This window comes from Streptomyces sp. NPDC032161, assembly GCF_040636995.1.
Lineage (GTDB): Bacteria > Actinomycetota > Actinomycetes > Streptomycetales > Streptomycetaceae > Streptomyces.
The window spans coordinates 1-57,671 of sequence record NZ_JBEZVN010000021.1 but is presented as its reverse complement, the minus strand read 5'-3'; the positions used below and the strand labels follow the sequence as shown (position 1 = coordinate 57,671).

Below are 57,671 nucleotides of genomic sequence, written 5' to 3'. Positions count from 1 at the left end.
GGGCGGGGCGTCCGGGGAGGCGGCGGGCATCTGCGAGCTGGACCCGATGTGCATGTTGACGACCGTGCCGGTCTCCTGGCACGCGGCGAAGAACGGGTCCCAGTAGCCGGTGTGGATCGACGGCAGGCCGAGATGGGTGGGGATCTCGGAGAACGTCACCGCGCGCACCCCGCGCGCCGCGTTCCGGTGGATCTCCGCGACCGCCAGGCCGATGTCCCAGAGCGGGATGATGCAGAGCGGGACGAGCCGTCCGCCGCTGTCGCCGCACCACTCCTCGACCATCCAGTCGTTGTAGGCGCGGACGCAGGCGAGCGCTACTTCTTTGTCGTGCGCCTCGGCGAAGGTCTGGCCGCAGAAGCGCGGGAAGGTGGGGAAGCACAGGCTCGCCTCGACGTGGTTGAGGTCCATGTCCTTGAGGCGCTCGGCGGGGTCCCAGCAGCCGGGCCGCATCTCGGCACGGGTGATGCCCTCCAGCGTCATGTCGTCGCGGTCGAAGCCGACGGCGGCGATGTTCCGCTTGTACGGGAACTTCAGGTCCTCGTAGATCCACCAGTCCGTGGGCGGCCCGTCCGGGTCCATCGTGATGACGTACTTGCCGCCGACGTACGCCAGTTCCCCGATGCCCGCGGTGAGCGGCTGCGGGCCGCGCTCGCGGTACTTGGCGGGCAGCCAGGTGGAGAAGAGGTGCGGCGGCTCGATCACGTGGTCGTCGACGCTGACGATCCGAGGCAGTTCCGTCATGGTGTCCCCTTCTCCGTCACGGTGTCCCCTGTCCGTCCCCGGCGGGCTCTTCGCGTCCCCGACGGGTCTCCCTCCGTCCCCCGCGGGCCGGTTCCGCCCCCGGCGGACGCTTTCCCGATATTCATTTCTGATGGCCCGTCAGATCCGGCTCCGGACTCAGGCTAGCCCCGCACCCCTGGACCGACAAGGCGCGGCGCTCTACGCTCTCCGCACGATCTGACTATCCGTCAGCTTTTGAGGGGTTCGCCGTGGACGAGACCGCACACGCGCTGGGCACGTCGGGCACTTTCTGGGAGCTCGTCGAGCGACGGGCCGCCCTGACGCCGGACCGCCCGTTCCTGATCCAGGACGACCGCACCCTGACCTTCGGAGAGCTGCGGGACCGTGGCGAACGGGTCGCGGCCGGGCTCTGGGGGATGGGGGTGCGCCGCGGGAGCGTGGTCGTCTGGCAGCTGCCGACCCGGATCGAGACGGTGCTGCTGTCGTTCGCGCTGACCCGGATCGGGGCCGTGCAGTCGCCCGTCATCCCGTTCCACCGGGACCGCGAGACGGGGTTCGCGCTGCGCGAGTCGAAGGCCGGCTTCTTCGCCGTACCGGGCACCTGGCGCGGCTTCGACCACACGGCGATGGCGCACCGGCTGGCCGCGGCAAGGACCTCGACGCCGAAAGCGGTCACGGCGGAACCGGCCGGGGCGGCGGCACCGGCCGCGGCGGCCGGGCCCGTACCGCTGGTCTTCGAGGTGTACGCGTCGCTGCCGGACGGCGATCCGGCCGTGCTGCCCCCGCCGCCCGCCGACGGGACCGCGGTCCGCTGGATCTACTGGACCTCGGGCACCACCTCCGACCCGAAGGGGGTCCTGCACACCGACCGCAGCCTGATCGCGGGCGGCTCCTGCCTGGCCCACGCACTGCGCCTGTCGGCCGACGACATCGGCTCGATCGCGTTCCCGTTCGCTCATGTCGGCGGGCCCGACTACGCGGTGATGCTGCTGCTCTACGGGTTCCCGGCGGTGCTCTTCGAGCACTTCGCGATGCCGGACGCGCTGGCGGAGTACCGGCGCCACGGGGTGACGGTCGCGGGCGGTTCCACGGCGTTCTACTCGATGTTCCTGGCCGAGCAGCGCAGGACCCCGGGCCGCGGCCCGGTCCCCACCCTGCGGCTGCTGGCGGGCGGCGGGGCACCGAAGCCGCCGGAGCTGTACCACGCGGTGGTGCGGGAGATGGACGTCCAGCTGACCCACGGGTACGGCATGACCGAGGTCCCCATGATCACGATGGGCGCCCCCGACGACACGGCGGAACACCTCGCCGGGACGGAGGGGCGCCCGCCCGCGGGCATGGAGATCCGGATCACGGACGAGGCCGGCCTGCCGTTGCCGCACGGCACGGACGGCGAGGTCCGGTTGCGCGGAGAGGCCGTCTGCAAGGGCTATCTGGACCCTGCGGCGACGGCCGCCGCCTTCGACGCCGACGGGTTCCTGATCACCGGGGACGTCGGCCATGTCGAGCCGAGCGGGCACCTGGTGCTCACCGGGCGGCTGAAGGACATCATCATCCGCAAGGGCGAGAACGTCTCCGCCAAGGAGATAGAGGACCTGCTGCACGGACACCCGGAGGTCGGGGACGTGGCGGTGATCGGGCTCCCGGACCCGGAGCGCGGCGAGCGGGTCTGCGCGGTCGTGGAGCAGTCCGCGGGCGCCGCCCCGCTGACCCTGCCGGACATCACCGGCTACCTGCGGGATCGGGGACTCTCCGTGCACAAGCTGCCGGAACAGCTGGAGGTGGTCGCGGAGCTGCCGCGCAACGAGACCCTGCGGAAGGTGCTGAAGCACCGGCTGCGGGAGCGGTTCTCCTGACGGCGTGCGGTTCTCCCGGCGGCGGGGGCCGGTGCCCCGGTTCCCCCGGCCCTCAGACCGGGAGCGGCCGGGCCCCCTCGTCGACGGCTGCGCGCCGGTCGGGGTAGACGTCGAAGAGACGGCGTACGCCGAGGGCACAGATGACCCGGTTGACGTGCGAGCCCTCCTCCGCGCCCCGCGCCGGGAGGATCAGCCGCAGCCGGCCCCCGCACGAGCGCATCAGGCGGCGGGCCGCGATCAGTACGCCGACGCCGCTGGAATCGCAGAACTGGACCTCGGAGAGGTCGAGCACCACGTCGTGGCGGCCCTCGGCGACCGCCTCGTGGACGGACTGGCGCACCGCGGGCGACGACACCAGATCCAGCTCGCCGCGCATGCGCAGCACGGTCCAGTCGCCGTGCACGGTCTCGGCCACTTTCAGTGTCACGCGACGGGGCCTCTCGTTCCGTGTCTTCCGACGTTGCTCCGTGGCGTCGACTTCTTGACTGCTTCCGGCCATTTCCGACCGGTTCGTCCGACGTTCCGGAAGTTTCCGTTCCTTCTCGCGGGTGCCCCCGCCGCAGACCCATGAAACACCGACGCGCACGAGAGGACATAGTCGTGTTCGAACCGAAATGATTGGTTCGAGTACGCTTTCGCCGCTGCGGTGAGACGGCGTCTCCCTTACCACGTCCGGCCTCTCCGGGGGCGCACTTGCCACAAAGGGTCGTCCGTGGTCGGCACCGCCGACTACATTCGATGTGACGAGGGGAACAGGGCTGGGGGTCGCATGGCGAGAAACGCACCACCCCGCTGGGACCGCAAGATGCAGCAGCGGCTGGCGCGCGGTGAGGCGGCCGCCCTCGGCGAGCTCTACGACCGGTTCGCCTCGCTCGTGCACAGCCAGGCCCACCGGATGCTCGACGACGAGACGGCCGCGGACCAGGTGACCCGCGAGGTCTTCGGATACGTGTGGGAGAACCCGGACGCCTACGACCCGAAGCAGGGCTCGATGCGCTCCTGGGTGGCCCGGCTCGCGCACCGGCACTCCGTACGGCGGCTGCGCGAGGCGTACCGCCCCGCCGAGGACCCGGACGGGCGGACCGGCGCCGAGCTGGAGGAGCGGGTGCGCCGGGCCACGGCCTCGGCCCGCGCCGACTACATCGTGACGTCCATGCCCGCCCCCTTGCGCGCCGCGCTGGAGCTCGCCTACGTCCAGCGCAGGGACTACCGGCAGGCCGCCGCCGACCTCGGGGTCACCGAGGACGAGGCCCGTCGTCGGCTGCGGCTCGGACTGCAGCTGCTGTCCACCGCCCACACCCACCCGCTGGAGGGTGCGTCCCCGCCCGGATACGGACGGGCGCTGTGACCACCGACGGCAACGCGCACGGACGCGACGACGAGAGCGAGGGACGCGACGAGGAGGTGCGGGGCGCACCGCGCATACCGGGACCGCGGGCCGCCGCCGACGACTTCGACCTCGGCTCCCTGCCGCTGCCGCCGCTCGCCCCGGCGTCCCCGCCCGAGGAACGGCACCGGACGCCGGACGAGCGACCGTGGGCACCCGAGGAACGGGCGTGGACATCCGACGAACCGCGGCCGACGACACCGGAACGGGAATCCGCCGTGGCACCATCCGGCCCGCCGAAACCGCAGAACCCACGATCGAACCCGCAGAGCCCGCCGGGCTCACCGAATCCACAGGGCCCGCCGTTGTCGCAGAAGCCGACGGAGCCGCCGGCCCCGCTGCTGCCCCATCGCGTCCTCAAGGCGCTGCTCGGCGCCTGGGCGCTGGCCGCGTGCTCGACGGAGGAGACCGAGGCCGTCGAGGCGCATCTGACCGAGTGCGCCACCTGCGCGGACGAGGCGTTGCGGCTGCGCGACGCGGTCGGCCTGCTGCAGACCGACCGCAGTCTGGATCTCGATCCGGCGCTGCGTTCCCGGGTGATCGACTCCTGCCTGACCCGTCGCCCGGCCGCCATCCCGGTACCGGACTGGGCCGCTCCGTACGAGGCGGAGACCGCCCGGCTCGACGCGCTGCTGCACGACATCGGCGACTCCGAGTGGCACGCCCCGGTGCGGCTGAAGTGGTTCGAGGACGAGGAGCAGGCCCGTCGCAGGACGACGGTCGCGGGTGTCGTCGGCCACCTCATGACCGTCGACGGCCTGGTCGGCACGGCCCTCGGCCTGGACGTGCCGCTCGGCGACGGCACCATCGGCCGGGCCGAGGACTGGCCGCTGTCGCCCACCGCCCGCACGGAGCGGTACTGGTCCGCGACCCGGCTGCCGCCCACCCGCTCGGTCCACGACCCGTGGCGGGCGCAGAGCCACACCCTCATCCGCACGGTGTCGTTCGCGGGCCGCCGGGTCTCCGAGCTCTCCGTCCCGTACGGCGACTTCGCGCTGCCGATGCACGACGCGTTGCTGGAGCGCGCCTTCGAATGCTGGGTGCACGGCGGTGACATCGCGGACGCGGTGGACTACCCGTACGAGGCGCCGTCCGCCCCGCATCTGAACCGGATCGTCGACCTGGCGGCCCGGGTGCTGCCCGCGGCGCTGGCCGAACGCCGCAGGACGGGACTGGCCGGGCCCGTACGTCATCTGGTGACGGCGGGTTCGCCGGGCCGTTCGCTGCATCTGGAGATCGAGGGCTCGGGCGGCGGCAACTGGTACATCCCGCTGGACTCCCCCGCCGCCTCCGGTTCGCCCGAGCACGCGGTGGCGCAGATCGCGCTGGACAGCGTCGAGTTCTGCCAGCTGATCGCCGGGCGGGTGCCTCCGGTGGACGCGGCGGCCGGTCAGCAGGGCGACCACGAGGCGATCCGCGACGTCCTGTTCACCGCGGCCTCGCTGAGCCGCCTCTGAGAACTCCCGACGAAATGATCCCCGCGGTGGTCGGGGCGTCCGGGGACCGTTGATCCGGGGTGTCGGCCGAACCGGTCGGCCGGGCCGTCCCAGCCGGCGCGCAGCACCCCGCCCGTGCCCTGGACGAGCGAAAACGGGGGCGGGGCGGGGACGCACGGCGTGCGGCCCGCAGCGTGCGGCGCGCGCTACGCGAAGATCACCGTGCGGTGGCCGTTGAGCAGGATGCGCCGCTCCGCGTGCCACTTCACCGCCCGTGCGAGCGCCTGGCACTCCACGTCGCGGCCGAGGGCGACCAGCTGGTCCGGGGTGACGTCATGGCCCACCCGCTCGACCTCCTGCTCGATGATCGGCCCCTCGTCGAGATCGGCCGTCACATAGTGCGCCGTCGCACCGATCAGCTTCACTCCGCGCGCGTGCGCCTGGTGGTACGGCTTCGCGCCCTTGAAGCTCGGCAGGAAGGAGTGGTGGATGTTGATGATCCGGCCGCTCAGCCGCTTGCACAGGTCGTCCGAGAGGACCTGCATGTAGCGGGCGAGGACGACCAGCTCGACGTTCTCCGCCTCGACCAGCTCCAGCAGCTCGGCCTCCGCCTCCGCCTTCGTCTCCTTCGTCACCGGGATGTGCCGGAACGGGATGTCGTACGAGGCGACGAGCTCCGCGAAGTCCGTGTGGTTGGAGACGACGGCCGCGATCTCGACCGGCAGCGCCCCGATCCGGGAACGGAACAGCAGGTCGTTGAGGCAGTGACCGAACTTGCTGACCATCAGCACGATCCGCATCCGCTCCGCGGAACGGTGGATCTGCCAGTCCATCCGGAAGGAGTCGCCGACCGCGGCGAAACTGGCCCGCAGCTTCTCCACGGTCACCGGGCTGTCCGCCGAGAAGTGGACCCGCATGAAGAACAGACCCGTGTCGTGGTCGCCGAACTGCTGGCTGTCCTCGATGTTGCAGCCCGTCATGAAGAGATAGCTCGACACGGCGTGCACGATGCCCTGCTTGTCGGGGCAGGAAAGCGTGAGGACGTACTGCTCGGGGGTGGTCTCGGCCGGTTCGGCGGGACGTGGCACGGTCATTCCCGTAGGGTGCCACATCGGGCCCGGATCAGGCCGACCCGATCATGATGCGGACCCGATCATGGTGTACACGCACCTTCACGAGGACCGTCCGCCGCTCGGACCTGCCGTCACGCCGAGCGGCCGGCACCCCGGCCCGTCATGATGCGGACCCGGTCATGATGCGGAGCACGTCCAGGGAGCGCGGCGGGGTGTCCGGGTCCTCGCCGTCGTTGGTGGCGAGCAGCACATGGGCCTCCCTGGCGGCGACCACGGCCTCCGGCCAGCCCGGGTGCTCCAGGTACGCCGACACGGGGGCGTCCGCGCCGATCTGGTGCATGATGCGCAGCACCCGCAGCACGGCGGCGTCGACGAGGGCGGCCTCGTCCGCGTCGCGGAAGATCGTGCCGACGTACTTCTCGGCGGACCAGTTGTCCAGCCACGTGTCCTCGACCAAGCGGTACACGGCGTCGGTGACGTCGCCGTACCCTTCCCGTCCGGCCAGCCAGCACTCCTGGTGGAAGACGGGGTCGGAGAGCATGTGCAGCGCCGAGCGCACGTTGCTGCGCCAGCGCCACCACGGCATGTCGTTCAGCGGCATGCCGCCCATGGTGGAGGAGCGGCGGCCGCGGCGGGAAGTGTTCTGCGAACCTTGCTGCACGGTAGTCGATCGTACGTTCCCTTTTCAGCCAACCGCGCGGACCCCCGCAATTCACCTGGACGTCACCGTGCGTTGCGCGAAGCACACAGTGCCGTTACCCCGGGGGCGGAATTCTCCTTGTCCATGACCGGACGGCGACGCCCCACCTCCCCCCGCCCCCGCAGACTCCTCATGAGCGCGGTGGCGGCCGGGGCGTTGCTGGCCACCGGCTGCGGCGCGCTCCCTGGGGCCACGGGGGGTTCCAGGGAGCCCGTCACCGTGGTCACCTGGGCTCCCGCGGGAACCACGGGGCCCGACACCCTGGACATGTCCGGCATGACCGCCATGGCGGTCACGTACGGGCGCTGGGTCAACGAGAACGGCGGGCTCAACGGCCACGAGCTGCGGGTCGTCACCTGTGACGAGGCGGACACCCCGGTCGGCGCGGCCAACTGCGCCCGGCTGGCCGTCGAGAAGAAGGCGGTGGCGGTCGTCGGCTCCTACAGCCGGCACGGTTCGTCGTTCATGCCACCGCTGGAGACCGCCGGCATCCCCTTCCTCGGTGGCTACGGCGCCTCCGAGGAGGAGTTCAGCAGCTACAACTCCTTCCCGGTCAACGGCGGGCAGTCGGCGCTCCTCGCGGGCAACGCCCGGCAGCTGGCCCGCCGCTGCGACCGGGTGTCCGTGGTGCGGCCCGACACCCTGGGCGGCGACGGCCAGGCGTGGCTCCTGAAGACCGGCCTCACCGATGCTGGCCGTCCCGCCCCCGCCGACATCCGGGCGGCCGAGGCGGCCACGTCGTACGACGACGCCGCCGGCCGCGCGCTCCGGGCGGCGGGCCGGAGCGGCGGCTGTGTGACGGCTGTGCTCGGGAGCCGTACGGAGACCTTCTTCGACTCCTTCCGACGGCTCGAACCCTCGTACGGGGAGGTCCGCATCTCGTCCGTCCTCGGCAGTGTCGGGCAGCAGATGATCGACAGCACCGGTGGCCGGAAGAGTCCGTTCGAGGGCGCGTACGTCACCGGCTGGTACCCGGCGCCGAGCGACTCCCGCTGGAACGAGATGCGGGCGGTGGTCCGCAAGCACGCCTTCGGCGACAACCGGATCGACGCGGACGACCCGGGCGTCCAGACCACGTGGATCGCCTACACCGCACTGAACGAGATCGTGAAGACGATCGACTCCCCGCAGGTCACCGCCGGAAAGGTCGTCAGAGCGCTCGGCCATGGCCCGCGGATCGGGACCGGCGGGCTGACACCGCCCCTGCGCTGGCGGTTCTCGGACACGCTCGGCTCGTCCGCGTACCCCCGCATCGTCAACAGCAAGGTGACGTTCCAGGTGGTCCGCGACGGGCGGCTCGTCGAGGACAAGAAGGGCTTCGTGGACGTCGCCGAGACGCTGTCGGACGCCAGCGCCAGAGGGTGAACGGGTGAGGAGCGACCCCGCTCCTCACCCGCCGCGGGCGTACGCCCCCGCCGACGTACGGACTCCTGCCGTCGTCCGGGCTCCTGTCGGCGTACGGGCCGGGGCCGGTCCTTCCCGTCCCGGCCGCCCCGCCCCGGCACGCGCCCCGCCGTCGGAGGCCGGCCGCCTTCCTCAGAGCCTGTCGGGTGACCTCTGACCGGGCGGCCACGCCCTGGCACGCACGCTTCCGGCGTTGCCGGAATGCCCTCGTAGCTCCTTCCCCAAGCTCTCAAGGAGCAGGGGAGACCCCGTCCGAAGACATCCCGGCGCCTTGGAATCGCACGCACCATGCCGCGTCCGCTTTCCGATCGAAGGTCACCCGACAGGCTCTCAGAGGTCGACCGCCTCCCGCCGGGTCAGTCCGTACTTGGACGCGATCACGTTCCACAGCTCCGACGCCTGTTGCTTCGCCTTGCTCGCCTCGCCACTGCGCACGGTGGCCTGCTGCGTCTGGTCCGTCGTGCGGGCCTTGCCGTGCTTGCAGACCTTCTTGCCCTTCTTGGCCTGCTCGGCCCAGGCGGCGTAGTGGTCGTCGGCGGAGGCGGACGCCTGCCACGCCTTGGTGAGGGCGGCGCTCAGCCGCTCGTGGTCCGGCAGCTTGTCGACGCTCAGCTGTTCGAGCTGGGTCACCAGATCGCGGCGCTGCCTGGCCGCGTCCTTCAGGTCCGTCACGGCCTGGTCCAGGTCCTGGCAGTTCTTGGTCTTCTCGACGGCGCCGATGACCGCGGAACGGCTGTTGTTGCTGTGCGCCAGCAGCTTGTCCAGCGCCTCGGCCTGCGTCTTCACCGGATCCTCGGCCGGCTGCCGGGGGGCCTCGTTCGACGGTGAACCGGTGGCCGCCACGGGCTGCTTGTCGTCGTCGCCCTTGCCGTCGCCGCCGCTCATCAGCGCACCGGCGCCGAGCCCCACGACGGCACAGCCGACGACGACCGTCGCGATGAGCGTGACGTGCGCGCGCTTCTTGCGCGGTGCGGCCCGCCCCTGCGGCTCGTCCACCTGCTGATACCCCGGTCGCGGCGCCGGGGGCGCCTGATGGGCGCCGCCGCCCGGGTGCTGCTGCGCGGGGGCGCGCCGGGGCATCTGCTGGGTGGACCCGGCCGTCCCGCCCTCGCGGAACAGGTTGTCGAACTCGGCCGGCGGCTGACGGTCACCCGGGGCGCCGGGCCTGATCCCGTACGGGGCGCCGCCGGGAACCGGCGGGATGTACTGGGTCGCCTCCGAGTCGCCGCCGCGCGCGGGCTGCTGCTGTTGCTGGTACGGCTGCTGCTGCGGCTGCGTGCCGTGGGGAAGGAACTGGGTGGCCTCCGCGGGGTTCTCCGGCGGCAGCCCGCCCGGCGCCGGTCCGCCGGGCACCGGCGCGATGTACTGCGTGGCGTCCGCGTCCCCGCCCGCGTGGGGCACCGCCTCGGGCGGCAGGGGCTGGGCGTACGGCTGCGGCAGCTGCTGATGCTGAGGCTGCTGTGGAATCTGAGGCGGCTGGTGGTGCTGATGATGCTGCGGGGGCTGCTGCTGCGCCGGGGGCAGCGGTTGCCCGTACGACTGGCCCTGCGGCGCCTGCCCGTACTGCTCCTGCCCGTACTGATCCTGTCCCGGAGCGGCCTGCTGCGGCAGTGACGAGGCGTCCGGGTGCGCCGCCTGCGGCCCCCAGGGCTGCCCCCACGGCTGACCGCCCGCCGGGGCGCCCTGATCGCCGGGCCCTCCTGGTATCCAGGGCTCGCCGCCACCCGCGGGCAGCACGACACCTTCGTGCGCGGGCCGTACAGCAGGGAGCTGCCGCTCGTCACCCTGTCCGCTCTGCGTCACCGGGACTCCTACATGTGAACCTACGGAATCGTCGGCTCACGCTATCGGGTGGTCCCCGCCGTCCGCCAAGCGTGTCCGGTCACTCACCACCCCTTCACAGAGGCCGGGCACCCGGCGCCCTCACGACACGGTCGGAGGACCGTCGGACAACCTGGGACAACAGGGAACGGACACAGGACGACAGGCAGCCGGCGCAGGACGACGCAGGCAACCGACGCGGGACGTCGGGGAAGCGACGCGGGGCAGGCACGGAACCGGCGGGGCCGGTCAGGCCGCCTGGAGCTCCAGGCGCGCCCCGAACTCCCGTACCGCCGCCTCGTCCCCGTACGGGACCAGACGCTGCTGCAGGTCGTCCAGATACTCCGCGCCCCGGCTCGAACGCACCGATGCCAGCAGCTCCATGGCCCGGGTGCCGGTGTGGCAGGCCTGCTCCACCTCGCGCAACTGGACCTGGGCGGTGGCCAGAAGCACCAGCCCGATGCCGCGTCGGCGCGCCCGGGACTCCGGATGACCGTCCAGAGCCTCCTTCGCCCGGCGCGCGGCGGCCTCCGCCTGGCCGAGGTCGCGGTGGCAGTGCGCCAACTCGTCGGCCAGATAGGCGCGATCGAAGTGCGCGATCCAGTCCGGGTCGTCCCCGGTGTCCGGCTCGACGAGATCCATGGCCGCCGACGCCCGGCCCGCCGCGGCCTGGCAGGTGCGGGCGTCGCCGAGCAGGGCGTGGCCGCGCGCCTCCGCGGCGTGGAACATCGCCTGCGCGCGCGGGGTGACGTGCCCGCGCGCCCCCTCCTGCGCGGCCCGCGCCAGCTGCGCGATCTCCCGCGGATTGCCGAGCTGGGCGGCGAGATGACTCATCGACGCGGCCAGTACGTAACCGCCGTACGCCCGGTCGCCCGCCGCCTGGGCCAGCCGCAGCGCCTGGATGTAGTAGCGCTGGGCGAGCCCCGGCTGGCCCGTGTCGACCGCCATGTACCCGCCGAGTTCGGTGAGTCGGGCGACCGCGGTGAACAGCTGCCGTCCGACCGATTCGCGGTACGCGCCCGAAAGCAGCCCGGACACCACGCTGTTCAGGTAGTGCACGAGGACCGGCCGCACGTGCCCGCTGCCGAACCGGTGGTCGAGGTCGACCAGCGCGGACGTCATCGCCCTGACCGCGGCCACGTCCGACATCCCGACCCGGGCCCCGGCGGTCCGCGCCACCTGCGGGTCGGCGCCGGTGATCAGCCAGTCGCGGCTGGGTTCGACCAGGGCCGAGGAGGCGACCGTCGAACCCGAGAGGAAGTCGCGACGGCCGACGTCGCTCCGCCACAGCTCACAGACCTGCTCGATCGCGCCGATGACGGTCGGGGCGAACTGGAGACCGACGCCGGACGCCAGGTTCTTGCCGTTGGCCATGCCGATCTCGTCGATCGTGACCGTACGGCCCAGTTTGCGGCCGAGCGCCTCGGCGATGATGCCCGGTGCCCTGCCGCGCGGTTGCTGCCCACGCAGCCAACGGGCCACGGAGGTCTTGTCGTACCGCAGGTCGAGGCCGCGCTCCACGCCGACCATGTTGACGCGGCGGGCAAGGCCGGCGTTGGAACATCCGGCTTCCTGAATGAGCGCCTGGAGCCGTTCGTTCGGCTGGCGGGCGACGAGAGGCCTGGCTGCCATGTTTCCCCCAGAGGCCGCAGAGATCGATGAGCGGATCAATGCCCGGCGATTGCACGGAAAATGCGCACATTCATCGTGTTCGTCACGTCCGTCGTATTCCTTACTGTTCCTTGCTTTTCCTTGCCGTTCCTTGTCATTACCTGTCACTCCTGTCACCGCACGACGGAGGCCGGCCGTTCCGGCGATGCCGCGGGCGCCCCTCCGGCGTTGCCGCGGACGGTCGTCGCGGCCGCGCCCGTACATGGCTACCCGACCGCCCGGGCGCCGTCTCGCGCGCGCCCCCGCCCATGCATCCATGCGCCCCGTTCACCGGATCGGTACGCCGTTGCCGCGCCCGGTACGCCCGTAACCCCGGCCGGTGGCGGGAGTTGTGCCGATCATGGAAGAGCCCATCGGAGTGGAAGATCTCGTCGGAGTCCGGCAGCGGACCGGGACGGCGGAGCCCGACGACGGCCGCGTTCCCGTCGGTGTCCCCGCGTCCGGCCGTGGTCATGTGCCCGGCGGGGAACGGGAGAGCGCCGGTGCCGCGCAGGCCACGCACATCCCCCTGCAAAGGGGCGGGCAACTGCTCGACGCCGCCGTGCGATACGCGGAGGAACGGCACTGGGACGTCTGTCCCGGCACCTGGCTGGAGGCGGGGGACGGCACGGAGCGGTGCTCCTGCGGCGACACCGGCTGCGCCTCGCCCGGCGCCCATCCCGCCGGGGCCGACTGGGCGGAACGCGCCACCGGCAGCGGCTCCGCCGCCCGCCGGATGTGGTCCGAGCACCCGACGGCGTCGATCCTGCTGCCCACCGGCCGCTCCTTCGACGCGCTCGACGTGCCGGAGTCCGCGGGCTTCCTCGCCCTGGCCCGGATGGAGCGGATGGAACTGCCGCTCGGCCCCGTCACCCGCACCCCCGACCGGCGGATGTTCTTCTTCGTCCTTCCGGGCGCGGCGTCCAAGACGGACGGTCTGGTAAGGGAGTTGGGCTGGCGGGCCGCCACGATCGACCTCGTCGGCCACGGCGAGGGCCGTTGCGTGACCGCTCCGCCGACCCGGGTCGGCGGACGCGGCGCGGTCCAGTGGGCCCGCCGCCCCACGTCCGCCCAACGCTGGCTGCCGGACGTGGAGGAGGTCATCGGCCCGCTCGCCTACGCCTGCGCGCGAGAAGCGGCCGACGCCCGGTCGCGCCTCGCACAGGCGACGAAGGATCCGAGCGCGCTTCCCGTGGGGGACGACGGAGCCGAGCACACGTTTCGTAGCCAAGAGCGGGCCCGCGCACACCTTTCGTAAGCTGTCCGTACAAACGGGGCGACGAAAGGCAAGGAATGATGCAGGACCGGGCACAGACCGACAGAGAAGTCCGGCCGGGGGATACGGGAACGGCGAGCGGAGTGCCGGTGGCACCGCCCGCCGTTCGTGTGCAGGGGCTGTGGAAGCGGTTCGGGCAGCAGACCGCGGTCGCCGGGATCGATCTCGAACTGCCCGCGGGCAAGTTCATCGGTCTGGTGGGGCCGAACGGCGCGGGCAAGACCACCACACTGTCGATGATCACCGGGCTGCTCCGCCCCGACGAGGGGCGCATAGAGATCGGCGGCCACGACGTGTGGCGCGACCCGGTCGAGGTGAAGTCCAGGATCGGCGTGCTCCCGGAGGGGCTGCGCCTCTTCGAACGCCTCTCGGGGCGCGAACTCCTCGCGTACACCGGGCGACTGCGCGGGCTTCCGGGCGAAGAGGTCGACAAGCGGGCCACCCAGCTCCTCGACGTCCTCGGCCTGGCGGGCTCCCAGCACAAGCTGGTCGTCGACTACTCGACCGGCATGCGGAAGAAGATCGGGCTCGCCGCCGCGCTGCTGCACAACCCCGAAGTGCTGTTCCTGGACGAGCCGTTCGAGGGCGTCGACCCGGTGTCGGCGCAGACCATCCGCGAAGTGCTGGTCCGGTACACGCACTCGGGCGCGACCGTTGTCTTCTCCAGCCATGTGATGGAACTGGTGGAGTCCCTCTGCGACTGGGTGGCCGTCATGGCCGCGGGCCGGATCAGGGCCCAGGGCCCGCTGGCCGAGGTGCGCGGCGACGCGCCCTCCTTGCAGAACGCCTTCCTCGAACTGGTCGGCGCGGGTTCGCGGACCGCCGGTGAGTCCCTGGACTGGCTGGGCGGCGACCGATGAGCGTGCTCGACACCCCCGCGGGAGCCGCGGCCGTCCGGCCCGCCGCGACCGGGCGCACGGCGCTCGTCCCCGTCTTCGTGCGGCTCAAGCTGGCGCTGCTGCGCAACGGGCTGCGCCAGTCGGCGGGCCGGCGCGCCGCGTACATCACCTCCATCGTCTTCGCCGCGCTGTTCGCCGCGAGCCAGTTGCTCGGGCTGATCCTGATGCGCGGGAACGCGCACGTCGGCTCCGTCGTCGTGCTGACGGCCGCGGTACTGGCGGTGGCCTGGGCGGTGATGCCGCTGTTCTTCGCCGCCGGTGACGAGACGCTCGACCCGAGCCGTCTGGTGATGCTGCCGCTGCGTCCCCGTCCGCTGATCACGGCGCTGCTGGTGGCGTCGCTGATCGGGATCGGCCCGCTGTTCACGCTGTGCCTGGTGCTGGGCTCGGTCATCGCGGTGGCGCACGGGGCGGCCGGGGCGGCGTTCGCCGTGGTCGCCGCGCCGCTCGCGCTGCTGGTGTGCGTGGCCCTGGCCCGGGCCGTGGCCACGGCCAACTCCCGCCTGCTGACCTCGCGCAAGGGCCGCGACCTGGCGGTGCTCAGCGGACTGGTGATCGCGGTGGGCTTCCAGTTGGTCAACTTCGGGGCGCAGCGGCTGGGCGAGGCGGGCGGCCTGTCCGCGCTCGCACCGGTGGCCGACGTGGTGCGCTGGCTGCCGCCCGCCTCGGCGATCGGCTCCGTGGACTCGGCGTCGCGGGGCCTCTACGGGCAGGCCGCCGCGCAGCTCCTGCTGTCCCTGGCGGCGTTCGTCCTCCTGCTGTGGCTGTGGCAGCGCAGCCTGGTGAAGCTGATGACGGCCCCCGACGGTTCGACCCTGGCCGCCGCCGCGCCGACCCGTGAGAAGGCCGGCCGAGGCGGCTTCGGGCTCGCAGCTCTGCTGCCCGCCGGACGCACCGGAACGGTGATGGAACGCAGCCTGAGGTACATCGCCCGCGACCCGAAGACCAAGGCTTCCTGGGTCACCGCGCTGGCGGTGGGGCTGATCGTGCCGGTGGTCAACGCGTTGCAGGGCAACGGTTCGGTCTACTTCGCCTGCCTGGCCGCCGGGATGCTCGGCGTCCAGATGTACAACCAGTTCGGCCAGGACACCTCCGCGTTCTGGATGGTGGCGCTGACGATCTCCTCCCGCCGCGACGCGTACGTCGAACTGCGGGCACGGGCGCTGGCGCTGCTGCTGATCACCCTGCCGTTCACGGCCGTGGTGACGGTGGTGACGGCGGCGATGGTCGGCGACTGGACGGCATTCCCCGGGGCGCTGGGGCTGTCGTTCGCCCTGCTGGGCGGGATGCTGGGGACGGGCGCGGTGTCCTCGGCGCTGTTCCCGTACTCGATTCCGCAGGACGGGGCGTTCAAGAACGTGGCCCCGGGACAGGCCGGGCTCGCCTGGATCTCGATCTTCGGCGGCATGATCTCGGCCATGGTCCTGGGCGCGCCCGTGATCACGGCGACGGTCTGGCTGAGCGTCACCGACCGGCACGGGTGGCTGTGGGCGCTGCTGCCCGCGGGCGTGGTGTACGGGGCGCTGATCCTCTGGGCGGGGCTGCGGCTCGCCGCACCGCGCACGGCGGACCGGCTCCCGGAGATCCTGGCGGCGGTCAGCAAGGGCTAGTGCCGCATCAGGCAACGTTCGCCCCGTCGCGACGCCCGGCACGGCACCTCGCCGCGTTGTCGCATCACCCGAGTACGTCCGGTACGAGGGCGATCCTCCGCCTTGCGATGCACCGCACCGGACGCCGCGAGCTTCCCGGCAAACCTTTCCGGCCACAGCACTAGGTGTTCTGTCCCGGGAGGTTGTGGGCGGGCCGCCCGGTTCCGTCACGGGCCGGCCCGGGTGCGCCCTGGGCCGGCCCCGGCACTCCCGGTCCGGCCCCGGATCCGGGGCCGGACCGTCAATGGTCCTCAGCTCCGCCATGGCCCGCTCAGTCCGTCGGGGCCCGCTCAGCGGGAGGCGGGTTCGTGGAGTCGCCGTCGCCGCGGGGGCCCACGGCGAACCGCTCCAGGAACGGCTGGACCGCCGTGCGCCAGCCCTCCGGCTGGTCGTAGTGGACGAGGTGACCGGCGTCGGCCACCTCCGCGTACTGCCCGCGCGGAAGCACGCGGACCATCTCCTGGGCCTCCGCCCGGCCGAGCACCCCGTCGATGCCCCGGAGCACCAGGGCCGGGCAACGGACCTGGGCCAGCTCCTCCCAGTGCGCGTCGAACACCCAGGTCGCACGGGACCGGAGCATCTGGCGGCGGGAGAAGACGGGCCGCCATCCGTCCGCCCGCTCGGCCATCACCTCGGCGAAGAAGTCGCCGCGCGCCGGGTTGGGCCGCTCCACCCGGGGGTCGTCCTCCCCGAACCACTTCCGTACGTCGGAGAGCGTCGCGAACGGCACCGGCCAGGACGCGAACCACTCCTCCCACTCCCGCTGCGAGGCCGCGCCGAGCGCGGAGGCCCGCATGTCGCAGATGACCAGGGCCCGGACCAGGTCCGGGCGCTTCGCGGCGACCTGCCAGGCGGTGAGCGCCCCCATGGCATGCCCGACGAGGGTGACGGGGGCGAGTCCGAGCTGTTCGATCGCCGCCTCGGCGTCCGCCACGTACGCGTCCCGGGTGTACGGGCCCTCGGCCGGTTTCTCGCTGCGGCCGTGCCCCCGCTGGTCGAGGCCCACCGCGCGGTACCGCGCGGCGAGCCAGCGGCTGGTCGACGCCCAGTGCGCGGCCCGGCCCATCAGGCCGTGGAGCAGGAGTACGCCGGGGGGCCGCTCGCCCTCCGCGCCGCCCCCCTTGGGCGGTTCGGCGAACTCCCAGGCCGCGAGACGTACGCCATCGGCCCCGGTCACATCGATGCGCCGCGCCATAGGTTCTGGCACCCCCTTCTCGTCCTCGATCACCGCTCGGTCCCGCTCGATCACCGTGTGGTCACGCACACGCAGACTATCGAACCTTTATTCGAAAACGGGGTTCCGCCGACCAACACCCCTCGTTCGAGTGACCGGCCCCGAGGGTTGGCGCCGATGTCGGAGGGGAGACCTTCCCCGGGAGGCGGGCCACTCGGGGATGAGGGCCCGTGGGGACCGACCCTGGGAGCTCGGGGCTCCGGGTCGAAGCAGGGGAGGACAGGCCCCGGCGTCCGCAGGCGCCGGGGCCCTCTGCTGTTCGGGGCGAGCGAACCCGCCGGGCCGGACGGGCCAGGAGGCCGGACGGGATGCGCCGAAGAAGCCGGACGTGCCGGGCGGGCCGCATGGAGGGGACAGGACGGACAGGACAGACGTGCTGGGTGGGGCGGACGTGCCAGTTCGACGGGCGCATGCGCCTGCTCCCTCCCCGGCCGCGCGGCCGAGTGCCGACACTCTCAGGCATGCCTGGAGCCACAGCCTGGCACGTGACCCGTCCAAGCGCTGCGGTCCGGACGGAAAAACAAAAAAGCGAACGCCAAAACAAAAAAGCGGACGCCGGGCTCCGCTCCGGCGTCCTGTCGAGGTACGGCACCCGGTGCGGCCGAGGAGGTTCCCCGGCCGCACCGGTCACGACTCAGCGCTTGCCCACGAACACGTGCGAGGCGATCTCGGCGTCCAGCTCCGCGGCCTCGCCGCTGCTGCCGACCAGCACCCCGCCGGGCGACTGGGTCACGCTGACCACGGAACCGGGCTGCACTCCCGCCCTCCGCAGCGTGTACATCAGCTGGGCGTCCGTCTGGATCGGCTCACCGATCCGGCGCACGACCACGGTCTTGCCCTCGGCCCCCGGGTCGAGCTCGGACAGGCTCACCATGCCCTCGTCGAGGAACGGGTCGGCCTCGGCCTTCTCGCCCAGCTCCTCCAGGCCCGGGATCGGGTTCCCGTACGGGGACTCCGTGGGGTGGCGCAGCAGCTCCAGGACCCGCCGCTCCACCGCCTCGCTCATCACGTGCTCCCACCGGCACGCCTCGGCGTGGACCTGCTCCCACTCCAGCCCGATGACGTCGACGAGCAGGCATTCGGCGAGCCGGTGCTTGCGCATGACGCGGGTGGCGAGGCGGCGCCCCTCACCGGTCAGCTCCAGATGGCGGTCGCCCGCCACCTGCACCAGGCCGTCGCGCTCCATCCGCGCCACCGTCTGGCTGACGGTCGGACCGCTCTGGTCCAGCCGTTCCGCGATCCGGGCGCGCATGGGGACCACGCCTTCCTCTTCGAGTTCGAGGATGGTGCGGAGATACATCTCCGTGGTGTCGATCAGTCCGGACATTCGTGCCCCTCGGTGCTGTGACAGGAAAACGTCGTGCGCTGGCCCTCCACCAATTCTGACGCATACCGCTGACAACCGTGCCGAGCCGGTCGAACAGCATGCGGTGAAGCGGCGGAGACGGTATTGACAGGCCACTGGTCCAGACCGCAACGTGATCCGCGGCACGACACCCCATGGACATCCCGTGAACACTTCTCGCCTGCGGAAAGGGTCTCCTCGATGAGCGACAGCAAGCTGGCCGGTCAGTTCTTCGACGCCGCGATCGGCCTGCTGGAACGCGTGCGCGACGAGGAGTCCGGGAACATCGCGGCGGCCGGTGCCGCGATCGCCGACACCGTCGCGGCGGGTGGCCGGCTCTTCGCCTTCGGCGCCGGGCACTCCTCGCTGCCCGCGCAGGACGTCGTCTACCGGGCGGGCGGGCTCGCCCTGATGAACCTGCTGGCGGTGCCGGGGACGGTCGGCGTCGACGTCATACCGGCGACCCTCGGCTCGGCCCTGGAGCGGGTCGACGGTCTGGCGGGCGCGGTTCTCGACTCCAGCCCCGCCCGGGAGGGCGACCTCCTCGTGATCATCTCGCTCTCCGGGCGCAACGCGCTCCCGGTGGAGATGGCGAGGAACGCGCGGGCCCTCGGACTGAAGGTCGTCGGTGTCACGTCGGTGGCGTACGCGGAGGGCACCCGGTCCCGGCACTCCTCGGGCGGCTTCCTGCGGGACCACTGCGACATCGTGCTCGACAGCAAGATCGCCATCGGCGACGCGGAACTGACCACCGAGGGCATCGAGGCGCCGTTCGCGCCCGCGTCGACCGTGGTCACCAGCGCGATCATGCAGGCCATGATGGCCGCCGCCGCGGAACGGCTCGTGGCGCGCGGCATCGAGCCGCCGCTGCTTCGGTCCGGCAACGTGGACGGTGGCCACGAATGGAACGGACGCGTGATGACGGAGTACCGGGACCGCATCTTCTACCGCCACGGCTGATCCCACCGCGGTCGGTCCCGTCATGGCCGGTCCCGCCGCGGCTTGCCGGACGTGGCGGGACCGGCCCGTTCCGGCTCCCGCCACCGGCCTCCGGCGCCCAGGACCCGGCTTCGGGCCCCGCCTTCCGGCTTCCCGGCTCTCCCCCACCGAACTAAATGGGTTGAGCCCCGCTCCACGCCTTCCTAGGCTGCTGCCACACGTGAAAGGAGGTGTTCCGAAAAGTGATTTCTTCTCGGACTCGTGAGGTGGCTGCGGGCTGACGCCCGTTGCCGCGCTCTTCGCAGTGCAGGCCGGTCATCGGCCAATACCAAGCAGTCACCGACCCGCAGGCTCGCCGGTAAGTCCGGCCGGCTCCTCCGTGAGGAGGGACCAGAGCCTGCGGGTTTCTGCGTTTCCGCAACGGAACGCCCGCCGCGCGGCGGTCCGCTACGGGCACAGGCGCTCGACGCGCCAGCTCTCGCCCTCGCGCACGTACCTCAGCCGGTCGTGCAGCCGGTTCTCGTGGCCCTGCCAGAACTCGATCGTGGCGGGGACGACGCGGAAGCCGCCCCAGTGCGGGGGCGCGGGGACGTGTTCGCCCTCGGGGTAGCGGGTGGCCAGTTCCTCGTAGCGCGCGATCAGTTCGGTGCGGGTGCCGATCACGGTGGACTGGGCGCTCGCCCAGGCACCGAGCTGGGAGCCGTGCGGGCGGGTACGGAAGTAGGCCACGGTCTCCTCGCGGCCGACACGGGACGCGGTGCCGGTGACGACGACCTGGCGGGCCATGGGGTGCCAGGGGAAGAGCAGCGAGACGTGCGGGTTGGCGGCCAGCTCGCGGCCCTTGCGGGACTCGTAGTTGGTGAAGAAGACGAAGCCGCGCTCGTCGTACTTCTTCAGCAGCACCGTGCGGGAGGACGGCCGGCCGTCGGGCGTTGCCGTGGAGACCACCATGGCGTTGGGCTCGTACAGCAGCCCGCCGACGGCGACCTGCCGGAACCAGTGGGCGAACTGCTGCATCGGGTCGGCGGCCAGCGAGTCCTCGGTGAAGGGCTCGGAGCGGTACTGCTCGCGCATCGCGGCCGGATCGGTGATGGAATCGGAAGGTGAGTCTGCGGTGGGCACGGGGTCATCCTGCCGCAGCGGTCGGCCCCGCCCGGCAAGGAGGGGCGTCCAGCCCGGGAAGACCCGCGAGGAAGGCGTCCGGCCTTGCGAGGAGGGCAACTGTCCGTCATCGGTGTTTGGGGGAGCTGTGCCGGATGTCACGCTTCCCCGAGTCGTGGGAACCCGCCAATATCTTGGGGCAGGCCACTGTGGCCTCCGCACAGCCGTCGACCGAGGGAGCCGCCATGTCCGACTTCGTACCGGGACTAGAGGGAGTCGTCGCCTTCGAGACGGAGATCGCCGAACCGGACAAGGCCGGCGGTTCGCTGCGCTACCGCGGGGTCGACATCGAGGACCTGGTCGGTCATGTCTCGTTCGGAAACGTCTGGGGGCTGCTGGTCGACGGGGCGTTCAGTCCGGGTCTGCCGCCGGCCGAGCCGTTCCCGATCCCGGTGCACTCCGGTGACATCCGGGTCGACGTGCAGGCCGCGCTGGCGATGCTCGCCCCGGTGTGGGGGCTGCGGCCGCTGCTCGACATCGACGAGCGCACGGCGCGCGACGACCTGGCGCGAGCGGCGGTGATGGCGTTGTCCTACGTCGCCCAGTCGGCGCGCGGGCAGGGTCGGCCGATGGTGCCGCAGAGCCAGATCGACAAGGCCGGTTCCGTGGTCGAACGGTTCATGATCCGCTGGCGCGGCGAGCCGGACCCCAAACACGTGAAGGCCGTGGACGCGTACTGGACATCGGCCGCCGAGCACGGCATGAACGCCTCCACGTTCACCGCGCGGGTCATCGCGTCGACCGGCGCCGATGTGGCCGCCGCGCTGTCGGGCGCGGTCGGCGCGATGTCGGGGCCGCTGCACGGCGGCGCCCCGTCCCGGGTCCTCGGCATGATCGAGGAGATCGAGCGGACCGGGGACGCCACCGCGTACGTCAAGCGGGCCCTGGACCGGGGCGAGCGGCTGATGGGCTTCGGCCACCGGGTCTACCGGGCGGAGGACCCCCGGGCCCGTGTCCTGCGGCGCACCGCCGAGGAGCTGGGCGCGCCGCGCTTCGAGGTGGCGCGGGCGCTGGAGAAGGCCGCGTTGGAGGAGCTGCACGCGCGACGCCCGGACCGGGTGCTGGCGACGAACGTGGAGTTCTGGGCGGCGATCGTGCTGGACTTCGCGGAGGTCCCGGCGCACATGTTCACGTCGATGTTCACGTGCGCGCGCACGGCGGGCTGGTCGGCCCACATCCTGGAGCAGAAGCGGACGGGCCGGCTGGTGCGGCCCACGGCCCGGTACATCGGGCCCGGACCGCGCGACCCCCGGTCGATCGAGGGGTACGGGCAGCTCGCGGACCTGGGGAACTGAGCCCCGGGCCGGGGCGAGGGCGGGGCGGACCCGGCCGCGCGGCGGGCCCGCCCCGCCCTCGTCGAACGCTCCGGAGCCCGTACCCGCCCGGGGCCGGACCCGCCCGGAGCCCGTACCGGACCCGCCCCGGGGCGGGCTTTCCGGACGACCCGTCAGTCCTGGCGGCCCGTCGTCCGCTTGGCGCAGGTCCGGTCCGTCGCGGGCAGCTTTCCGGTGGCGAGGTAGCGGTTGACCTGGTCGTCGACGCAGGCGTTGCCGTAGTCGCCGTAGATCCCGTGGCGGTTGGCGCCCGTGAGGGTGATCAGCCTGGAGCTCGGCAGCTCACGGTGCAGCTTGAAGGAGCTGCGGTACGTGGTGCGCGGGTCGCCGGTGGCGGCCACGATCAGCGCCGGGACGTCGCGGCGCACCTGGGTGGGCTCCTCACCGGGCCGGTCCCAGAAGGCGCACGGCGTGATGTTCTCCGTCATGGGGCCGAACCGCGGGTGGGCGGCGCGGCTGCGCTCGACGTCCCGCCAGTAGCTCTCGGGGTTCCGGGGCGCGGCCCTGTCCCCGCAGAGGATCGCGGTCTGCACGCTGCCGGTCGGCGAATTGTCGCCGGTCAGCACGTGCCGCAGGTTTTCGGTGAATGCCGGTGACGGCCGGGTGGGCTTCCCCTTCGCCGCCTCGGACAGCACGGAGACCGCCGCGCCGAGTTCGGCCCGCGACGCGTCGCTGTCGTCCGAGAGCATCATGAAGAGGAGAAGCGGCACGTGGGAGGCGTCGACCCGGTACGTGTCGCTGCCGGTGCCGATGGTCAGCGGCCGGCGGGAGGCCGCCTCGGTGGCGCGGTCGACGGTGGCGAGGACCTGGTCGCGGGTGCGGCCGAAATGGTAGGTGGCGTCCCGGGAGGCGGCCCAGGTGGCCCAGTCCGCGAGCGCCTGTTCGTTCTCGGACACCGCGTCCCGCAGCAGCCCGGGGCCGTAGTCCCGCGGAGAGATCGCCCCGTCGAGCACCATCCGGTCGTAGCGGCCGGGAAACATCTGGCCGTAGACGGTGCCCAGATAGGTGCCGTACGAGTAGCCCAGGTAGGAGATCTTCCGCTCACCGAGCGCGCCCCGGATGACGTCCATGTCGCGAGCGGTGTTGCGGGTGGTGACGTGCGGCAGCACGGACGCGTTGGTGGCCCGGCACTTGTCGGCGAGGTCCTTCTGGAACGCGACCTGGCGGTCGAAGCCCGCCCGGTCGGGTCCGGCCGAGCGGAAGAACATGCCGGTGGGCCAACCGCAGTCGAGCGGGGTGCTGCGGCCGACGAAGCGCGGGTCGAAGCCGATGATGTCGTAGCGCGCGCCGACGTTCTTCATCGCCTTCCGCATGAGCGGCGGGGTATCGACGGCGGTGCCGCCGGGGCCGCCGAAGTTGAGCAGCATCGCGCCTATGCGGTGGCGGGTGTCGGTGGCCTTCAGCCGGGACATGGCCACGGTGATCGTGCGGCCGTCGGGCTTGCTGTAGTCGAGCGGCACGGTCGCGTCCGCGCACTGGGCCCCGGCCTCGTCCAGCTCGCGGCCCACCGTGTCGTCGGGGCCCGTGACGCAGCTTCCCCAGGCGAGGTTCTGCCGGTAGTAGCGGTCGAGGCCGGCCCCGGTGGCAGTGGCGGTATCGGTGCCGGTGGTCGCGGTGGCGGAGTTCGTCCCGCGGTCGGTCGCCGGGGGCGCGGCGGCCGAGGCCGTGGCCAGCGCGGAGGACGCGGTGACACAGGCGACCAGGGCGAGACCGACGGCGGAGGCTCGGCGCATGACCCCGGCCGGGCTCGTCGAACTGCTCAAGCGGTTGTTCGAGGCGTTCACTCTGTCTCCCTGAGCTGGTCGGTGCTGTTGGTGCCGTGATTGCTGTTGGTGCTGTCCGTGCCGTTGGTGCTGCCGGTGGCGTCGGTGTTGTCCGTGCCGTTGGTGCCGCCCGTGCTGCTCGTGTGGGGGGGCACGGCCCGCGGGGCAGAGGCCGGCGTCCACGGCGGCGAGGAAGTCCGTCTCGGCCTGCTGACTGTCGGGCACCTTGTTGAGGGCGAGGGCGACAGCGCGTCCGCCGGGGCCGATCGCCCCGAGCGCGCGATGTCCGCCGGGAACCGTCCCGCCGTGCCCCCACCACATGCCGCCGCACGTCAGCGGGGAGGCGATCAGGCCGAGGCCGTAACGGGCACCGGGCCACAGCCGTTCGGGGTCGGCGGGGACGGTGCGCTTCATCTCGGCGAGCCCGTGCGCGGACACCAGCCGCCCGCCGAACAGGCCGCGGAAGAACCGGTTCACATCGCCGGGCGTGGAGACCAGCGCCCCGCCCGCACCGCCGAAGCTCATGTTCCACTCGGTGCCGTCGGAGAGCGCGGCGCCCTCGGACAACGATGTGCCGTCGGCCTGCGGGGTGCCGTTGGCCGACGGCGTGCCGTCCGGCCGTACTCTGTCCGCCGGGCCCGGCGCGGGGACGTAGCTGCGCGAGTGCGGGCCCCGGATGCCGGTGCGGTCACCGGGCCAGTACGTGTCGCGCAGACCGAGCGGCTCGATGATCCGGCGACGCACCTCCGCCTCGACGCCGTGCCCGGTGACCTTCTCGACGATCATCCCGGCGATCACGGAGTTGGTGGTCGAGTAGTGCCACCCGGTGGCGGGACGCGGCATCGCCAGCGCGGTCGCGACCAGTTCCCGGGGCTCGAAGTGGCGGAACCGCCACTCGTCGACGGGCCGCTCGACGATCGCCTCGGTGTAGTCGGGGAGCCCGCTGGTGTGCTGGAGGAGCTGTCTCACGGTGATCGTGCGGCCGTCGTGGCCGTTGCCCCGGATCAGTCCGGGGAGGTGGCGCTCGACCGGGTCGTCCAGCCGGATCCGGCCCTCGTCGACGAGCTGCACGACGACGGTGGCGGTGAAGGTCTTGGTGACGCTGCCGATCCGCAGCCGGTCCGCGGCCCGCATCGGCCGGCCGGTGTCCAGGTCCGCGACGCCGCGTTCCGCAGTCCACCGGCCGCAGTCCCGACCGATGACCTCGGCGGCCACACCCGGTATGCCGTGCCGGGTGACGAGGGTGTCCAGGGAGCGCCCGAGCGCCGTGCGCGCCGCGTCGCAGCCGTTCGGTGCGCCGGTCGCCCGGTGCGCCGCGGTGGTGCGCTGAGCCGCTCTCGCCTCGTCGGCCGCACCCGAAGCACGCGCCGCACCCGACGCGTTAGCCGCCGGGACGGCGACCGCCAGCAGGGCCGAGGCCGCCACCAGGACCGCCGCGCGGCGCGCCGTACGACTCGTTCCGGCGCGGGCCCGGTTTCCGACAGGGATCCTGGTCGCTCTGCTCTGTCCGTGTCTCACACCCCTCGACGCTAGGGACGCGAGCGTCGGCACTCACTACGGCTGCCACCCCAACCGCCTTGGTGCCAGCCCCACTTGCCGACCCCGGCGGCTACGGCGGAACGGGGCGGTCCGCCGCCCGTATCCGGGTCAGCGCAGCGCCTCGTCCAGCAGCAGCGCCCACTGCGTCACGACCCTGCGGCGGCGGGCGGTGTCGTCGGTGAGGACGTTGGCCAGGCCCAGGCCGCGCGCCATGTCGAGGAAACCCTGCACGGTCTCGCGCACGCCGGGTCTGGACTCGTCGGCGGCAAGGAGTTCGACGGCGATGCGGTGGGTCTCGCGGCCGACGCGGGCTTCGAGTTCGGTGACGCGGGGGCGGAGCTGCTCCTCGTTGGACGCGGCGACCCAGAGCTGGAGCGCGGCACGGAACAGCGGGCCCGTGTACAGGTCGACGAGGGCCGCGACGACCTCCGTACGGCCCTGTACGGGCAGCGCGCGCAGAGCGGCGGAGCGTTCCTCCGCGACGTACTCGACGGCCGCGGTGAACAGGTCCTCACGGGTCGGGAAGTGGTGCTGGGCGGCCCCGCGCGAGACCCCGGCGCGTTCGGCGACGACCGAGACCGTGGAGCCCGCCCAGCCGTGATCGGCCAGGCAGGCCACCGCGGCCTCCAGGAGCCGTCGGCGGGTGGCCCGGCTGCGGTCCTGCTTGGGCGTCCTGTCGGTGGGGGGCGTCACAGCACCCATGCGGGGTCCCGTCGTTCGAGGAAGGCCGTCATCCCCTCCCGTGCCTCGGCGGAGGCGAAGAGTGCCGCCGAGCGGGCGATGAGGTCTTCGGTGTACCGGTCGAAATTCTCCAGCACAGTAGCCGTGACCAGCTCCTTCGATGCTGCCAGCCCCTGCGCGGAGGCCCTGCGCAGCCCGTCGAGCACGGGTCCGAGCGCCTGGTCCACGTCCCCCTCGGCGGCGAGCGTGACCAGGCCGATGCGGGCCGCTTCGACGGCGTCGAAGCGTTCGCCGGTGAGGTAGTAGCGGGCGGCGGCGCGCGGGTCGGTGCGGGGCAGCAGCGGCAGCGAGATCACGGCGGGGGCCAGCCCGAGCCGGGATTCGGTGAGGGCGAACGAGGCGCCGGGCCCGGCGACGGAGATGTCGCAGGCCGCCAGCAGCCCGAGCCCGCCCGCCCGGACGTGCCCGGTGACGCGGGCGACGACGGGCTTGGGCAGCGCGACGATCCGCCGCATCAGGGCGACGAACGCCGCCGGGTCGGGCGGCGCGGTCAGGTCGGCACCCGCGCAGAACGTGTTGCCGGTGTGGGTGAGCACCACGGCCCGCACGGTGTCGTCGGCGCCGCACGCCTCCAGGGCCGCGGACAGCTCGCCGATCAGCGCGGCGGAGAGCGCGTTGCGGTTGCCCGGCGAGTCGAGCGCGAGGGTGGTGATGCCCCGGTCGTGGACGGGGGCGGCGAGCGACGTCATTACGGTTCGTCTCCTTGTCCTGGGGGGCGGTTGCCCCGGGAGCGGTTGTCCTGGGGTGGTGCCCCGGGCCCCGCAGCCACCCCACGGCGTCCCCGCGAGGCCGTTCCACGGCGTCCCGCAGAGCGTGGCAGCGGAACCCATAACAATCAAGCGTGCTTGCATGGTTCACTCTGGCCCCTGGCAGCGGACTCCTCCTCATGGCCGCGCCCGTTCCTTCCGCTGCCGGCCCTCGGCGTCCGGCGAATGTCTGCTCGACGGCGGCTTGGGCCCCGGGGCGAGCGAAGACGTGAAACGGGGACTGCCCGCACATGAACCAGGTGGTTTTTTGCCTTCCTCCGTGTCCCCGAGAGCACCCGGAACTACCGTGAGGACATGCCGCAGATGAACCGGAAACTCGCCGACCGGATTGCTGGTCTCGGCTTCACTCAGGCCGAGTTGGCGCGTCGGATCAACGTCGAGATCGAGCTGCTGACAGGCAGATCGGGGAACGTCACCGATGCGGACGTACGCCGATGGATACGCGGCGAGACGAAGTGGCCGCAGGATCGGATCCGGCTTTCTCTGGAACGGGTTCTCTCCGCTCGCGCCGAGGATCTCGGGTTCGTCCCGCGCAGGAGGAGCACCGTATCACTGGAGGTGGACCCCGTGGACCGTCGTACCTTTGTCACCGCGGCAAGCTGTTCCGTCCTGGGTGCCGGGACGCCGGGCACCGACACTCGGGGCCGACTCGGCGTCCAGGATGTCCGGCGTTTCCACCAGGACTATGTGGCCATCCTCCGGCACGACGATGCGGGGCAGGGCTCACAGAAGGTGGAGAACCTGGCCGTGGAACTGGCATCCAGGATTCAGTCCGCTCTGGCGTCGTCCTCGGCCTCAACGCGTGTGCGGGACATGCTTCACCGGCTCGCCGCCGAGGTCATCAGCTCGGCCGCCTTCGCGTCGATCGACGCGAGTGCGCCGAGGCGGGCGCGCGCACACCTCGATACGGCCCTGACCTTCGCCGGTCTGTCCCGGAACAGCGAGACGACGTATCACGTCTGGAACCATCTGACCTTGACGTCCAGCCAGCGCGAGAACCACGCGGAGGCCGTCGCCGGAGCGGAGGTCATGAAGCGCTCCTCCATCGCGCGGCGCGACCCGCTGTACGCCTCTCTCGGTCACCTGCGCAACGCGAACGGCCTGGCGCGCCTGCGGCGGCGATCCGAGGCCTTGTGTGCCCTCAATGACGCCGAGCGGGCCTTTGCGCGCGCCACGGACCAGCAGCGTCCCGAGTGGATCGGGTTCTACGACGACAGCGAGGTCGACGCGCTGTCGTCGTTCATATGGTCGGCGCTCGGCGATCACAGGCGGGCCGAATACTGCCTCCACCGCACCCTCGCGGCCATCCCGGACGGCCTGGTCCGTAACCGAGCTCTGTACACCGCGCACCTGTCCCTCGCCCAGGCCAGACAGGCGGAGCTGGAACTCGCCTGCGCGACGGGCCGACGAGCCCACGCGATGCTGCCCTCGCCGTCCGGCTCGCGGCGCACGGTCAACACCCTGGCCGCCACCCGCCGGATGCTTGTGGCCTCGGGATCCAAGGCACCCGAAGTCATCGACTGGGTCGAGGAGTCCGCCCAATGGATCTGAGGCACTACACGCACGCGGACGCACCTGACGTACGCTCACTGCTGCTGGACATCCATGATGAGGCGTACGCCGACGATCCGGACCCGTTCCACTCGCGTGAGCGCTTCTCCTACTTCGTCGACCTCTGGTCCTCCCGGGAGGACTGGCAGTGCGTTGCCGGTTGGGAGGACGACGGCCCGGTCGGCTACGCCTACGGCTCCTTGCTCAAACCGGGCGGTTGGTGGAAGGGGCACCGGCGCCCGTCCGGTCTCAGGGGCTCCGTGTTCGCATTGTCCGAACTCATGGTGCTGCCCGAATGGCGCAGTACCGGGCGCGCCCGGAAGATCCACGACGCTCTGCTCGCCTCGGTCCGCGCCGATCTGACCACGCTCCTGGTGGACACCGAGCACCCCCGCGTCCAGGCGTTGTACGAGCGCTGGCACTACAGCAAGGCGGGCGAGGCCAGGCCCTCCGACGACTCCCCGCTGTATGCCGTCATGGTCCGAAAACCGTAGGCAGAGCAAGCGCGCGTCCCCTGCCGTACGCGCACCGAAGCCGCACTGGTACCACCGCAGCCTCCGAACGGTAAAAATCACCGGGGTCACGCACGCCCCGCATCCGGGGTTTCGCCTGTTCTCCCGGCCGATCCGGCGGTGGACTTCCCTCGTCGCACCAGCGCGACAGTGCGCAGACCCGGCATGACCGCCGGGGCCACCTGCCTGGAGGACCACCCGTCCCGGAGGGACAACCCTGTGACCGCAACCGCCGCCGGAACCGCTGAGACCCGTGTTCACCGCTACAGCGAATCCCTGCCCTGCGAGCCCGAGTCCGCCGCGCGGGCGCGCTTGCTCGTCTCCGCCGCGCTCAACACCTGGAGCATGGAAGAACTGACCGAGGCCGGGGCGCTGATCGTCTCCGAGTTCGTCAACAACACCATCGTCCATACGCGGTGTCGTCTGATGCGCGTCGGCGTCGAACGGCGGCCCCGCGCCCAGGTGATCCGAATCGGTGTGGCCGACAGGGGCTGTCGGTTGCCCGAGCCACGCCACCCCGGCAGCGACGAGAGTTCCGCGCGCGGCCTGCTTCTCGTCGACGCCCTGAGTCGGCGCTGGGGCTGCGACCGACATACCTGGGGCAAGGTCGTCTGGGCCGAGTTGACCATGCCGGACCCGTATCGGCCTTCCCCGTCCGCTCCGCTCCCGTCAACCTAGGAGTCAACCCCGTGACAGACATCGAGTACGAGGTGAAAGCCCTCGGTATCGACCCCGCAGACATCGCCCGGCGGATCTCCGCCGCCGGCGGAGTCGAGGTGGCCCCGCCACGCGCCATGCGGCGATACGTCTACGACACCGTCCCTTCCGTTCCCGGCCGATGGTTGCGCCTGCGCGACACGGGCGACGTGGTCACCTTGTGCGTCAAGGAGATCAGCACTGACGCCGTCGACGGCACCCACGAGACCGAGGTCACGGTCGATGACTTCGCCGAGGCCGCCACCCTGCTCCGCCTCGCCGGGCTGACTCCACGCAGCTACCAGGAGAACCGCCGCACTTCCTACAAGCTCGGTGCGGTCCGCCTGGAGGTGGACGAGTGGCCGCGCATCCCGCCCTATCTGGAGATCGAGGCCGACGACGAAGCACAGGTGTGGGAAGCAGCCGCAGCCCTCGGCCTCGCCCCCGACCGCCTCACGTCGATCAACACCACAAAGGTCTACAGCCTGTACGGCATCGACCTCGAAAGCATCGTCGACCTGCGGTTCGAATAGGTCGACACCCGCACTCTCCGGCCGGGGCGCCCGGCCCCGGCCGAACCGAGAGGGAGCACCATGCACAACCTGTCCAACCTACCGGTCGAAGTGCGGCCGGACCGGACCTTACGCGTGAAAATCATCGATGCGTGCGGCCTCGCGTGTTCCTTCTGCCACAACGAAGGAACGCCCGTGGCGACCGACAACGCGCACCGCCCCGCCGATCAGTTCACCGGCACCCCAGGCCGCTCCGGACGCGTGTCCATCTACCTGCGTACCAACGGCGCCGACTTCCTGCCGGCCCGGATCGCCGCCGACGCCGAGTTCGCCCTCGCGCTCGCCGCCGTACGCGGCGCACTGCCGACCACAGAAGTCCACCTCACCGGCGGGGAGCCCACCCTTCACCCGGACCTGCCCGGCCTCATCGCCATTGCCCGCCGCCTGGGCCTCACCGTGGGCCTCACCTCGAACGGCGAGGCCGGAGCCGCAGTGCTGCCCGCCGCCGCGGCCGCCGGCCTCGACCGCATCAACCTGTCCGTCTTCGGAACCACGCCCGAAGAACTCGCCGCTGTGCAGGGGCCTCGCCTCGCCTCGCCGAAGCTCGCCGAGCGCAAGCTCGCCGCCCTGGACGCCACGATCGAGGCTGCGACCGCGCGCGGCGTGAAGGTATCTGCGAACATCGTGATCCCCGACCGCAGTCACGTCGACCGTGTGCTTCGGATCATCGAGCGGCACGGCCGCGCCGTCGTCGTGCGCATGCTCGTATCTCTGGAGGACGGCGGGGCGTCACTCGACGCGATGCAAGCTGTCGTCGATCACGTCGGCGCCGTACCGGTCCGCCGCATCGTCACGGCCGGGGCGTCCGATCAGCGCGTACGTTACGTCCTCCCGGACGGGCGCACGCTGTACGCCAAGAGCATCCGCCCCGTGCGCCTCCCCGAGACATGCACCGGTTGCCGGTTCAACAACGACCGGGACTGCCAGGAGGGCTATTACGGGGTCCGGCTGTACCGGGCCACGAACGGGCCCTTCATGGTCGGGGTGTGCATTCAACGCATGGACCTGTGCATGAGCCTCGGCGAGTTCGTCATGAGCCAACGGTGCCGCGAGGTAGCCGCGTTCCGCGACGACGAGACCGCACGTCTTACAAGACTGCACGCCACGATGCCACGGGCCGCGCAGGACTGCCCTTGAGTCCTACACATGGTCAGCGGCCCGAGCCACCTGGCGGCTCAGAACCGGTCAACGGCGCCGCTCCCGGTCCCGCAGCTCGCGGCGGAGGATCTTGCCCGAGGTCGCGCGCGGGACGGCGGCGACGAACTCGACCTGCCGGACCTTCTTGTACGGAGCGACGCGCTCGGCGACGTACGTCATGACGGCATCCGCCGTCAGCCGCTCCCCCGCCTCGCCGGGGCGGCGGACCAGGTACGCCCTGGGGACCTCGTTGCCGTCGGCGTCGGGGGCGCCGATGACGGCGGCATCGGCGATCGCCTCGTGGCCGAGGAGCAGGGCTTCGAGTTCGGCGGGGGCGACCTGGTACCCCTTGTACTTGATCAGTTCCTTCACCCGGTCGACGACGAACAGCCAGCCGTCGGCGTCGACGCGTCCGATGTCGCCGGTGTGCACCCATCCGTCGGCGTCGATCATCTCGGCGGTGGCCTCGGGGCGTCCCAGGTAGCCCTTCATCACCTGCGGTCCGCGGATCAGGATCTCGCCGACGGCCCCGGGCGGGGCGTCCCCGTCCTCGCCGTACCGGTCGAGCGGGGCGATCCGCATCTCCGTGCCGGGCACCAGTCTGCCCACCGTGCCGGGCGGCGGGTTCTCGGCGGCGAGCGGGACGACATGGGTGGCGGGCGACAGTTCCGTCATGCCGTACGCCTGACGGACCGGGGGCAGGCCCAGTCGCCGCGAGCAGGCGGCGGCGAGTTCGGCGTCGAGCGGGGCGGCGGCGCTGACGACGTACTCCAGCGAGGACAGGTCGTACCGGTCGACCGCGGGGTGCTTCGCCAGGGCGAGGACGATCGGCGGGGCCACGTACAGACCGGTGATCCGGTGCTTCTCGATCGCGGCGAGGAACTGTTCGAGGTCGAAGCGCGGCAGCACGACGACGGTGGCACCCAGGCGCAGGGGGCCGTTCATCAGAGCCGTGAGGCCGTAGATGTGGAAGAAGGGCAGGACCGCCAGGATGCGGTCGCCGGGACCCATGGGGACGAAGGGGCGCAGCTGCTCCAGGTTGGTGGCCATGGAGCGGTGGGTGAGCATCACCCCCTTGGGGGTGCCGGTGGTGCCGGAGGAGTACGGGAGGGCGGCGACGTCCTCGGCCGGGTCGATGGTGACACGGGGTTCGGGCTCGGTGGTGGCGAGCATGTCGAGGACGGAGGTGTGCCCGCCCGCCCGGTCGCAGACGAAGATCTCCTCGATGCCGCCCGCGAGTTCGGCCGCGCGGCGGGCGGTCGCGAGCAGCGGGGAGACGGTGACGATCCAGCGGGCGGAGGAGTCGCGCAGCTGCTTCGCGAACTCCTCCGCCGTGGCCAGCGGGTGGACCGTGGTGACGGTGGCGCCCGCGCGTGTCGCGCCGTGGAAGACCACGGGGTAGGCGATGGTGTTGGGGCTGTGCAGGGCCAGCACGTCCCCCTTGCGCAACCCGGCCCCGGCGAGTGCGGCGGCGACCTTGCGATGGAAGTCGTCGAGCTGCCGGTAGGTGAGGGTCGAGCCGTCGTCCGTACCGTCGATCAGGGCGGGTGCGTCGCCGTACGCGGCGGCCCGCCCGAGGACCGCGTCGTGCACGGCCGCGTCGAGTGCCCGGACGGGCGGGAGATCGCTGTGGAACACGTGTGCCATGACGGTGGGTCCCTTCGGAGCGGCGAAGGACGGCTGCCGGTGCGGCTGCGCATCGGCAGCCGCGCCGACGGGTCGCGGCGCGTGGCCGCGGCACGGTGGAGGGACAGGATGGCCCGCGTCAGTACGACTTGGGGAGCCCCAGGGACTGGTGGGACACGTAGTTCAGGATCATCTCCCGGCTGACGGGGGCGATCCGGGCGACGCGGGACGCCGTGATCAGGGACGCCAGGCCGTATTCACGGGCGAGTCCGTTGCCGCCGAGGGTGTGCACGGCCTGGTCCACGGCCTTCACGCAGGCCTCGCCCGCCGCGTACTTGGCCATGTTGGCGGCCTCCCCGGCGCCGATGTCGTCACCGTCGTCGTACAGCCGGGCGGCCTTCTGCATCATCAGCCGGGCCAGTTCGAGTTCGATGTGGGCCTGGGCGAGGGGGTGGGCGATGGCCTGGTGGGCGCCGATGGGTTCCTTCCACACCTGCCGGGTCCTCGCGTAGTCGACGGCGCGGGCGAGCGCGTAGCGGCCCATGCCGATGCCGAACGCGGCGGTCATGATGCGTTCGGGGTTGAGTCCGGCGAACAACTGGAGCAGCCCGGCGTCCCCTGCCCCGCTCTCGGCTTCGCCCGAGGGGGACACACCCCCTCCCACCAGCGCGTCGGCGGGCAGCCGTACGTCGTCCAGGACGAGTTCGAACTGCTTCTCCGCGGCCTGGAGTTCCATGTCGATGGGCGAGCGGCCGAAGCCGGGGGTGTCGCGCGGGACGATGTACAGGCAGGGCTTGAGGCGCCCGGTCCTGGCGTCCTCGGTGCGGCCGACGATCAGTGTGGCGTCGGCGATGTCGACGCCCGAGACGAAGACCTTGCGCCCGGTGAGCAGCCAGTCGGCGTCCGCTCCGGATCCGTCCCTGCGGGCGGTGGTGGTGATGCGGTGGGAGTTGGAACCGGCGTCGGGTTCGGTGATGCCGAAGGCCATGATGAGGCTGCCGTCGGCGAGGCCGGGGAGCCACTGCCGCTTCTGCTCGTCGGTGCCGAAGCGGGCGATCACCGTGCCGCAGATCGCCGGGGAGACGACCATCATCAGCAGTGGACTGCCGGCTGCCCCCAACTCCTCCAGGACGACGGAGAGTTCGGCCATTCCACCGCCCCCGCCGCCGTACTCCTCGGGGAGGTTCACGCCGAGGTAGCCCGCCTTGGCGGCCTCGGCCCACAGTTCGCGGGGGTGGGAGCCGTCGCTCACGACGGACATCATGTAGTCGCGCCCGTACCGCTTTCCGAGGGCGGCGACGGCGGCGCGCAGGTCCCGGTGTTCGTCGGTTTCGAGAACGGTACTCATCGCTTCGGTGCCTCCTGAGTGTCGGTGCCCGGTACGTGGGTGCTGGGTGCGTGGGTGCTCGGGGTCCCGTCGGTGTCCGGCGTCCGGCTGCTCGGGGTGGCGTCCGTGTCCCGTACGACTCCGAGCAGGGTGCCGACCTCGACCTGGAGTCCGGGGGTGGCGTGGAACGCGGTGAGGATGCCGGAGGCGGGGGCGAGGATGCGGTGTTCCATCTTCATCGCCTCCAGCCAGATCAGCGGCTGTCCGGCCTCGACCGCCGCCCCGGCCGCCAGTCCCTCCGCGACGCGGACGACGGTGCCGGGCATGGGGGCGAGCAGGGAGCCGGGTTCGGTGCGGTCGGCGGGGTCGGTGAAGCGGGGCAGGGCGGTGAGGGTGTACGAGCCGCCGGCGGTGTCGACGTACACCGTGCCGTGGTGGACGGTCCCCTCGTGCGGACTCTCCCCGTACGCGCTGATGGTGAAGTGGTGCGTGACCTCCCCGGCTTCGAGGGTGACGCGGTCCGGGCGGGCGGCGATGACGCGTTCCCCGGTCCCGGGGAGCGGGCCCGTGCGGCCGGCGCGGTAGACGGCCTCGTGCTCGGAGCCGTCGGGTTCGGCGCGGTAGCGCTTGACCTGGGGCCCGGAGGGGTTGTTGCGCCAGGCTCCGAAGCGGACCGGTCCCGGTCCGGGGCCCTCCCGGCGGGCGGCCTCGTCGGCGAGGGCGGCGGCCAGGGCGGCGAGGCGGAGTTCCGCCGGGTCGGGCGGCGCGGTGAGGGCCGCGAGGTGGCGGTCGTAGAAGCCGGTGTCGAGGCGGGCCGCGCGGAAGTCGGGGTGACGCAGGGACCGTACGAGCAGATCGCGGTTGGTGACCGGCCCGTGCACCCGGGCGCGTTCCAGCGCACGGGCGAGAAGGCGCACCGCCTGGTCGCGGGTGGGGGCGTGGGCGATGACCTTGGCGAGCATCGCGTCGTAGTGCACGCCGATCGTGTCGCCCCCGGTGTACCCGGTGTCCAGGCGGAGTCCGGGCTCGTCGGGTATCTCCAGCGCGAGCAGTGCGCCGGTCTGCGGCTGCCAGTCGCGGGCGGGGTCCTCGGCGTAGAGCCGGGCCTCGACGGCGTGCCCGTGCGGCTCGGGGGGTGCGGCGTCGGGCAGGGGTCCGCCTTCCGCGACGCGCAGTTGCAGGGCGACGAGGTCGACGCCGAACACGGCCTCCGTCACGGGGTGTTCGACCTGGAGGCGGGTGTTCATCTCCAGGAAGTACGGCCTGCCGTCGGGGGCGAGGAGGAACTCGACGGTGCCCGCACCCCGGTAGCCCACCGCCCGCGCGGCGGCCGTGGCGGCCTCGTGCAGCCGGGTCCGCAGCGCGTCGTCGAGGCCGGGCGCGGGAGCCTCCTCGACGACCTTCTGGTGGCGTCGCTGGAGCGAGCAGTCCCGCGTGCCGAGCGCCCAGACCCCGTCGTGCCCGTCGGCCATGATCTGCACCTCGACGTGCCGGCCGCGCTTCACGTACGGCTCCGCGAAGACCTCCCCGTCCCCGAACGCCGCCTCGGCCTCGGCCGCGGCCGCCTTCAACTCGCCCGGCAGTTCACCGAGTTCGCGCACGATCCGCATTCCGCGCCCGCCGCCGCCCGCCGCCGCCTTCAGCAGCAGCGGCAGATCGGCCTCGGTGGCGCGTTCCGGGTCGACGGGGGCGAGCAGCGGCACTCCCGCCTCGGCCATCAGCTCCTTGGCCCGGGTCTTGGAGGCCATCAGCTCGATGGCCTCGGGCGGCGGTCCCACCCATACGAGTCCGGCGTCCCGCACGGCCCGCGCGAAGCCGGCGTTCTCGGAGAGGAAGCCGTAGCCGGGGTGGACGGCGTCGGCGCCCGCCGCGAGGGCGGCGCGTACGACCAGGTCACCGCGCAGATAGGTGTCGGCCGGGACCGCGCCCGGCAGCCGTACGGCGGTGTCCGCCTCCCGTACGTGCAGCGCGTCGGCGTCCGCGTCGGAATACACGGCGACGGTGGCGATGCCGAGCGCCCGGCAGGTGCGGAAGATCCGGCAGGCGATCTCGCCCCGGTTGGCGACGAGCAACGTCGAGATCGGTGCGGAAATCGGTGCGGGGGTGGGCTCGGAGGTCGGCTCGGCGACCGACCCGGCGGAGATCGGCGTGGGCGTCGACGGGGACGTCGATGTGGACTTCTGCGTGGTCATCCCTGGCCTCACATCCGGAAGACGCCGAAGCCGCCGCGGGCGCCTTCGACCGGGGCGGTGTGGATCGCGGACAGGCACATCCCGAGGACGGTCCTGGTGTCGCGCGGGTCGATGACCCCGTCGTCGTACAGCCGCCCGGACAGGAACAGGGGCAGCGACTCCGACTCGATCTGCTGCTCCACCATGGCCCGCAGCCCGGCGTCGGCCTCCTCGTCGTACGGACGCCCCTTCGCGGCGGCGGAGGCGCGGGCGACGATCGAGAGCACCCCGGCGAGCTGCTGCGGCCCCATGACGGCGGACTTGCTGCTGGGCCAGGAGAACAGGAAGCGCGGGTCGTACGCGCGCCCGCACATGCCGTAGTGCCCGGCCCCGTACGAGGCGCCCATCAGCACGGACAGATGCGGCACCTTCGAGTTCGACACCGCGTTGATCATCATGGCGCCGTGCTTGATGATGCCGCCCTGTTCGTACTCCTTGCCGACCATGTAGCCGGTGGTGTTGTGCAGGAACAGCAGGGGGATGTCGCGCTGGTTCGCCAACTGGATGAACTGGGCCGCCTTCTGGGACTCCTCGCTGAACAGCACGCCCCGCGCGTTGGCGAGGATGCCGACCGGGTAGCCGTGGAGCGCGGCCCATCCGGTCACCAGGCTGGTCCCGTACAGCGGTTTGAACGCGTCGAAGTCGGAGCCGTCGACGATCCGGGCGATGACCTCGTGCGGGTCGAAGGGCACCTTCAGGTCGCCGGGCACGATGCCGATCAGCTCGTCCTCGTCGTACTTCGGCGGCTCGGCCGGTACCGGATCGGCGTGCGCCTTGCGCCAGTTGAGGCGGGCGACGACGCGACGGGCCAGGCGCAGCGCGTCCCGCTCGTCGACGGCGAAGTGATCGGCGAGCCCCGAGACACGGGCGTGCATCTCGGCGCCGCCGAGCGACTCGTCGTCGCTCTCCTCGCCGGTCGCCATCTTCACCAGGGGCGGACCGCCGAGGAACACCTTGGAACGGTCCTTGATCATGACGGTGTGGTCGGACATGCCGGGGACGTACGCGCCGCCCGCCGTCGAGTTGCCGAAGACCACGGCCACGCTGGGGATGCCGGCCGCCGACAGCCGGGTGAGGTCGCGGAACAGCGCGCCGCCCGGGATGAAGATCTCCTTCTGCGAGGGCAGATCGGCCCCGCCCGACTCGACGAGACTGACGCAGGGCAGCCGGTTGGCGAAGGCGATCTCGTTGGCCCGCAGCGCCTTCTTCAGCGTCCACGGGTTGGAGGCGCCGCCGCGCACGGTCGGGTCGTTGGCGGTGATCAGGCACTCGACGCCCGCCACCACACCGATGCCGGTGACGAGCGAGGCTCCCACCGGGTAGTCGCTCCCCCAGGCGGCGAGCGGTGACAGCTCCAGGAACGGGGTGTCCGGGTCGATCAGCAGCTCGATCCGCTCGCGTGCGGTCGACTTGCCGCGCTTCCTGTGCCGTTCGACGTACTTCTCACCGCCTCCCGCCCGCGCCTTGGCGTGCTCGGCGGCCAGTTCGTCGAGTTTGGCGAGCATGGCCGCGCGGTTCGCGGCGTATTCGGGGCTCGCGGTGTCGAGCCCGGTGGGCAGGACGGTCATACGGTCACCTCCGGAGCGTGGGCGGCCTCCAACAGCGTTACGGGGACGGGGAGATGCCGGGACCGCAGCCACTCCCCCACCGCCTTGGCCTGTGGGTCGAACCGGTGCCGCGCGGCGACGCCCTCGCCGAGCAGTCCGCGCACGACGAAGTTCAGCGCGCGGAGGTTGGGCAGGACGTGTCGTGTGACCTCCAACCCGGCGCATTCCGGAAGCAGTTCCTTGAACCTTTCGACGGTCAGTTCGTGCGCCAGCCACCGCCAGGCGTCGTCACCGCGCACCCAGACCCCGACGTTGGCATCGCCGCCCTTGTCCCCGCTGCGGGCGCCCGCGATCCGGCCGAGCGGGGCGGTACGGGTGGGACCGGGAGGCAACGGCGCGGGCAGCGGGGGCGGTTCGGCGTCCCGCAGGGTCCGGGTGCGCACGGGCGGTTCCTGGTGCTCGCGGCGGCCGTCGGGGAGGACGGCGATGTGCGGGACCTCGTCGGCCGGTACGTGGCGCGCCTCGAAGACTCCGTACGGGCTGCCCTTCCCGGGGGGTGCGGTGACGTGGAAGCCGGGATAGCCGGCGAGGGCGAGTTCGACCGCGGCCCCGGAGACCGCGCGCCCGACGGCCTCCGGGTCCTGGTCGCGGACGACGAGCCGGAGCAGGGCGCTCGCGGTCTCCTCGGTGGCGGCGTCGGCCCGGTCGGTCCGCGCCAACTCCCAGCGCACGTCCTCCGGTTCGGTACGGGAGCGGGCCAGCGCGTCCGCGAACTGGTCCCGGACGAGCCGCGCCTTGGCCTCGATGTCGAGTCCGGTGAGTACGAAGACCACCTCGTTGCGCCAGCCGCCGAGCCGGTTGAGCCCGAGCTTGAGGGTGGGCGGCGGCGCCTCGCCCCGCACCCCGGACAGCCGCACCCGGTCGGGCCCGTCCTGCGCGAGCCGTACGGTGTCGAGCCGGGCGGTGACGTCCGGCCCCGCATAGCGGGCGCCGCCGGTCTCGTACAGGAGTTGCGCGGTGACGGTGCCGATGTCGACGACGCCTCCCGTGCCGTCGTGCTTGGTGATGACGCAGCTGCCGTCGGCGTGGATCTCGGCTATGGGGAACCCGGGGCGGAGCAGGGGGTGCGCCCGGCCGCGCCCCCGTGCACGGTCGCGGCCTTGTTCGTGGCCGTGCTCGTGGTCGCGGCCTTGTTCGTGGCCGGGGCGTGGCCCGTGGTCGCGGCCCGGCTCGTCGTCGCGGCCCGGCTCGTCGTCGCGGAGGAAGTCGCGGAAGAAGGCGTAGTTCCCGCCGGTGGCCTGGGTGCCGCACTCCAGTACGTGCCCGGCGACGACGGCCCCGGCGAGCGCGTCGAGGTCGTCCGGCCCCCAGCCGAAGTGGGCGGCGGCGGGACCGGTGACGAGTGCGGCGTCGGTGACCCGCCCGGTGACGACGACATCGGCCCCGGCCCGCAGACAGGCGGCGATCCCGGCGCCGCCGAGGTACGCGTTGGCCGTGAGGTACCCGTCGGGGACGGGCAGGCTGTCCCCCTCCACATGGGCGACCCGCACCGGAACCCCGGTCTTCTCCGCCAACACCCTTATTTCGTGGGCGAGCCCGGCCGGATTGAGCCCTCCGGCGTTGGTGACGATCTTCACCCCGCGTTCGTGGGCGAGCCCGAGTCCCTCTTCGAGCTGGCGCAGAAAGGTGGTGGCGTATCCGCGCGCGGGGTCCTTGAGCCGGCCGCGGCCGAGGATGAGCATGGTCAGCTCGGCGAGGTAGTCGCCGGTGAGGACGTCGAGGGGGCCGCCGGTGAGCATCTCGCGCAGGGCGTCGAAACGGTCGCCGTAGAACCCGGAGGCGTTGCCGATCCGGAGTGCGGCCGTCATGCCCTCGGCCCATGGGGGGCGGGGGCGGCGTCGGGCCCTTCGGAGTCGGCGCCGGCCCCTTCGGAACGGGATGCGCGGTCGGCGGCGGGGGCGTCGGGCGACCCGGACCCGGGTGCGCGGCCGGCGCCCGGAGGTCCGGCGAACGCCTGGGCGATGTCGAGCCAACGGTCGGCGTCCGGGCCCGTGGCCCGTACGGCGAGGTCGTCCCGGTGCGCGCGCTGGGTGACCAGCAGACAGAAGTCGAGGAGCCGCCCGGTGATGCGCTGGGCGGCACTCTCGGGGCCGTAGGCGAGCAATTCACCGCCCGGGGCGTCGAGTTCGACCCGGAAATCCTCCTGGGGCACCGCGATCCCCCGTACCAGGTACGCGTAGTCCCGGGCTCGCACCCCGATCCGGGCCACATGCCGCAACCGGGCGGTCGGCGCCCTGGTCACCCCGAGCGCGTCGGCGACGTCCTGACCGTGCGCCCAGGTCTCCATGAGCCGGCCGGTCGCCATGGACGCCACGCTCATGGGCGGCCCGTACCAGGGGATCCGGGTCCCGGCCGGAGCCGTACGCAGCATCCGCTGCATCCGTTCCCGCCCGTCCCGCCACCGCGCGAGCAGCACGTCCGGGGCGGCCTCCGCCACGATCGCCCGCGCGGCCACGTCCACGAAGGTGTCGGGTGCCTCCAGCGCCTTCGCCGTCTCGGCCGCGAAGGCGTCGGGATCGGTCGCGGCCAGCAGCGCGACCCCGTCGGTCCAGGTGAGATGGGCGATCTGGTGGGCGATGCTCCAGCCGGGCGCGGGCGTCGGCGCGGCCCACTGCTCGGGGCTCAACCCCCGTACCATCTCGTCGAGTTCGCCGCTCTCGTCACGCAGATCGTCGATCACTGCTGCGACATCGGACACGGTGGGCTCCCCTCGGGGCGTGGCGGTGTGCCCAGGAGCATGACAGTGCGACCATAAACAAGCAAGCATGCTTGCATGATTTTCTGCCCCACCTGATCCCGTCCCCGGGGCCCGACGGCCCGCCCGGGACTCTGTCACCAGCGGCGTCGTCAGCGGCGCAGCGGGCGGGTGAGGTGATGCTGGACGCTGTCGCCGATCGCCGCGGCGAACTCCTCGTAGTCCATGGAGGCGAGGGGTTCCAGGCGCAGGATGTAGCGGGCCATGAACGCCCCGAGCCCCTGACTGTGCACGAGGGCGGCCCGCTCCTCGATGTCGGGGTCGTCGGGGAGGGCGGCCCTGAGCGCGGGGACGACCTGCCGGTCGAGGTACTTCTGAATGATCTGCGCCGCTTCCTCGTGCGTGGGCGCGGCCCGGTGCACCGCGGCGATACCGGGATTGGCCCCGCTCTCCCAGGGATCGAGCGCGGCCCTGGCGAACCGCATGCCCAGCTCCTCGCGCGGGGCGCTGCCGAGATCCAGGTGGGCGAAGCCCGGCTCCAGCGTGAGGGCGAACAGTTCGCCCTTGCTCCCGTAGTAGCGGATCACCATGGCGGCGGTGACGCCCGCGTCGGCGGCGATGGACCGGATCGTCGCCCTGTCGTAGCCGTCGACGGCGAAGCGCTCCCGCGCCGCCCGCAGAATGGCCGCCCTCGTGGCGGCAGACCGTTCACCGAACCTCATGCCACGACCATATCAACCACCGTTTGCAAACGGTCGTTGACAATCACGGAAGGAGATGCATACGGTCGTTTGCAAACAGGCGTTTGCAAGAACGTCCACCGCTTCGACCGGAGGATCCGCCATGGATGCCACCCTGTCCCTGACCGAGCGCGACCGCCGCTGGCGGCTCGCCCGCGACCTGATGCGCGACGAGGGGCTCGACGCGCTGCTGGTGTACGGGGAGCACGAGATGGTGCAGCCCGCACCGCACGCGCACGACGCGTACTTCACCAACGACCGGCCCGGAGCGATCGTGGTCTTCGCCCGGGACGCCGATCCCGTCGTCCTGGTCGGAACCCCCATGACCATCGGCGACCACATCGAGGCCCGCAGGCGTGGCGACGAGGTGTGGATCGCCCCGCAGAACATGCGTGTCGCCCGCCACCCGCGGGGGGTGCTCGCGGTGCTGCGCGAGCACGGGCTGGAGCGCGCGGCGATCGGTGTGATCGGCATGGACCCCGTACCGCCGTGGCACTTCGTGCCGATCATGCCCAAGGCCCTGATGGACGTCCTGACCGGCGAGCTCCCGCACGCCTCGTTCCGGGGCGTGTACCGGCCGTTCCTGCTCCGGGCGGCCCAGCAGTCGGCCGAGGAACTCGCGGTGCTCGCCCACGCGGCGCGGACCGGGGACGCCATGGCGGCGGCGATGCGCGAGGCCGCCGGTCCCGGTGTGCCGGAGAACGAGGTCTACGCCGCCGGAATGACCGAGGCGTTCCGGCGCGGCACGATCGCCCCTCCGATGATCTTCCAGGCGGGGAAGGGAACCGTCTCCTGGGGCCAGCCCGCCTGGGCCTACCGTCCGCAGCGGCCGCACGTCCTGGAGGACGGTGATGTCGTCCTCGCCGAGGTGTTCGCGTACGCGGGCATGAAGGAGACCCAGCACCAGGTCGCGATCGCCGTCGGGGACGTCCACCCGGACGCCCTGCGCGCGGAGCGGATCGCCCGCGACGCGTACGAGGCGGGGCTGGCGGCGCTGCGGCCGGGCAACGACTTCGGGGACCTGGTCCGCGCGATGTCCGCCCCGCTGGAGGAGGCCGGGGCCTGGAACGTCCACCCGCTCGTCCACCTCATAAATCCCTACGGGCCGGTCTGCGGCTGGGGCGCCGGGCTGCGCGCACAGGAGTACGCCCGGGACTACGGGCTCCTCGCGGAGATCCCCACGGTCGGCACGGAGATGCCCCTCCTGCCCGGGATGAGCTTCTCCTTCGAGCCCAACTGCGCCGTCGGCCGGCACACCGTCAACCTCGGCGGCACCGTCGTCGTCGGCGAGAGCAGCCCGGTGGAACTGAGCCCCGCGACCGCGCGCCTGCTCCCCGCCTGAACCGGTCCGCCGTACGTCCCCGGCCCTCCCGTGGGCCCGCCCCGGCACCCGGTTCAGCCCGTGCCCGTCCGGGGGCCGGGGCACGGGTACGGACGGGGCAGCTGTCAGGCGCGGCCGGACGGCACGTCAGGCGCGGTACGGGGCGACACGTCAGGCGCGGTCGAGGCGCGGCTTCCTGGCGCCCCGGGCCTGGCTTCGGACGGCGCCCATGCTCGCGCCGATGACGAGGACGATGGCCAGGGCGTCCGTCGGGGCCAGGGCCTGGCCGAGGACGAGGAAGCCGGCCGTGGCCGCTATGGCCGGTTCCAGGCTCATGAGGATCGCGAAGGTGGGGGCGGGCAGGCGGCGCAGCGCCATGAGTTCGAGGGTGTACGGCAGCACGGAGCTCAGCAGCGCGACCACCGCGCCCAGTCCCAACGTGGACGGGACCAGAAGTTTCGAGCCGGACTCCAGGACGCCGAGGGGCAGGGTGAGGAGGGCGGCGACCGCCATGGACAGGGCCAGGCCATCCGCTTGCGGGAAGCGGCGGCCGGTGCGGGCGCTGAAGACGATGTACGTGGCCCACATGGCACCGGCGCCCAGCGCGTACGCGGCGCCCACCGGGTCGAGACGGTCGAAGCCCCCGCCGCTCAGCAGCACGACACCGCCCAGCGCGAGCCCCGCCCACACCACGTTGACCAGGCGGCGCGACGCGATCACCGAGAGGGCGAGCGGACCCAGCACCTCCAGGGTCACGGCCGCACCCAGCGGAATGCGGTCGGCCGCCTGGTAGAAGAGCGTGTTCATGCCGGCCATGGCCACGCCGAAGGCCAGGACGGTGCCCCAGTCGCCGCGGGAGTATCCGCGCAGCCTCGGGCGGCAGACGATCAGCATCGCGAGCGCGGCGACGCCCAGTCGCAGAGTGACCACCCCGAGCGCCCCGGCCCGGGGCATCAGCAGGACCGCCACCGAGGCGCCGAACTGGACGGAGAGGCCGCCCGCGACGACCAGGGCGATCGGGGCGAGCGCCGCCGCCCGGCCCGGGGCTCGGCCGGAACCCGGTGCTCCGGCGGAATCGCGTGCGCGGACGGAACCCGGTGCCGTGTCGGCCCTGGCCACCGTCTCCGGCACGGCGACGGTGGCCACCCGTTCCGTCGCCGCCGCCTCTGCCGCCGCGCTCCGGTCGTTCGCGTCCACCTGCGCCGTTCCTCCCGAATCCCGTCATCATCAGTGCATTCCGCTGAACTGCCCGATCGAAAATACTGCACCGGACCGAGCGGTTCCGCCTCCTTACGGTAGGTATCTCCGCGTGCCATGTGAAATGCCGGTTGGACTCCGGTTATGCTCCGCGCGCATGAGCCTTGGACCCAGCGATGACCCCCGCACCGGGGCCCCTCCGGACCTCGGGCGGGACCGCGGCATCGAGATCCGTCATCTACGCGCCTTCCTCGCCGTCGCCGACGAGGGCAACGTCACGCGCGCCGCCGCCCGGCTGCGCCTCACCCAGCCCGCGGTCTCGCGGACGCTCGCCGCCCTGGAACGGCGCCTCGGCGTCCGGCTCGTCGACCGGTCCACCCACCATCTGGTCCTCACCCCCGAGGGCGTCGCCTTCCGGGACCGGGCCGTCGCCGCGGTCGCCGCGTTCGACGAGGCACTCGGCCCCGGCGGGCCGCGCCTGAGGCCGCTGCGGGTCGGGCACGCCTGGTCCGCGTTCGGTCCGCACACCACACCGCTGCTCCGGTGCTGGCAGGAGCGGTATCCGTCGACCCCGCTCGAACTGCTGCGGATCGACGACCGCACCGCCGGGCTCACCCGGGGCGAGGTCGACGCCGCGCTGCTGCGCGGACCGGTGACGGCGCCCGGGCTCGTCACCGAGGTGCTGTTCGAGGAGCGCCGGGTGGCCGCCGTGGCGGCGGACGGCCCGCTCGCCGCCCGCGCCGAGCTCCGCCTCGCCGATCTCGCGGACGGCACCGTCGTCCTCAACACCGTCTCCGGCACCACCGGCCTCGACCTGTGGCCGCCGGACGCCCGCCCCGCCGCGACCCTCACCGTCGCCAACACCGACGACTGGCTGACCGCCATCGCGGCGGGGCGGGGCGCCGGGGTCTCCGCCGCGTCCACCGCCGAGCTGCACCCGCACTCCGGCGTCGCCTACCGTCCGCTCGTCGACGCCCCGGCCCTCCCCGTCCTCCTCGTCCGGCGCGACGCCCCAGGCCACCCCGCGCTGCCGGACCTCCTCGCCCTCGCCCGCGAGATCGTGCGCTCCCGGGGCGTCGGGGGGTGAGGTGCCGGGGGTCAAGATCGGGGCCCGCGCCCGGGACCGAGGCCCGGCGGCACGTCAGGGCCCGGCCGTACGTCAGAGCCCTGCCCGGAGCCGGGGCCGACGCTGAGGTCCAAGGACGGGGTCGGGATCCGGCCGTACGTCAGAGCTCGCCCGTACGTCAGAGCTCGCCCGTACGCCAGAGCCGGGGCCGAGGCCCAGGGACGACATCGGGGTCCGCCCCGATACCGGCCCCGGGGCCCCGGCGTCCCTCACCCCTCCTGCGCGCTCTCCGGCGGCCCGTCCGGCGGGTCCTCCGGCAGATCCTCCGGTCCTTCCCCCCGCGGCCCGTGCCGTAGGCCCTCCGCCAGCACCTCCGCCATGTGGCGTGCCCGTACCCCGCCGCCCAGTTGCGCCAGTTGCGTGCGGCAGGAGAAGCCGTCCGCCAGGATCACCGTGCCGGGCCCGGCCTCCCGTACCGAGGGGAGCAGTTGCTCCTCCGCGCACGCCACCGACACCTCCCAGTGACCGCGCTCGAAGCCGAAGTTCCCCGCGAGACCGCAGCAGCCGCCGCTCAACTCGCCGCTCATTCCTGCCCGTTCGCGCAGGCGGCGGTCCGCCTCGTCGCCCAGGACCGCGTGCTGGTGACAGTGGGTCTGACCGGCGACCGGACGGTCCAGGCGGGGCGGCCGCCAGTGCGGGGCGCACTCCTCCAGGTACTGGGCCAACGTCCTTACGGACGAAGCGAGTTCGGCGGCCCGCGGGTCGTCGGGGAGGAGTTCGGGCAGGTCGGTGCGGAGGGTGGCGGCGCAGCTCGGTTCGAGGACCACGATCGGGTCGCCCAGGACCGGGGCGATCCGGTCCAGCGTCCGGCGCATCACCGCTCGCGCCCGGTCGAGCTGGCCGGTGGAGACATAGGTGAGGCCGCAGCACAGCCCGCGACCGGGCGTCAGCGCGGTGCGGCCCGCCGACTCCAGGACGCGGACGGCCGCCCGGCCCACCTCGGGCGCGAAGTGTTCGGTGAACGTGTCCGGCCACAGGAGGGCCACCCGGTCGTTGGAGAGGATCACGGTCCCCCTGCCCAGGCGTCGCCGCAGCCACCGGCTGAACGTCTCGCGGGCCGGCACCGGGATGTCGCGCTCCGGGGCGATCCCGGCGAGCCGCTTGGCCAGGGCGGCCAGGGGACGCACCCGGGCCAGGGCGTTCAGCGCGCCCGCGAACGGGGCCGCCAGGCGCAGCCACCGCGGCAGCCGGCCCATCGCGTAGTGCGCGGCCGGGCGCGGGCGACCCCGGTAGTGGTGGTGCAGGAACTCCGCCTTGTACGTGGCCATGTCGACGCCCACCGGGCAGTCGGTGCGGCAACCCTTGCAGGCGAGGCAGAGGTCGAGCGCGTCGCGCACTTCCGTCGACCGCCAGCCGTCCGTGATCACCTCGCCCGCGAGCATCTCGTGCAGCAGCCGGGCCCGGCCCCGGGTGGAGTGGGCCTCCTCGCCGGTCACCCGGAACGACGGGCACATCACATCCGTGCCCGCGGGCACGGCCGTACGGCACTTGGCGACGCCCACGCACCGGCGTACCGCCGCCGTGAAGTCGCCGCCGTCGTGCGGGTAGCCGAACGCGACGTCCACCGGGCGTCGCGGCAGCACATCGAAGCGGAGGTTCTCGTCGAGCCGGGCGGGGCGGGCGAGAACGCCCGGGTTCATGCCGCCGTCCGGGTCCCAGATGTCCTTGAACCGGGTGAAGAGGTCGACCAGTCGGTCCCCGTACATGCGCGGGAGGAGTTCGGCGCGGGCCATGCCGTCGCCGTGTTCGCCGCTCAGCGAGCCGCCGTGCGCGACGACCAGGTCGGCGAGGTCGGTGGAGAAGCGGCGGTAGCGGGCCACGCCCTCGGGGGTCAGCAGGTCGAAGTCGATCCGGACGTGGACGCAGCCCTCGCCGAAGTGGCCGTACGGGGTGCCGCGCAGTCCGTGCTCGGCGAGCAGGGCGCGGAACGCGCGCAGGTACGCGGCGAGCCGGGCGGGCGGCACGGCGCAGTCCTCCCAGCCGGGCCATGCCTCGGTGCCGTCGGGCATGCGGGTGGCGGTGCCGGCGGCGTCCTCGCGGACGCGCCACAGGGCCCGTTGCCCGGCCGGGTCGGTGACCACCATGCCGTCCAGCGGGTCGGCGGACCGCAGGATCCGTTCGGCATGGGCGCGGGCCTCGGCCGGGGTGGCGCCGCCGGTCTCGACGAACAGCCAGGCGCCGCCGCGCGGGAGCCCGGCCGACGTCCGTACGAGGTCGGCGGCCCCCCGTACGAGATCGGCGGCCATGCCCTCCACGGTCAGCGGCCCGTACGGGAGGAGGCCGGGGGCGGCCTCGGCGGCCGCGGACTCGTCGGCGTAGCCGAGGACGGCGAGCGCGCGGGCCGCCGGTGCCTCGACGAGTCGTACGGTCGCCTCCGTCACCACGCCGAGCGTGCCCTCGCTGCCGCAGAACGCGCGGGCGAGGTCGGTGTCGCGTTCGGGCAGCAGCGCGTCCAGGGCGTAGCCGGAGATCCGGCGCGGGAGTTCGGGGAATCCGGTGCGCAGGAGTGCCAGGTTGGCGTCGATGAACTCGCGGAGCCCATCGGGGAGTTCGGCGTCCCGGCCGCGGCCCGCCCGGAGGGTGGAGCCGCCGTAGCGGGCCACGGTCAGGGTGTCCACGTTGTCGGCGGTGGTGCCCCAGGCGACCGAGTGCGCCCCGCAGGCATTGTTGCCGATCATGCCGCCGAGCGTGCAGCGACCGTGCGTGGACGGGTCGGGGCCGAAGGTCAGGCCGTACGGGGCGGCCGCCGCGCGCAGCTCGTCCAGGACCACGCCCGGCTGGACGACCGCCGTACGGGAACCGGGGTCCAGCGCGGTGATCCGCCGCATGTGGCGGGTGAGGTCGAGCACGACCCCGGTGCCGGTGGCCTGCCCTGCGATGGACGTCCCGCCGCCGCGCGGCACCACGGGCACCCGGCGCTCGCGGCAGACGGCCAGCGCGGCGGCCACGTCGTCGGCGTCGCGCGGGGTGACGACACCGAGCGGTACGCGGCGGTGGTTGGAGGCGTCCATCGTCGTCAGCGCCCGTGCGGTGGGGGTGAAGTCGACCTCTCCGCGGACCGCGGCGCGCAGGGCCCGGGCGAGCGCGTCGCGTTCCGCCGGTCGCGCGTCGTGATCCGTCCGCTTCGTTTCGCGATCCGCCGGGTCGGCGTCGTTCCCTGTCGGTCGTGCGTCGCGTCCCGTCGGGTCGGCGTCGTTCCCTGTCGGTCGTGCGTCGCGTCCCGTCGGTTCCTGGTGTGCGGCCATCGGCCCAGGATGCCGTCGGCGGGGCGCCCGCGCGCCCGGACCGCGCACGTTTCCCGCGAATGCCTCAACGCGATGGAACAAGCCGAAACAAGCCGGGGCAAGCTATAACAAGCCAGAACGAGCAGGAACGGGCCAGAGCGAGCCGGAACGAGACGAAATATGCCTGAAATGCTCCTGAACGCGCCGGAAACACACCCGAACGCGCCCGAACACAGTGGATTCACGGCCTGTCCCGCCTCCGACGCACAGCCGGACACGTCGCCCCATACATAAACAGAGAAGGCCACAAGACCTTCCCAAAGAGAGCGTCAATTCTCATATAGTGACCACGACTTACCTGGGAATAATCAACTCCAGTTGTCGCCCGACCCGAAGCCGTACCGAACCATCCCGATAAGCCCTGTTCACCCCAAATACTCCCCCCGACCGGTCCGCCCGGCCCGAACGTTCCGTCGGACCGCCCGGCCCGCCCGCCCCCGTCCGCCCCAAGGACTCCACTTGAGCGCCTCATCCCGGCCGACCGCACTGGCCCTGCTGATATCACTGGCCGTCACCGGTTCCCTGTGCCTGTGGGCGGTCGTCGCCGCCCCCGACTCGGTGCGGACTCCCCTGGCCTGGGGCGCGGGCGCCGCCGCCGTGCTGCTGTCCACCGCCGTGGCCGCCACGGTCCACGCCCGTGCCACCGCGAACCGGCTGCGGGCGCGTCTCGCGTCGGAGACCCAGCGGTTCACCGGCGAGATCAGCAGGCTGGTGTCCGCCTCCGCCGCCGAGGGCCAGCGGTTCACGGCCGAGACCGCCCGGATCAAGGCCGCCGCCGACGCCGAGAGCGCGCGGATCGCCGCGCAGGCCGCGGCCGAGGCCGGGCGGCTGGCTGCCGAGGTGGAACGGCTCGCCGCCCGCGCGGCCCGCAGCGAGAGCGAGCGTTCCGCCGCGATCGCCGCCTGCGCCAACGCCGCGGGCCGGATGCAGGCCCTGGCCACCAGCATGCTCGCCGACCTGCGCGAGATGGAGCACCGGCACTCCGCCGAGGACGTGCTCGGCGACCTGCTCCACCTGGACCACCGCACCGCCCAGGCGGGCCGCCTCGCCGACTCCATCGCCGTGCTGACCGGCGCCCGTTCCGGACGGCGCTGGGCCAAGCCGATCGTGATGGAGTCCATCCTGCGCGGCGCCATGGGCCGGATCAGCGGATACCAGCGGGTACGCCTCCACTCGACGAGCGATGTCGCGGTCTCCGGTCACGCCGCCGAGGGCGTCATGCACGCGCTCGCCGAACTCATCGACAACGCCGCCAACTTCTCGCCGCCCACGGCCGAGGTCCATGTGTACGTCGAGGAGGTGCCGGCCGGCATCGTCGTGACCGTCGAGGACAGCGGCCTGGTCATGAGCGATGTGCAGCTGCGCCGCGCCGAGCGGGCGGTGTCCGCCACCGACCAGGACCTGACGGGGCTCTCCGGCACCCGGCTCGGCCTCGCCGTCGTGGGCCGGCTGGCCCGCAAGCACGGTCTGACCGTTTCGTTCCGGCCGTCCGCGCGCGGCGGCACGGGCGCGCTGATGATGCTCCCGCAGGAGATCCTCACCCGGATCGCTGCCCCGGCCGCCGCCCCCGTCGCGTCCCAGGCCCCCGTCCAGGCCCCGGCCCGGACCGTCGCCCCCGCACCGGCCCCGGCCGCCGAACCGGAGCCCACGCACGGCACGGCCGCCCCGGCCGGCCCCGACGACTTCCCCCGCCCGCGGAACGCGGCGGCCCCCGCGCCCACGGCTCCGGCCGTAGCCCCTGGCCCGGCCGCCGCCCCGGCGCCCGCCGCGCCCCCGGCCTCCGCCGCGTCCGAGACCACCGGCGGCCTCCCCCGGTTCGGCGAGAGCGGGCTCCCCCGGCGCCCCCGCGGCCGTACCCTCGCCGCCGCCGAGGCCCGCATCGCCGAGGCCCGCAGCCGCGCCGACGACGCCGGAGGCACCGATCCCACCGGCGAGACCACCCGGCCCCGTGCCGCCGACCCCAAGGAACAGGCAGCCCGCTTCAGCAGCTTCCGCCAGGCTGTCCGGCCCAACACTCCGCACCCGGAAGAAGGCAACACCCGATGACCGCGACCACCGACGAGAAGCTCAACTGGCTGCTGGAGGGGCTCCTGGAGCGCACCCCCGGCGCCCGCCACGCCCTTGTCCTGTCCAGGGACGGCCTCAAGCTGTGCCGTACCCCCGAGCTGACCGTCGACCAGGCCGACCAGCTGGCCGCGATCTCGGCCGGCATCCAGAGCCTCTCGCAGGGCGCGTCCGTCGAGTTCGGCGACGGCACCGGCGGTGTACGGTCCGCGATGACCGAGTTCTACGGCGGTGTGCTGTTCATCGTCGAGGCCGGGGCGGGCGCCCACCTCGCGGTCATCGCCTCCGACCAGGCGGACGTCGGCCTCGTCGGGCACAACATGAGCGAACTCGTCGAACAGCTCGGCGAGCACCTCAGCGCCCCGCCACGCTCCTCCGTCGCGAACACGGGCTCCGCCACCGGGACTCCCGGAGCGACGGGGTCCACCTCCGTCGACGCGACCGCGACCGTATGAGCCGCCCCCGCCCCGGCCGGGACGACGCACCCGACCGGCTGTACACCCTCACCGGGGGCCGCAGCCGGTCCGACTCGGACGTGTTCGACCTGGTGACCCTGGTGGTCTCCGAGTGCGAACCGACCCCAGGCATGCAGTCGGAGCACGCCACGATCCTGCGGATGTGCGCCCTGCCCACCGCCGTCGTCGAGATCGCGGCGGTCCTCGGACTGCCCGTCAGCATCGTCCGCATCCTGCTGTCCGATCTGCTGGCCACCGGCCGGATCAGCGCCCGCCACCCACGTACCGCCCGGGTCGCGGACCGGCTCCCCGACCCCGACATCCTGGAACAGGTGCTCGTTGGACTCCGCAACCTCTGACCGTGCCGCCCTGCGGGCGACCGCCGACAACGGACTGAAGATCGCCATCGTCGGCGGCTTCGGGGTGGGCAAGACCACCATGGTCCGCTCCGTCAGCGAGATCCGTCCGCTGAACACGGAAGAGACCATGACCAGCGCGGGCGAGGCCGTCGACCACCTCGACGGCGTCCACTCGAAGACGGCCACCACCGTGGCCTTCGACTTCGGCCGGATCACCCTGGACGAACGCTCCGTGCTGTACCTCTTCGGCGCCCCCGGTCAGGAACGCTTCTGGTTCCTGTGGGACCGGCTGTTCTCGGGCACGCTCGGCGCCGTCGTCCTCGTCGACACCCGCCGGCTCGCCGACTCCTGGTACGCGATCGACCGCCTGGAGCACCACGGCGCGCCGTTCATCGTCGCCTGCAACGACTTCGGCGGACCGCTCCACACCGAGCAGCAGATACGGGAGGCGCTCGCCCTCTCCGACGACGTGCCCCTGGTGGAGTGCGACGCCCGCGACCGTTCGTCCAGCAAGTACGTACTGATCACGCTGGTCGAGCACCTGCACACGCTGTCGCGGCGCCGCCTCGCCGCCGAGTCCTCCGCCGACCCGTCCGCCATCCCTCCGGCGACCGCGCCGGAGATGACCCCGGAGCCCACGTCGTGACCCAGCCCCCGGCGCCGTCCTCCGGCTGCCCCTTCTCCCAGGGCCGCGTACCGCTGTCCGGCCCCCGGTTCCAGACCGAACCGACCCGGCTGTACCGGGAGATGCGCCGCGACCACGGGTCGGTGGCGCCCGTCGTCCTCGACGGGGACGTCCCGGCCTGGCTGGTGCTCGGCTACCGCGAACTGCACCAGGTCACCGGCGACCCGGTGCTGTTCAGCCGCGACTCCGACCTGTGGAACCAGTGGGACCGCATCCCCGACGACTGGCCGCTGCTGCCGATGATCGGCCGCAAGCAGCCGTCGATCCTCTACACCGTCGGCCCCCGCCACACCCAGCGCGCCGCGATGATCAGCGACGCGCTGGAGGGGGTCGACCCGTTCTCGCTGAAGCGGTACGCGGAGGAGTTCGCCGACGGCCTCGTCGACCGGTTCTGCTCCACCGGCGGCACCGACATCATCGCCGACTACGCGATGCTGCTCCCGGCGCTCGTCCTGGCGAAGATCTACGGCTTCGCCGACACCATCGGCGCCGCGCTCGTCGGCTCGCTCAACGACATGATCGACGGCCGGGAACGGGCCCTGGCCGGGCAGCAGCACCTCGCCACGTCCATGTTCCAGCTGCTGGTGGACAAGCACGCCGCGCCCGGCGACGACGTCGCGACCCGGATGCTGGCCGACCCGGGCGGCTTCACCGACGAGGAGGTCGCCCAGGACCTCATGGTGATGATGGCCGCGGGACACCAGCCGACCGCCGACTGGATCGGCAACTCGCTGCGGCTGATGCTCACCGACGACCGCTTCGCCGCCTCCCTCTCGGGCGGCCGGCACAGCGTCGCCGAGGCCATGAACGAGGTGCTCTGGGAGGACACCCCGACCCAGAACGTCGCGGGCCGCTGGGCCTCGCGCGACACCCGCCTCGGCGGACGCCACATCCAGGCCGGCGACATGCTGCTGCTGGGCATCGCCGCCGCCAACTACGACCCGCAGGTACGCACCGACGGCTCCGCGCTGACCGGCGGCAACAACGCGTTCCTCTCCTTCGGCCACGGCGAGCACCGCTGCCCGTTCCCGGCCCAGGAGACCGCCGAGGTCATCGCCCGCACCGGCATCGAGGTGCTGCTGGACCGGCTCCCCGACATCGACCTCGCCGTCCCGGCCGAACAGCTCACCCGCCGCCCGTCTCCCTGGCTGCGCGGCCTGACCACCCTGCCGGTGACGTTCACACCCACGCCCGCCATCGGTTCCCCGACCGGCACCGCCCTGGCGGCCGCCATCGGCCCCGTCACCGCATCAGCCACCGCGTCAACCACCGGATCAGCCCCAGGATCAGCCACTGAAGCCGCCATCGGAGGCGCGAGATGACCCGGATCGTGCTCGACCCCTTCGTCACCGACCTCGACGGCGAGTCCGCCCGGCTGCGGGCCGCCGGTCCGCTCGCCGAGGTGGAACTGCCGGGCGGGGTGCCCTGCTTCGCCGTCACCCACCACGCCGAGGCCCGGGACCTGCTCACCGACGGCCGCCTCGTGAAGGACATCAATGTCTGGAACGCCTGGCAGCGCGGCGAGATACCCCTGGACTGGCCGCTGATCGGCCTCGCCAACCCGGGCCGCTCCATGCTCACCGTCGACGGCGCGGACCACCGCCGGCTGCGCACCCTGGTCGCCCAGGCCCTGACCGTCAAGCGGGTGGAACGGCTGCGCCCCGGCATCGAGGCACTGACCGCGGCGAGCCTGGACCGGCTGGCCGCCCTGGCCGAGGACGGGCCGGTCGACCTGAAGGCGGAGTTCGCCTACCCGCTGCCGATGAACGTGATCAGCGAGCTCATGGGCGTCGACAGCGCCGACCACCCCCGGCTGAAGGGCCTGTTCGAGAAGTTCTTCTCGACGCAGACCCCGCCCGAGGAGGTCCCGCAGATGATGGCGGACCTCGGCGCGCTCTTCACGAAGATCGTCGACGGCAAGCGGGAGAACCCCGGCGACGACCTCACCAGCGCCCTGATCGCCGCGTCCGAGGACGGCGACCAGCTCACCGGCGAGGAGATCGTCAACACCCTCCAGCTGATCATCGCGGCCGGTCACGAGACCACGATCAGCCTGATCGTCAACGCGGTCGTCGCGCTCCAGACCCACCCCGAGCAGCGCGCACGGGTGCTGAAGGGCGGGGTGCCGTGGGAGAACGTGATCGAGGAGACGCTGCGCTGGTCCACGCCCACGTCCCACGTCCTGTTCCGGTTCGCCACCGAGGACGTCGAGGTGGGCGACCGGATCCTGCCGAAGGGCGAGGCGCTGATCGTCTCCTTCGGTGCGCTCGGCCGCGACGAGGGACAGCACGGGCCGACGGCCGCTGACTTCGACATCACCCGCTCCCCCAACCGCCACATCGCCTTCGGCCACGGCCCGCACGTCTGCCCGGGCGCGGCGCTCTCCCGGCTGGAGGCGGGGGTGGCGCTGCCCGCGCTGTACGAGAGGTTCCCGGACCTGGAGCTGGCCGTCCCCGCGTCCGAACTGCGCAACAAGCCGATCGTCACCCAGAACGACCTGTACGAGCTGCCGGTGCGCCTGGCCTGACGCGCCCGGTGCGTGGACCTCGGTACGCGGCCCATGCGCAGGGGTCCGCGCACCGAGGTCCACGCACCGGAAAGGAAGTCGTCCACGCACCGGAGCGGGCATCGTCCACGCACCGGAGCGGGTGTCTCATCCGACGGACATCGTCCTCGGAGCCTGCCATGAGGTACTACGCTCCGGTTCGTGGCCGATATCCAGATTCCCGCTGACATCAAGCCCGCCGACGGACGCTTCGGCGCCGGTCCTTCCAAGGTGCGGACGGAGGCGCTCGACGCCCTGGCCGCCACGGGTACGTCCCTGCTCGGTACGTCCCACCGCCAGGCCCCGGTCAAGAACCTGGTCGGCTCGGTCCGTCAGGGCGTGCGCGACCTCTTCTCGCTCCCCGAGGGCTACGAGGTGATCCTGGGCAACGGCGGCTCCACCGCCTTCTGGGACATCGCGACGCACGGTCTGATCGAGAACAGGTCCCAGCACCTGACCTTCGGCGAGTTCTCCTCGAAGTTCGCGAAGGCCGCCAAGCTCGCCCCGTGGCTGGCCGACCCGTCCGTGGTCGCCTCCGCCCCGGGCACCCACCCGGAGCCGCGGGCCGAGGAGGGCGTGGACGTGTACGCGTTCACGCACAACGAGACCTCGACCGGTGTCGCCGCGCCGATCGAGCGCGTCGCGGGCGCCGACGAGGGCGCCCTGGTCCTGGTGGACGCCACCTCCGGCGCGGGCGGCCTGCCCGTCGACATCACCGAGTCGGACGTCTACTACTTCGCCCCGCAGAAGTCCTTCGCCTCCGACGGCGGCCTGTGGATCGGCGTGTTCTCCCCGGCGGCCCTGGAGCGCGCCGCGCGCGTCCACGCGTCGGGCCGGCACATCCCGGAGTTCTTCAGCCTGCCCACGGCGATCGACAACTCCCTCAAGAACCAGACGTACAACACCCCGGCCCTGGCCACCCTCTTCCTCCTGAACGAGCAGCTGAACTGGCTGAACGGGCAGGGCGGTCTGGACTTCGCGGTCCGCCGCACGGCCACCTCGTCCCGGAACCTGTACGGCTGGGCCGAGGAGTCCAAGTACGCGACGCCGTTCGTCTCCGACCCGGCCAAGCGCTCGCAGGTCATCGGCACGATCGACTTCTCGGACGAGATCGACGCCGCGGCCGTCGCCAAGGCGCTGCGCGCCAACGGGATCGTCGACACCGAGCCGTACCGCAAGCTGGGCCGCAACCAGCTGCGCGTGGCGATGTTCCCGGCGATCGACCCGGCGGACGTCCAGGCGCTGACGGCCTGCATCGACTACGTGATCGAGAAGCTGTAGCGGTCCCACCCGCGCCGGCGGCCCCGACGCCCGGCGAAGGTCCCCGTGCACGTCGGTGCGCGGGGACCTTCGCCGTTCACCCGACCGGGTGGCGGGCGACCTTCCGGGCCCGGACGGCCGGATCGTCCTACGATGATGACCTCGACATCATCCCTTCAGGAGGCCCGCAATGTCTGCAGCAGCAGTCGAGCACCCCTGTGACGGTGAACCCGAGCCCCTGCTCGACACGGCCAACAGCCTCATGGAGCAGCACCCGGGTTACCGTGTCGAGATCATCGGAGGCGTCATCACCGTGGCTCCATCCCCGGACGGACCGCACGCCCGAGTGCTGACCAAAGTCATGCGCCCCTTCATCGCAGCCGGTATCGATGACGGCGAGACCGAGGTCCTCCAGGGCATCGGCCTGTGGCTCCCCAGCGGCCCGGCGGACTACGCCATCCCCGACCTGTCCGTCGTCGACGCCGATTTCGACGAGCACATGGTCGAGAACAACTGCTACGACCCGGCCGTCTTCCGTCTCGTGCTGGAGGTCACCTCCAGCAACTACAACAACGACCTGCGCAACAAGGTCGCCGCCTACGCCGAGGCCAAGGTCCCGGTGTATGTGATCGTCGACCGCAAGCACGGCCGGGTGCACGTCCTGACCGACCCCATGGGGGGCGGGTACGACAACCACCAGGTGTATGCCCCCGGCCAGTCCGCCCCGCTCCCGGACTCGATCGGTGCCCCGGTGGCCCTCGACGTGGACGATCTCATCCGGGCCGGGCGCGCCCGCGCCTGAACCCGGCCGCGCCCGGTCGCCGTCGGGCGCGTTCAAGCGCTCGCCGCGACCAGCACCTCCCGGAGCCGGACGATGCCCGCCGTCCACGTCTCATCGCCCTCCCACAGCTCGCGCATCTCCGAGTTCTCGCCGAGCACCGTGTCGAGCGCCTTCACCGCGAGCGGGCGCAGGTCCGCCGGAAACTCGGGCAGCGGCTTGTCGGGGCCGTACGCGGTGGTCACCGGCTCCCCGCCCGGGCACTGCGCACCGATCAGCGCCGCCGCCGCGACCGCTTCCGCCGCCTCGTCGCTGTCCAGGAAGTCCGTCGCGGCGACGGCGATTTCCAGGACCTTGCGGATCAGCGCCGGCCGTTCGGCCTCGGGGGTGTCGTCCAGGCGTCCCGAGAAGTCCGCTGCGGAGTCGTTGTCGAAGTGACCGGTGTCCCAGGTGCCCATGGCGGTGTCCCCTCAATGCGAATCGGCGTCGGCTCAGTGCGAGACGACGTCGGCCGGTGCACCCCACCGGCGAGCGCCATCCTCACACCCGCCACTGACAACGGCATTTCAGCGGGCTTCCCTACCGGGCTCCCTGTGACTGGGCGAGACAGTTGCCGCTTGGGCGCGACACCTGTCACTGAGCATCTGGGAGCCCGATATCGGTAGCAACGATGCCGGACGGAAGAGACGATGCGCAGGCGAGTCGTCGGTTTGGCCACCGGACTCCACACGTTGAACCGCTCTCTTGGCCAGAGGATGTCGGATCTCAACCAGGCTTGTGTGTGGGGGGAGTTGTGTCGCAAACGATGGCTCCCGTACGGCAGCCGAGCGTTGGAAATTCGGCGCATCTGGTGCGGGGTCAGACCCCCGCGGACGTCCGGGCGTCCTTGGCGGGTGTCACGGGCGCCGCCGCAGGGTCGCTGCCGTGCCCTTTCGGGGACCCGAACCAGGCCACTGCCACCGCGCCCGATACGGCGAGCACGAACCCGGTGATCGCCGCCCAGGCGAAGCCGGGACGGGAGGCATCGCCGAGCCACAGCACGCCGATGACGCCCGGCAGGACGGTCTCGCCGACGACCAGCGCGGCGGTGGCACCGTTGACCGAGCCGATCTGCAGGGCGACCGTGTGCAGGTACATGCCGCCGATGCCTGCCACCAGGATCGCGTAGAGCGCCGGGTCGCAGAGCAG

Annotated in this window: 46 protein-coding genes and 2 pseudogenes (1 of these 48 running past the window's edge); 25 read left to right on the top strand and 23 right to left on the bottom strand. The window is 72.4% G+C overall.

Annotation, left to right across the window (positions count from 1 at the left end):
- On the bottom strand, positions 1-741 hold the 5' portion of the coding sequence (locus AB0E67_RS26480) for an amidohydrolase family protein (protein WP_362031144.1). 495 nt of this gene lie to the left of the window's left edge; the window shows 741 of its 1,236 coding nt (coding positions 1-741); it begins with the start codon at positions 739-741; its stop codon lies off the left edge, out of view.
- 248 nt (positions 742-989) lie between these two features.
- Between AB0E67_RS26480 and AB0E67_RS26475 the strand changes: the two genes are divergently transcribed.
- Positions 990-2,597 carry an AMP-binding protein gene (locus tag AB0E67_RS26475; RefSeq protein ID WP_362031142.1) on the top strand — a complete coding sequence of 536 codons (1,608 nt, stop codon included), beginning with the start codon at positions 990-992 and terminating at the stop codon, positions 2,595-2,597.
- Between the two features lie 52 nt (positions 2,598-2,649).
- On the opposite strand, the gene AB0E67_RS26470 is transcribed toward AB0E67_RS26475, so the two are convergent.
- Entirely contained in the window at positions 2,650-3,024 is a 375-nt protein-coding gene (locus AB0E67_RS26470; protein ID WP_362031140.1) for an STAS domain-containing protein, read from the bottom strand.
- Between the two features lie 342 nt (positions 3,025-3,366).
- On the opposite strand from AB0E67_RS26470, the gene AB0E67_RS26465 reads away from it, so the two are divergent.
- Together AB0E67_RS26465 and AB0E67_RS26460 are read left to right on the top strand one after the other, a co-directional pair.
- A complete protein-coding gene (locus tag AB0E67_RS26465; RefSeq protein WP_362031138.1) occupies positions 3,367-3,945 on the top strand; it encodes a sigma-70 family RNA polymerase sigma factor in 579 nt (192 codons plus the stop codon).
- 56 nt (positions 3,946-4,001) lie between these two features.
- On the top strand, positions 4,002-5,441 hold the full coding sequence (locus AB0E67_RS26460) for a zf-HC2 domain-containing protein (protein ID WP_362031212.1): 1,440 nt from the start codon (positions 4,002-4,004) through the stop codon (positions 5,439-5,441).
- A 185-nt stretch (positions 5,442-5,626) separates the two neighbouring features.
- Here the strand turns inward: AB0E67_RS26460 and purU are convergent, their stop codons facing one another.
- A complete protein-coding gene (gene purU, locus AB0E67_RS26455; protein WP_362031136.1) occupies positions 5,627-6,514 on the bottom strand; it encodes a formyltetrahydrofolate deformylase in 888 nt (295 codons plus the stop codon).
- A 139-nt stretch (positions 6,515-6,653) separates the two neighbouring features.
- The gene (locus tag AB0E67_RS26450) at positions 6,654-7,103 is read right to left on the bottom strand and encodes a hypothetical protein (protein ID WP_360108982.1); all 450 of its coding nucleotides are present in this window, start codon (positions 7,101-7,103) and stop codon (positions 6,654-6,656) included.
- A 174-nt stretch (positions 7,104-7,277) separates the two neighbouring features.
- Here AB0E67_RS26450 and AB0E67_RS26445 point away from each other — a divergent pair, with 174 nt between their 5' ends.
- The gene (locus AB0E67_RS26445; protein WP_362031134.1) at positions 7,278-8,558 is read left to right on the top strand and encodes an ABC transporter substrate-binding protein; all 1,281 of its coding nucleotides are present in this window, start codon (positions 7,278-7,280) and stop codon (positions 8,556-8,558) included.
- A gap of 369 nt (positions 8,559-8,927) precedes the next feature.
- Here AB0E67_RS26445 and AB0E67_RS26440 read toward each other — a convergent pair whose 3' ends face one another.
- Entirely contained in the window at positions 8,928-10,304 is a 1,377-nt protein-coding gene (locus tag AB0E67_RS26440) for a hypothetical protein (RefSeq protein ID WP_362031210.1), read from the bottom strand.
- On the opposite strand from AB0E67_RS26440, the gene AB0E67_RS26435 reads away from it, so the two are divergent.
- Positions 10,224-10,418: a hypothetical protein gene (locus AB0E67_RS26435; RefSeq protein ID WP_360109006.1), complete on the top strand. Its 195-nt coding sequence runs from the start codon at positions 10,224-10,226 to the stop codon at positions 10,416-10,418. The genes AB0E67_RS26440 and AB0E67_RS26435 overlap by 81 nt on opposite strands.
- A gap of 249 nt (positions 10,419-10,667) precedes the next feature.
- Here AB0E67_RS26435 and AB0E67_RS26430 read toward each other — a convergent pair whose 3' ends face one another.
- Positions 10,668-12,050, bottom strand: coding sequence for a transcriptional regulator (locus AB0E67_RS26430; protein ID WP_362031132.1), 1,383 nt, complete (start codon positions 12,048-12,050; stop codon positions 10,668-10,670).
- A 493-nt stretch (positions 12,051-12,543) separates the two neighbouring features.
- On the opposite strand from AB0E67_RS26430, the pseudogene AB0E67_RS26425 reads away from it, so the two are divergent.
- The 3 genes and pseudogenes from AB0E67_RS26425 to AB0E67_RS26415 all read left to right on the top strand — a co-directional run.
- Positions 12,544-13,230: pseudogene (locus AB0E67_RS26425) on the top strand (bifunctional DNA primase/polymerase); the annotation flags it as partial.
- A 134-nt stretch (positions 13,231-13,364) separates the two neighbouring features.
- On the top strand, positions 13,365-14,204 hold the full coding sequence (locus AB0E67_RS26420) for an ABC transporter ATP-binding protein (RefSeq protein WP_362031130.1): 840 nt from the start codon (positions 13,365-13,367) through the stop codon (positions 14,202-14,204).
- A complete protein-coding gene (locus AB0E67_RS26415) occupies positions 14,201-15,853 on the top strand; it encodes a transporter (RefSeq protein ID WP_362031128.1) in 1,653 nt (550 codons plus the stop codon). Before AB0E67_RS26420 ends, AB0E67_RS26415 begins: the two co-directional genes overlap by 4 nt.
- Positions 15,854-16,163: 310 nt before the next feature.
- Here AB0E67_RS26415 and AB0E67_RS26410 read toward each other — a convergent pair whose 3' ends face one another.
- Both AB0E67_RS26410 and AB0E67_RS26405 read right to left on the bottom strand, forming a co-directional pair.
- Positions 16,164-17,087 (bottom strand): alpha/beta hydrolase, encoded by a 924-nt coding sequence (locus AB0E67_RS26410; RefSeq protein WP_362031208.1) that lies wholly within the window; start codon positions 17,085-17,087, stop codon positions 16,164-16,166.
- A gap of 673 nt (positions 17,088-17,760) precedes the next feature.
- Entirely contained in the window at positions 17,761-18,453 is a 693-nt protein-coding gene (locus tag AB0E67_RS26405) for a metal-dependent transcriptional regulator (RefSeq protein WP_073785569.1), read from the bottom strand.
- Between the two features lie 219 nt (positions 18,454-18,672).
- On the opposite strand from AB0E67_RS26405, the gene AB0E67_RS26400 reads away from it, so the two are divergent.
- On the top strand, positions 18,673-19,431 hold the full coding sequence (locus AB0E67_RS26400) for an SIS domain-containing protein (RefSeq protein WP_362031126.1): 759 nt from the start codon (positions 18,673-18,675) through the stop codon (positions 19,429-19,431).
- 426 nt (positions 19,432-19,857) lie between these two features.
- On the opposite strand, the gene pdxH is transcribed toward AB0E67_RS26400, so the two are convergent.
- Positions 19,858-20,484, bottom strand: coding sequence for a pyridoxamine 5'-phosphate oxidase (pdxH, locus tag AB0E67_RS26395; RefSeq protein WP_362031206.1), 627 nt, complete (start codon positions 20,482-20,484; stop codon positions 19,858-19,860).
- 272 nt (positions 20,485-20,756) lie between these two features.
- Here pdxH and AB0E67_RS26390 point away from each other — a divergent pair, with 272 nt between their 5' ends.
- The gene (locus AB0E67_RS26390; RefSeq protein WP_362031125.1) at positions 20,757-21,866 is read left to right on the top strand and encodes a citrate synthase 2; all 1,110 of its coding nucleotides are present in this window, start codon (positions 20,757-20,759) and stop codon (positions 21,864-21,866) included.
- A 152-nt stretch (positions 21,867-22,018) separates the two neighbouring features.
- On the opposite strand, the gene AB0E67_RS26385 is transcribed toward AB0E67_RS26390, so the two are convergent.
- From AB0E67_RS26385 to AB0E67_RS26375, 3 genes are all read right to left on the bottom strand, one after another.
- Complete coding sequence (locus AB0E67_RS26385; protein WP_362031123.1) at positions 22,019-25,186, bottom strand: alpha/beta fold hydrolase; 3,168 nt, start codon at positions 25,184-25,186, stop codon at positions 22,019-22,021.
- Between the two features lie 129 nt (positions 25,187-25,315).
- Positions 25,316-25,909: a TetR/AcrR family transcriptional regulator gene (locus AB0E67_RS26380; RefSeq protein WP_362031121.1), complete on the bottom strand. Its 594-nt coding sequence runs from the start codon at positions 25,907-25,909 to the stop codon at positions 25,316-25,318.
- Positions 25,897-26,637 (bottom strand): enoyl-CoA hydratase family protein, encoded by a 741-nt coding sequence (locus tag AB0E67_RS26375; RefSeq protein WP_362031119.1) that lies wholly within the window; start codon positions 26,635-26,637, stop codon positions 25,897-25,899. Before AB0E67_RS26375 ends, AB0E67_RS26380 begins: the two co-directional genes overlap by 13 nt.
- 372 nt (positions 26,638-27,009) lie before the next feature.
- Between AB0E67_RS26375 and AB0E67_RS26370 the strand changes: the two genes are divergently transcribed.
- From AB0E67_RS26370 to AB0E67_RS26350, 5 genes are all read left to right on the top strand, one after another.
- On the top strand, positions 27,010-28,266 hold the full coding sequence (locus AB0E67_RS26370; RefSeq protein WP_362031117.1) for an XRE family transcriptional regulator: 1,257 nt from the start codon (positions 27,010-27,012) through the stop codon (positions 28,264-28,266).
- Entirely contained in the window at positions 28,257-28,760 is a 504-nt protein-coding gene (locus AB0E67_RS26365) for a GNAT family N-acetyltransferase (protein ID WP_362031115.1), read from the top strand. The genes AB0E67_RS26370 and AB0E67_RS26365 overlap by 10 nt, the downstream gene beginning before the upstream one ends.
- Before the next feature lie 237 nt (positions 28,761-28,997).
- Positions 28,998-29,456: an ATP-binding protein gene (locus AB0E67_RS26360; protein WP_362031113.1), complete on the top strand. Its 459-nt coding sequence runs from the start codon at positions 28,998-29,000 to the stop codon at positions 29,454-29,456.
- Positions 29,457-29,467: 11 nt separating this feature from the next.
- Positions 29,468-30,007, top strand: a complete 540-nt coding sequence (locus AB0E67_RS26355; RefSeq protein WP_362031111.1) for a CYTH domain-containing protein — start codon at positions 29,468-29,470, stop codon at positions 30,005-30,007.
- A 60-nt stretch (positions 30,008-30,067) separates the two neighbouring features.
- The gene (locus tag AB0E67_RS26350) at positions 30,068-31,183 is read left to right on the top strand and encodes a radical SAM protein (protein WP_362031109.1); all 1,116 of its coding nucleotides are present in this window, start codon (positions 30,068-30,070) and stop codon (positions 31,181-31,183) included.
- A 48-nt stretch (positions 31,184-31,231) separates the two neighbouring features.
- On the opposite strand, the gene AB0E67_RS26345 is transcribed toward AB0E67_RS26350, so the two are convergent.
- From AB0E67_RS26345 to AB0E67_RS26315, 7 genes are all read right to left on the bottom strand, one after another.
- Positions 31,232-32,830, bottom strand: coding sequence for a 4-coumarate--CoA ligase family protein (locus tag AB0E67_RS26345; protein WP_362031107.1), 1,599 nt, complete (start codon positions 32,828-32,830; stop codon positions 31,232-31,234).
- A 118-nt stretch (positions 32,831-32,948) separates the two neighbouring features.
- Positions 32,949-34,157, bottom strand: a complete 1,209-nt coding sequence (locus AB0E67_RS26340; protein ID WP_362031106.1) for an acyl-CoA dehydrogenase family protein — start codon at positions 34,155-34,157, stop codon at positions 32,949-32,951.
- Positions 34,154-36,328: a biotin carboxylase N-terminal domain-containing protein gene (locus tag AB0E67_RS26335; RefSeq protein ID WP_362031104.1), complete on the bottom strand. Its 2,175-nt coding sequence runs from the start codon at positions 36,326-36,328 to the stop codon at positions 34,154-34,156. The genes AB0E67_RS26340 and AB0E67_RS26335 overlap by 4 nt, the downstream gene beginning before the upstream one ends.
- 8 nt (positions 36,329-36,336) lie before the next feature.
- Entirely contained in the window at positions 36,337-37,935 is a 1,599-nt protein-coding gene (locus AB0E67_RS26330) for a carboxyl transferase domain-containing protein (protein ID WP_362031102.1), read from the bottom strand.
- Positions 37,932-39,782 (bottom strand): acyclic terpene utilization AtuA family protein, encoded by a 1,851-nt coding sequence (locus AB0E67_RS26325; protein WP_362031100.1) that lies wholly within the window; start codon positions 39,780-39,782, stop codon positions 37,932-37,934. Before AB0E67_RS26325 ends, AB0E67_RS26330 begins: the two co-directional genes overlap by 4 nt.
- A complete protein-coding gene (locus tag AB0E67_RS26320; protein ID WP_362031098.1) occupies positions 39,779-40,672 on the bottom strand; it encodes a TIGR03084 family metal-binding protein in 894 nt (297 codons plus the stop codon). Before AB0E67_RS26320 ends, AB0E67_RS26325 begins: the two co-directional genes overlap by 4 nt.
- A 149-nt stretch (positions 40,673-40,821) precedes the next feature.
- Positions 40,822-41,391, bottom strand: a complete 570-nt coding sequence (locus AB0E67_RS26315) for a TetR family transcriptional regulator (RefSeq protein WP_362031096.1) — start codon at positions 41,389-41,391, stop codon at positions 40,822-40,824.
- 121 nt (positions 41,392-41,512) lie between these two features.
- On the opposite strand from AB0E67_RS26315, the gene AB0E67_RS26310 reads away from it, so the two are divergent.
- Positions 41,513-42,751: a M24 family peptidase gene (locus tag AB0E67_RS26310; protein WP_362031094.1), complete on the top strand. Its 1,239-nt coding sequence runs from the start codon at positions 41,513-41,515 to the stop codon at positions 42,749-42,751.
- Between the two features lie 150 nt (positions 42,752-42,901).
- On the opposite strand, the gene AB0E67_RS26305 is transcribed toward AB0E67_RS26310, so the two are convergent.
- Positions 42,902-43,927 carry an EamA family transporter gene (locus tag AB0E67_RS26305; protein ID WP_362031092.1) on the bottom strand — a complete coding sequence of 342 codons (1,026 nt, stop codon included), beginning with the start codon at positions 43,925-43,927 and terminating at the stop codon, positions 42,902-42,904.
- A 157-nt stretch (positions 43,928-44,084) separates the two neighbouring features.
- Here AB0E67_RS26305 and AB0E67_RS26300 point away from each other — a divergent pair, with 157 nt between their 5' ends.
- The gene (locus tag AB0E67_RS26300) at positions 44,085-45,014 is read left to right on the top strand and encodes a LysR family transcriptional regulator (RefSeq protein WP_362031090.1); all 930 of its coding nucleotides are present in this window, start codon (positions 44,085-44,087) and stop codon (positions 45,012-45,014) included.
- Positions 45,015-45,262: 248 nt separating this feature from the next.
- Here the strand turns inward: AB0E67_RS26300 and AB0E67_RS26295 are convergent, their stop codons facing one another.
- Positions 45,263-48,064 carry an FAD-binding and (Fe-S)-binding domain-containing protein gene (locus AB0E67_RS26295; protein ID WP_362031204.1) on the bottom strand — a complete coding sequence of 934 codons (2,802 nt, stop codon included), beginning with the start codon at positions 48,062-48,064 and terminating at the stop codon, positions 45,263-45,265.
- A 732-nt stretch (positions 48,065-48,796) separates the two neighbouring features.
- Here AB0E67_RS26295 and AB0E67_RS26290 point away from each other — a divergent pair.
- The 8 genes from AB0E67_RS26290 to AB0E67_RS26255 all read left to right on the top strand — a co-directional run bounded on the left by AB0E67_RS26290 (position 48,797) and on the right by AB0E67_RS26255 (position 56,507).
- Positions 48,797-50,383 (top strand): ATP-binding protein, encoded by a 1,587-nt coding sequence (locus AB0E67_RS26290; protein WP_362031088.1) that lies wholly within the window; start codon positions 48,797-48,799, stop codon positions 50,381-50,383.
- Positions 50,380-50,856 carry a roadblock/LC7 domain-containing protein gene (locus tag AB0E67_RS26285; RefSeq protein WP_351519560.1) on the top strand — a complete coding sequence of 159 codons (477 nt, stop codon included), beginning with the start codon at positions 50,380-50,382 and terminating at the stop codon, positions 50,854-50,856. Before AB0E67_RS26290 ends, AB0E67_RS26285 begins: the two co-directional genes overlap by 4 nt.
- The gene (locus tag AB0E67_RS26280) at positions 50,853-51,215 is read left to right on the top strand and encodes a DUF742 domain-containing protein (protein ID WP_073785603.1); all 363 of its coding nucleotides are present in this window, start codon (positions 50,853-50,855) and stop codon (positions 51,213-51,215) included. The genes AB0E67_RS26285 and AB0E67_RS26280 overlap by 4 nt, the downstream gene beginning before the upstream one ends.
- Entirely contained in the window at positions 51,196-51,861 is a 666-nt protein-coding gene (locus AB0E67_RS26275; RefSeq protein WP_362031086.1) for an ATP/GTP-binding protein, read from the top strand. The genes AB0E67_RS26280 and AB0E67_RS26275 overlap by 20 nt, the downstream gene beginning before the upstream one ends.
- Positions 51,858-53,222, top strand: coding sequence for a cytochrome P450 (locus AB0E67_RS26270; RefSeq protein ID WP_362031084.1), 1,365 nt, complete (start codon positions 51,858-51,860; stop codon positions 53,220-53,222). The genes AB0E67_RS26275 and AB0E67_RS26270 overlap by 4 nt, the downstream gene beginning before the upstream one ends.
- Positions 53,219-54,427, top strand: coding sequence for a cytochrome P450 (locus AB0E67_RS26265; protein ID WP_362031082.1), 1,209 nt, complete (start codon positions 53,219-53,221; stop codon positions 54,425-54,427). The genes AB0E67_RS26270 and AB0E67_RS26265 overlap by 4 nt, the downstream gene beginning before the upstream one ends.
- A gap of 180 nt (positions 54,428-54,607) precedes the next feature.
- Positions 54,608-55,726, top strand: coding sequence for a phosphoserine transaminase (gene serC / locus AB0E67_RS26260; RefSeq protein ID WP_362031080.1), 1,119 nt, complete (start codon positions 54,608-54,610; stop codon positions 55,724-55,726).
- A gap of 169 nt (positions 55,727-55,895) precedes the next feature.
- A complete protein-coding gene (locus tag AB0E67_RS26255) occupies positions 55,896-56,507 on the top strand; it encodes a Uma2 family endonuclease (RefSeq protein ID WP_362031078.1) in 612 nt (203 codons plus the stop codon).
- A 32-nt stretch (positions 56,508-56,539) separates the two neighbouring features.
- Here AB0E67_RS26255 and AB0E67_RS26250 read toward each other — a convergent pair whose 3' ends face one another.
- Entirely contained in the window at positions 56,540-56,941 is a 402-nt protein-coding gene (locus AB0E67_RS26250; RefSeq protein WP_362031076.1) for a DUF4259 domain-containing protein, read from the bottom strand.
- 400 nt (positions 56,942-57,341) lie between these two features.
- A pseudogene (locus tag AB0E67_RS26245) lies at positions 57,342-57,671 on the bottom strand (hypothetical protein); the annotation flags it as partial.

Excerpts from the sequence above, each read along its gene's own strand:
- AB0E67_RS26315 (WP_362031096.1), bottom strand. The coding sequence starts at position 41,391 with ATGAGGTTCGGTGAACGGTCTGCCGCCACGAGGGCGGCCATTCTGCGG.
- AB0E67_RS26380 (WP_362031121.1), bottom strand. The coding sequence starts at position 25,909 with ATGGGTGCTGTGACGCCCCCCACCGACAGGACGCCCAAGCAGGACCGC.
- AB0E67_RS26450 (WP_360108982.1), bottom strand. The coding sequence starts at position 7,103 with ATGGGCGGCATGCCGCTGAACGACATGCCGTGGTGGCGCTGGCGCAGC.
- AB0E67_RS26265 (WP_362031082.1), top strand. The coding sequence starts at position 53,219 with ATGACCCGGATCGTGCTCGACCCCTTCGTCACCGACCTCGACGGCGAG.
- AB0E67_RS26400 (WP_362031126.1), top strand. The coding sequence starts at position 18,673 with ATGAGCGACAGCAAGCTGGCCGGTCAGTTCTTCGACGCCGCGATCGGC.
- pdxH (WP_362031206.1), bottom strand. The coding sequence starts at position 20,484 with ATGCGCGAGCAGTACCGCTCCGAGCCCTTCACCGAGGACTCGCTGGCC.
- AB0E67_RS26350 (WP_362031109.1), top strand. The coding sequence starts at position 30,068 with ATGCACAACCTGTCCAACCTACCGGTCGAAGTGCGGCCGGACCGGACC.
- AB0E67_RS26405 (WP_073785569.1), bottom strand. The coding sequence starts at position 18,453 with ATGTCCGGACTGATCGACACCACGGAGATGTATCTCCGCACCATCCTC.
- AB0E67_RS26250 (WP_362031076.1), bottom strand. The coding sequence starts at position 56,941 with ATGGGCACCTGGGACACCGGTCACTTCGACAACGACTCCGCAGCGGAC.
- AB0E67_RS26310 (WP_362031094.1), top strand. The coding sequence starts at position 41,513 with ATGGATGCCACCCTGTCCCTGACCGAGCGCGACCGCCGCTGGCGGCTC.
- AB0E67_RS26430 (WP_362031132.1), bottom strand. The coding sequence starts at position 12,050 with ATGGCAGCCAGGCCTCTCGTCGCCCGCCAGCCGAACGAACGGCTCCAG.
- AB0E67_RS26410 (WP_362031208.1), bottom strand. The coding sequence starts at position 17,087 with ATGGCGCGGCGCATCGATGTGACCGGGGCCGATGGCGTACGTCTCGCG.
- AB0E67_RS26445 (WP_362031134.1), top strand. The coding sequence starts at position 7,278 with ATGACCGGACGGCGACGCCCCACCTCCCCCCGCCCCCGCAGACTCCTC.
- AB0E67_RS26415 (WP_362031128.1), top strand. The coding sequence starts at position 14,201 with ATGAGCGTGCTCGACACCCCCGCGGGAGCCGCGGCCGTCCGGCCCGCC.
- AB0E67_RS26285 (WP_351519560.1), top strand. The coding sequence starts at position 50,380 with ATGACCGCGACCACCGACGAGAAGCTCAACTGGCTGCTGGAGGGGCTC.
- AB0E67_RS26280 (WP_073785603.1), top strand. The coding sequence starts at position 50,853 with ATGAGCCGCCCCCGCCCCGGCCGGGACGACGCACCCGACCGGCTGTAC.
- purU (WP_362031136.1), bottom strand. The coding sequence starts at position 6,514 with ATGACCGTGCCACGTCCCGCCGAACCGGCCGAGACCACCCCCGAGCAG.
- AB0E67_RS26365 (WP_362031115.1), top strand. The coding sequence starts at position 28,257 with ATGGATCTGAGGCACTACACGCACGCGGACGCACCTGACGTACGCTCA.
- AB0E67_RS26330 (WP_362031102.1), bottom strand. The coding sequence starts at position 37,935 with ATGACCGTCCTGCCCACCGGGCTCGACACCGCGAGCCCCGAATACGCC.
- AB0E67_RS26370 (WP_362031117.1), top strand. The coding sequence starts at position 27,010 with ATGCCGCAGATGAACCGGAAACTCGCCGACCGGATTGCTGGTCTCGGC.
- AB0E67_RS26375 (WP_362031119.1), bottom strand. The coding sequence starts at position 26,637 with ATGACGTCGCTCGCCGCCCCCGTCCACGACCGGGGCATCACCACCCTC.
- AB0E67_RS26390 (WP_362031125.1), top strand. The coding sequence starts at position 20,757 with ATGTCCGACTTCGTACCGGGACTAGAGGGAGTCGTCGCCTTCGAGACG.
- AB0E67_RS26345 (WP_362031107.1), bottom strand. The coding sequence starts at position 32,830 with ATGGCACACGTGTTCCACAGCGATCTCCCGCCCGTCCGGGCACTCGAC.
- AB0E67_RS26420 (WP_362031130.1), top strand. The coding sequence starts at position 13,365 with ATGCAGGACCGGGCACAGACCGACAGAGAAGTCCGGCCGGGGGATACG.
- AB0E67_RS26300 (WP_362031090.1), top strand. The coding sequence starts at position 44,085 with ATGAGCCTTGGACCCAGCGATGACCCCCGCACCGGGGCCCCTCCGGAC.
- AB0E67_RS26465 (WP_362031138.1), top strand. The coding sequence starts at position 3,367 with ATGGCGAGAAACGCACCACCCCGCTGGGACCGCAAGATGCAGCAGCGG.
- AB0E67_RS26255 (WP_362031078.1), top strand. The coding sequence starts at position 55,896 with ATGTCTGCAGCAGCAGTCGAGCACCCCTGTGACGGTGAACCCGAGCCC.
- AB0E67_RS26295 (WP_362031204.1), bottom strand. The coding sequence starts at position 48,064 with ATGGACGCCTCCAACCACCGCCGCGTACCGCTCGGTGTCGTCACCCCG.
- AB0E67_RS26335 (WP_362031104.1), bottom strand. The coding sequence starts at position 36,328 with ATGACCACGCAGAAGTCCACATCGACGTCCCCGTCGACGCCCACGCCG.
- AB0E67_RS26325 (WP_362031100.1), bottom strand. The coding sequence starts at position 39,782 with ATGACGGCCGCACTCCGGATCGGCAACGCCTCCGGGTTCTACGGCGAC.
- AB0E67_RS26340 (WP_362031106.1), bottom strand. The coding sequence starts at position 34,157 with ATGAGTACCGTTCTCGAAACCGACGAACACCGGGACCTGCGCGCCGCC.